This window comes from Geodermatophilus sp. DSM 45219 (assembly GCF_900104025.1).
In the GTDB taxonomy this organism is placed as follows: Bacteria; Actinomycetota; Actinomycetes; order Mycobacteriales; family Geodermatophilaceae; genus Geodermatophilus.
In genome coordinates, this window is the sequence record NZ_FNIQ01000009.1 from 113,571 (window position 1) to 156,633 (window position 43,063).

Below are 43,063 nucleotides of genomic sequence, written 5' to 3' on the forward strand. Positions count from 1 at the left end.
CGACCGGGCCCTCCCCGGCGGCGCGGGCCAGCAGCCCCAGGCCGGGGGCCAGCCCCGGCAGCCGGGACGGCGTCACCGTGGCCAGCCGGTCCAGCAGCTCCGCGGGCCCGAGCCCGGCGCGGTGCTCTATCCCGGTCAGCTCGCCGCTCTCGGTGACCACCCGCAGCGTGGCGCCCCGGGCGACCAGCTCGGTGCCGATGCTGGCCGCGGCCTCGACGAGCCACTCCAGGCTGTCCGGCGGCGGGGCGTCGGGGTCGGCGGGCACCCGTCGCTCGGCGGGGGAGGGCCGGGCGATGAGGTGGGCGCGGGCCCGGGTGTCCAGCAGCAGGGTGGCCTCCGCCCGCCACGGCCGTTCCTCCAGCCGCACCATCAGCTCACCGCTGCGCGCGGTCGCCCGCCAGTGCACCTTGCGCAGGTCGTCGCCCTGCCGGTACGGGCGGGTGCTGACGTCGTCCTCCCCGTGGACGGCGATCGACCGGTGCGCGCCCGACCCCCCGCCGCCGTGCCCGCCGCCCGGTCCGCCGGGCCCCAGCGGCACGACCCGGGGCACCACGACCAGCGCGGCGGTGTCCGCACCGGTGACGCTGCGCAGCACCAGCCCGAAGGGGTCCACCAGCCGCAGCCGCAGCGGGCCGAGCCGGTAGCGGCCGCGGCGCCCGCCGTGCACCCGGTAGTGCAGCATCGTGGACCGGCCGCCGGGCAGCCGGTCCACGACGAACTGCGGGGCCGGTCCCAGCTCGGGCGGGAGCGACTCGGACAGCAGCCACAGCCCGCCGGTGCCGTGCCCGGCGTTGCTCAGCTCCAGGCGCACCTCGGCGTCCCGCCCGCGCGGCACCCGGGCGGGGGTGACCGTGCGGCGGGAGGCGACGCGGAAGCGGTGCCGGGCCACGGCCAGCGCCGAGAGCAGCGGCAGCGCCAGCACGAACACCGCGACCTGCACCAGCGGCTGCTCGCCCAGCAGGACGCCGAGCAGCAGCAGGGTGAGCCCGGCGGCGACCAGGCAGCGGCCGCGCAACGTCAGGCTCGCCAGCGCGGTGGCGACCGGGCCGGCCACCTCAGCGTCCGCGCAGGACGGGGACTGTCCTCAGCAGGTCGACGACCACCTGCTCGGCGGTCCGGCGTGCGGCGGCAGCGTCCGGGGTGAGCAGCAGCCGGTGGGCGAGGACCGGCACCGCCATGGTCTGGACGTCGTCGGGCAGCACGTGGTCGCGGCCGGCCAGTGCCGCGGTGGCGCGGGCGGTGCGCAGCAGCTGCAGACCGGCCCGCGGCGAGGCGCCCAGCCGCAGGTCGGGGGAGCGGCGGGTGGCCTCCATCAGCGACACGACGTAGCGGCGGACCGGCTCGGACACGTGCAGCCGGCCGACGGCGTCGACCAGCGCGCGCACACCGGCCGCGTCGGTGGCCGGGGTCAGCGTGGTCAACGGGTCGGTGGTCACCAGGTCGTCGAGCAGGGCGAGCTCGGCCTCGCGGTCGGGGTAGCCCATGGAGACGCGGGCGGTGAACCGGTCGCGCTGCGCCTCGGGGAGGGGGTAGGTGCCCTCCATCTCGATCGGGTTCTGGGTGGCCATCACCAGGAACGGCCGGGCCAGCTCGTAGCTGACGCCGTCCACCGTGACCTGCCGCTCGGCCATGCACTCCAGCAGCGCCGACTGGGTCTTGGGCGAGGCCCGGTTGATCTCGTCGGCGACGACGATGTTGGCGAAGACCGCGCCCGGCTTGAACTCGAACTCGCGGGTCTCCTGGTCGTAGACCGACACCCCGGTCACGTCGCTGGGCAGCAGGTCGGGCGTGAACTGGATGCGCCGCACGCTCGCGTCCACCGACCCGGCCAGCGCCTTGGCCAGGGTGGTCTTGCCCACGCCGGGCACGTCCTCGACGAGCAGGTGGCCCTCGGCCAGCAGCACGACCAGGGCCAGGTGGACGACGTCGGGCTTGCCGTGCACGACGCGGGCCATGTTCGCCGCGATGCGGGCGCCCTCCGTCGCGACGTCGACCGGGGCCTCCCTGCCGTCGGCGGTGGTCCGGGTCACCTCGGTCACGCAGCCTCCTCGCTGGCGCTCGTCGGCCGCGTGCCCGACGGTGCTCTTCCCCTGTGCGACCTCGCGAGCTCGGTCACGAAGCCTCCCCGCTGGCGCTCGTCGGCCGCGGGCCCGACGGTGCTATTCCCCTGGGTGACCTCGCGAGCTCGGTCACGAAGCCTCCCCGCTGGCGCTCGTCGGCCGCGTGCCCGACGGTGCTCTTCCCCTGCGTGACCTGGTGCGCTCGGTCACGTCCTCAACCGTACGTGCCCGGGCGCCTCCCGGGCGTGTCGCCGCGGCCGGCGACGGCTGTCCGGCGCCCCGCCCGGGGTCCCCACCCGACCCCCACGGCTCCCGCCCGGGGTCGCCGTCCGCACCCCCGTGCCATGGGGCGCGGTGGGGCGGCTCCCCACCGCGCCCCACCCGTGCGGCGCCGCCCGCGGGCGGCGCGCTGACCTGCGGGAGCGGGGGTGGAGGAGCCCTGTCACGACATGGTGTCGAGTGGTCTCAGGTGGGGCGTGGTGGGTTAGTGTGTGGCCCAGTGGGGAGGCACGGCCCGTCCCGGGGGCGCCCCGGAGTGCGAGGAGGACCTGTGGGGGAGGTGATCCGGTGTTCGTCGGCAGCTACCCGTTGCGCCTCGACGAGAAGGGCCGGCTCGCACTCCCCGTCCGCTTCCGCGAGCAGGTGGCCGGCGGCATGGTGATCAAGAAGGGCCAGGAGCGCTGCGTGTACGGCCTCACCATGGCCCGGGTCGCCGAGCAGAGCGCCGCGGCCGCCGCGATGGCGCCCTCCGACACCGCTGCGGCGCGCATGCGCGCCCGCATGAGCTTCGGGTCGATGGTCGAGGTCGAGCCGGACAAGACCGGCCGCATCACCATCCCCGTCGCCCTCCGCGAGTACGCCGGCCTCGACCGCGACGTGGTCGTCGTCGGCGTCGACACCCGGTTCGAGATCTGGGACGCCGCCACCTGGGACGCCTACGTGGCGGAGCAGGAGGCCTCCTACGCGGACATGGAGAGCGAGGGGATGCCCACCCTCTCGTGACCCGACGTCCCGTCCCCCCGACCCTCCGGGCCCTCCTCCCCGACCGAGCCGACTTCCCCGCGGCTCGACCGGACCGGCCCGAGCCGTCTTCCCCGCGGCTCGGACCCCCAGTGGCTCCGGAGGAGACGCACCGCCCACCGGGCGCGCCGCCGGTCCCCACCGGCGCGCGCCTGCCCGTCCCCGCGGGGCTCCACCTGACGTACTTCCCCGGCGCCAGGCGGACCCCGCGGGGGGCGGGCCGGGCCGGTGCCGCGGGCGGGCGCCCCACCACGCCCCACGATCCCCACCGCGCCCCACCGTCCGTCGCGCGCCCCTCCCTCCCCAGCGCGCCCCGTCGGCCCGCGCGCCCCAGCGTCACCGCCGAAACGCCGCTCTCCTCCACCCGCCGACCGCAGCCGGGCCCCACCATGGACGGGCCCCGCACCCCCAGGGCGACCCGACCCGTTGAGGAGCAGCCGACGATGAGCAGCACGGAGCCCGCGCCGCGCGCGGTGCACGTGCCCGTGCTGCTCGACCGGGTCACCGAGCTGCTCGGGCCAGCCTGTGCCGCCGAGGGCGCCGTCCTCGTCGACGCCACGCTGGGCCTGGCCGGGCACTCCCTGGCGCTGCTGCGCGCCCACCCCGGGCTGCGGCTGGTCGGCCTGGACCGCGACCCGGACGCCCGGGCCGAGGCCACCCGCCGGATCGCCGACGCCGGGGTGGCCGACCGGGCCACCGTCGCCCCCGCGGTCTTCGACGAGCTGCCCGAGGTGCTCGACCGGCTCGGCCTGGCCGAGGTGCAGGCGGTGCTGTTCGACCTCGGCGTCTCCTCGCTGCAGCTGGACCGCCCCGACCGCGGCTTCAGCTACGCCGCGGACGCCCCGCTGGACATGCGCATGGACCCCTCGGGCCCGCGCACGGCCGCCGACGTCGTGAACACCTACCCGGTCGGCGAGCTGGCCCGCGTGCTGCGCGTCTACGGCGAGGAGCGGTTCGCCACCCGGATCGCCCAGGCCGTCGTCCGCGAGCGGGCGCGCGCGCCGTTCACCTCCACCGAGCGGCTGGCGCACCTGGTGCGCGACTCGATCCCCGCGGCCACCCGGCGCACCGGCGGGCACCCGGCCAAGCGCACGTTCCAGGCGCTGCGGATCGAGGTCAACGACGAGCTCGGGGTGCTGGAGCGGGCGCTGCCGGCCGCCCTGGACGCGCTGGCCGTCGGCGGGCGCCTGGCCGTCATCACCTTCCACTCCCTCGAGGACCGCATCGTCAAGCAGACCCTCGCGGCCGGCGCCGTCGACCGCACGCCGCCGGGGATGCCGGTGCCGCTGCCCGAGCTGAGCCCGACGCTGCGGCTGCTGACCCGCGGCGGCGAGGCGCCGTCGGAGGCGGAGGTCGCGGCCAACCCGCGGGCCGCGTCGGCCCGCGTGCGGGCCGCCGAGCGCATCCGGCGGGCCACGTGACCGGGCCGGCGCCGTCCCGTCGACGCGCGGGGGACACCACGGGGACGACGACGCGCGGGCCGCGCACACGGCCGGCGCGCGACGGTGAGGAGGAGGCCGCATGAGCGCCACCGCCCGTGCGGCGGGGAGCCCGTCCGGGGACCTCCCCGGCCGCCGCACCCCGCCGCCGCTGAGGAAGGACCCCGTCCCGCTCCCCCTCGCGGAGGCCCGCCGCGGTCCCGTCGCAGGTCCCACCCCGGGCTCCCGGAGGGTGGGGAGGACGGGGTCCCTCCAGGGGCTGCCGGCGACCGGTGAGCGGCCCGGGGCCGGTACCGAGGCACCGGCCCGCCCGGTCCGCGCGCACACCGCACCGGTCCGGGCCGGCACGCTGCGGGCCCGGACCGGCACCCGCCCCACCCCGGCCCCTGCGCCGGTGCCCCGGCCGGTCGCGGACGGCTCGCCCGCAGCCCGCGTCCGCAGCGCCGTCGGTGCCCCTCGCGCCCGGCTGGTGCTGCTCGTGGTGACCCTGCTCGTCGCCACCACCCTGGGGCTGCTGTTCCTCAACACCGCGATCGCGGTCAACTCGCTCAAGGCGACCCAGCTCGCGGCGGCCAACGAGGACCGCGCCCAGGAGGTCCAGCGGCTCGAGCGCCGGGTCATCGCCGGCGACACCCCCGTGGAGCTCGCCGAGGCGGCCCGGGCGGCCGGCATGGTCCCCGCCGGGCCGGCCGGGTACCTCGTCGTCGGCGAGGACGGCACGGTGACGCTGCGCGGCGAGCCCGTCCCGGCCGAGGCGCCGGAGCCCGAGGAGGAGCCGGAGCTCCCCGCGGAGCCGGTCACCGGCGGTGAGGACTGACCGTGCCCGCCGCACCCCGACCGCCCGCCCCCCGCCGGCGTCCGGCCGACCGCACCCCGCTGCACGAGGGCGGTACCGGCGCCTTCGCCTCCCGCCGTGCGCCGGGCAGCCGGCGCGCCCCCGCGGCGCTGCGGACCAGCCACCGCCGCTTCTCCATCGGCTTCGTGCTCGTCGTCGTCCCGCTGCTGGTGATCACCGGCAAGCTGTGGCTCCTGCAGGGCGTCGACAGCGGCGAGTACGCCCTCGCCGCCACCCAGGACCGCATCGACACCAACGTCATCGCGCCGCTGCGCGGCTCGGTGGTCGACCGCGACGGCAACCCGCTGGCCTACACGCTCGCGGCCTCCCGGATCACCGCCGACCCGACGCTGATCGCCGACCCGGCCCGCACCGCCCTGGCGCTGACCACGCTGCTCGACGTCCCGGCCAGCGAGCTCACCGAGCTGCTGTCCGAGGACGGCCGCTACGTCGTGCTGGCCTCGCAGGTCGAGCCGGAGGTCGTCGACGAGGTCGAGGAGCTGGGCCTGCCCGGCGTCTTCTCCGAGGACGACCCGGTGCGCGCCTACCCGGCCGGGTCGGTCGCCGGGCAGGTCGTCGGCTTCGTCGGCCGGGAGGGCTCCGGGCTCGCCGGCATCGAGCAGACCTTCGACGAGCAGCTCGCCGGGACGCCGGGGGAGCGGCGGGTCGAGGTGGGCAGCGGCGGGCACCCGATCCCCTCGGGCATCGACGAGTCCACCCCGGCCGTCGACGGCCGCGACGTGGAGCTGACCATCGACTCGGACCTGCAGTTCGTCACCGAGCAGCGGCTGCAGCAGGCCTGCCAGGACGGCTACACGACCCGGGCCTCGGCCGTCGTCCTGGACGTGCACACCGGGCAGGTCGCCGCGATGGGCTCCTGCCCGGGCTACGACCCCGGCAACTACTCGCAGACCGATCCGGACCTGCTGGGCAACCCGATCGTCTCCAGCGTCTTCGAGCCCGGCTCGGTGCTCAAGGCGGTCACCCTGGCCGCGGCGATCGAGGAGGGGGCGGCAACCCCCGTCACCGTGCTCAGCGTGGACGGCTCCATCGAGGCAGGGGACGTCGTGGTGCGCGACGCCCACCCGCACGAGCCGATCGACTGGACGGTCACCGGCATCCTCGCCAAGTCGAGCAACGTCGGCACGATCATGCTGGCCCGCGAGGTCGGGGACACCACGATGGAGGAGTACCTCCGGGCGTTCGGCCTGGGCCGCACCACCGGCATCGAGCTGCCCGGCGAGAGCGCCGGCATCCTCGAGGAGTCCGGCGAGTGGACCGCGAGCCGGGCGGCCAACGTGCCGATCGGCCAGGGCGTCTCGGTCACCACGCTGCAGATGGCGTCGGTGTACCAGGCGATCGCCAACGACGGCCTGCGCATCGAGCCGCGCATCGTCTCCTCGGTCGGCGGCGAGCCCACGCCGGCGCCGGACACCACCCAGGTGCTCAGCGAGTCCACCGCCGAGGACGTCGCGTACATGCTCGAGGCCGTCGTCGGCCCTGGGGGCACCGCACCGCTGGCGCAGGTCGACGGCTTCCGGGTGGCCGGCAAGACCGGCACCGCCCAGCGGGCCAACCCCGAGTGCAACTGCTACGCCGGCGGCGGCTACGTGACCACGTTCGTGGGCTTCGCCCCGGCCGACGACCCGCAGTACGTCGTGGCCGTCGACCTGGAGCGGCCGGGGAGCGACGCCGAGGGCGGCCAGGTGGCCGCACCGGTCTTCGCCGACATCCTGCGCCAGGCGCTGACCGCCGACGGCATCGTGCCGTCCGGGACGCCGCGACCGGACTTCGTGCTCACCGGGCCCGAGGAGTAAGGACCCCCTGCCCCCCGCCACTCGCAGGCCCGCGGCGGGACCCTGCAGGGGGCCGTTCCCGTACGTCACCGGGCCGGGGACGGGGCCGCCGTCGACGGGTGGCGCGCCCACCGTGTGTGGGCGGCGGCCCGGGACCGGGCCGCCGGTAGATTGGAGTCCCGTGAGCGAGAGCGGGAGGGGGACGGCGCCCCGAGGGACGGACACCGGCCCGCTGACCCTCGCCGACCTCGCCGACCTGCTCGGTCCGCCGGTCCAGGGGGACGCCGCCACCGCGGTCACCGGGGTGACGCTGGCGTCGTCCGAGGTGGGGCCCGGTGACCTCTACGCGGCCCTGCCCGGCGCGCGCACGCACGGCGCCCGGTACGCCGCCGACGCCGCCTCCCGTGGCGCGGTCGCCGTGCTCACCGACCCCACGGGCGCCGCCGAGTCCACCGCCACCGGCCTCCCGGTGTGCGTCGTGGACGACCCGCGCGGGCTGCTCGGCGCGGTCGCCGCCCGCGTCTACGGGGAGCCGGCCCGGCGGCTGCAGGTCATCGGGATCACCGGCACCAACGGCAAGACGACGACCAGCTACCTGGTCGAGGCGGGCCTGGCCGCCGCGGGCCGGGCCACCGGACTGGTCGGCACCGTGGAGACCCGCACCCGCGGCCGCGCCGCGGACGGCACGCCGACGGTCACCGCCCTGCCCAGCGTGCGGACGACCCCGGAGGCCCCGGCCCTGCACGCGCTGCTGGCCCGGATGGCCGACGCCGGCGTGCAGACGGTCGTCATGGAGGTCTCCAGCCACGCGCTGGTGCTCGGCCGGGTGGGCGGCATCCCGTTCGCCGCCGCCGGGTTCACCAACCTCGGCCGCGACCACCTGGACTTCCACACCGACCTCGAGGACTACTTCCGCGCCAAGGCCCGGCTCTTCGACGGGCGGGCCGCCGTCGAGGTGGTCGACGTCGACGACCCGTACGGGCGGCGGCTGGCCGGCATGCTCGGCGACCGCGCGGTCACCGTCTCGACCCGTGGTGCGCCGGCGGACTGGACGGCGACCGGCCTGACCCCCGCCCCCGGCGGCGGGACGGCGTTCACCCTCACCGGCCCCGGCGGGCGCCGCCGGCCCGGGCGGGTGCGGCTGCCCGGGGCGTTCAACGTCGCCAACGCCGTCCTCGCCGTGGCGCTGCTCGACGCGGTCGGCGTGCCCGTGGAGACGGCCCTGGCCGGGGTCGCCGAGACCGTGGTGCCCGGCCGGATGGAGCCGGTGGACGCCGGCCAGCCCTTCGTCGCCGTCGTGGACTACGCGCACACCCCCGACGCCGTCGCCACCGCGCTGGCCGCGCTGCGCGCCTCGACCCCGGGCAGGGTGATCACCGTGCTCGGCTGCGGCGGCGACCGCGACCCCGGCAAGCGGGCGGCGATGGGGGAGGCCGCGGCGCGGTGGAGCGACCTGCTCGTGGTCACCGACGACAACCCGCGCTCGGAGGACCCCGCCGCCATCCGCGCGGCGGTGCTGGCCGGCGTCCCTGCCGACGGACGGGGCCGCGTGGTCGAGATCGGCGACCGCCGCGCCGCGATCGCCGCCGCCGTCGCCCGCGCCGGGCCCGGGGACGCCGTCCTGGTGGCCGGCAAGGGCCACGAGACCGGCCAGGACGTGGCCGGCACCCTGCACCCGTTCGACGACCGCGCCGTGCTGCGCGAGGCCCTGGCGGAGTCCGCCCGGGCCGGAGTGGAGCCTCCCGCGTGATCCAGATGAGCCTGGCCGAGGTCGCCGAGGCGGTGGGTGGCGAGCTGACCGCAGGCGAGGGCAGCGTCACCGGGAAGGTCACCGTGGACTCCCGCGCCGTGGCCTCCGGGGACCTGTTCGTCGCCATCCCCGGGGAGCGGGTCGACGGGCACGACTACCTCGGCGCCGCCGCGGCCGCCGGCGCGGTCGCCGCGCTGACCACCCGCCCCGACGGCGCGCTGCCCTGCGTCGTCGTCGACGAGCCGGTCGCCGCGCTGGGCCGGCTGGCCGCGGCCGTGCACCGCCGGCTGTCCGCCGGCGACCTGACGACGGTGGGCATCACCGGCTCCTCGGGCAAGACCAGCACCAAGGACCTGCTGGGCCAGGTGCTGGCCACCGCCGGCGCCACGGTCAGCCCACCCGGCTCCTTCAACAACGACATCGGCCTGCCGCTCACCGTGCTCGACGCCGACGAGGACACCCGCTTCCTCGTGCTGGAGATGGGCTCCCGCGGTCCGGGGCACATCGCCCGGCTGTGCCGGGTGGCCCGCCCCGACGTCGGCGTCGTGCTCAACGTCGGCTCGGCCCACCTGGGCGAGTTCGGCTCGGCCGACGGGATCGCCGTCGCCAAGGGCGAGCTGGTGGAGGCGCTCCCGGCCGAGGGCACCGCCGTCCTCAACGCCGACGACCGTCGCGTGATCGGCATGGCGCCGCGCACCCGGGCCCGCGTGGTCACCACCGGCCGGGCCGGGGACGCCGACGTCCGCGCCGAGGACGTCGTCCTCGACGACTCCGGGCGGGCCGGCTTCGCCCTGCTCGCCGGCGGCGAGCGGGCCCCGGTGCGGCTGCAGGTGGTCGGCGAGCACCAGGTGGCCAACGCGCTGTCGGCCGCGGGCGCCGCCCTGGCCGCCGGGATGACGCCGGGAGCGGTCGCCGCCGCGCTGTCGGCGGCCGAGCCGCGCAGCCGCTGGCGGATGGAGGTCACCCGACGGGCCGACGGCGTCACCGTGGTCAACGACGCCTACAACGCCAATCCCGAGTCGATGCGCGCGGCGCTCGCGGCGCTGGCCGGGCTGCCCGCCCGCCGGCGGGTCGCCGTCCTCGGCGCGATGGCCGAGCTCGGCCCCGGAGCGGCGGACGAGCACGAACGGCTGGGCCGCGACGCGGTGGCCGCCGGGGTGGACCTGGTCGTGGCCGTCGGGCCCGATGCGGTAGGGATAGCCGACGGTGCGCTCGCCGCCGGGGTGGGTCGGGGCGAGGGCACGGACGAGGGCGCGGTGCGCGTGCCCGACCGGGCGGTCGCCCGGGAACTGCTGACGGAGGTGCTGGTGCCCGGAGACGTCGTGCTGGTGAAGGCCAGCCGGTCCTACGGGCTGGAGGTCCTCGCGGCCGAGCTGCTCGACGCCGGGGCAGGCGCGTGAGGTCGATCCTCGTCGCGGCCGCGTTCGGCCTGATCATCTCGATCCTGGCCACGCCGGTCGCCGTCCACCTGTTCCGCCGCAAGGGCTTCGGCCAGGAGATCCGGGACGACGGCCCGGAGAGCCACCTGTCGAAGAAGGGCACGCCCACCATGGGCGGCACCGTCATCGTCGGGGCCACGGTCGGCGGCTACTTCATCGCCCACCTGTTCCTGCTCGACCAGCCCGGTCGCGGGGTCACCGCCAGCGGCCTGATGGTGCTGTTCCTGATGGTGGGCCTGGGCACCGTCGGCTTCCTCGACGACTACCTGAAGATCCGTTTCCGGCGCAGCCTGGGGCTCAACAAGACCGCCAAGCTGGTCGGGCAGCTGGTGATCGGCGTGGCCTTCGCCGTGCTGGCGCTGAACTTCCCCGACGAGGCCGGCATCACCCCGGCCTCGCAGTTCGTCTCCTACGTCCGCGACATCGAGCCGCTCTACCTCGGCTCGATCGGCTTCGTGCTGCTGGCGTACCTGTTCATCGCCGGGTTCTCCAACGCGGTGAACCTGACCGACGGCCTGGACGGGCTGGCCGCCGGCTGCTCGGCGATGGTCTGTGGCGCCTACACGATCATCTCGTTCTGGCAGTTCACACACGACTGCACCGGCGAGGCGATCGCCGGGTGCTACACCGTCCGCGACCCCCTCGACATCACCCTGGTCGCCGCCGCCGGGCTCGGCGCCTGCCTCGGGTTCCTGTGGTGGAACACCAGCCCGGCGCGGATCTTCATGGGCGACACCGGATCGCTCGCCCTGGGCGGGCTGCTCGCAGGGCTGGCCGTCGTCACCCGCACCGAGCTGCTGCTCGTCGTCCTCGGCGGGCTCTTCGTCGCGGTCACCCTGTCGGTGGTCATCCAGGTGGCCTTCTTCCGGGCCACCCGCCGCCGGGTGTTCCGGATGGCCCCGCTGCACCACCACTTCGAGCTGGCCGGCTGGACCGAGAACACGGTCATCGTGCGCTTCTGGCTGGTGACCGGGATGTCGGTGGCGTTCGGGCTGGGCCTGTTCTACGCCGACTGGCTGGCGATCGCGGGCCTGTGAAGGAGGTAGAAGGACCCCGTCCCCCTCACCACCCGCACGCTCGTGGCGAGCCTCCGGACGGGGCCGTCCCCCACGCCTCGCACGCTCGGCGCGGGCCCCTGGAGCGTGGCCGCTCCAGCACCTCACCGCGACACGCCCGGACGGTCCACCGGGAGGGCCGTCCCACCGGTCACGATGGCCCGATGCAGTCTCCCGGCGTCCCGACCGCCCCCGGGCGGCGCCGGGGCGTGCCGACCGGCCGCCGGGCGCCGGTCCGCCGGTTCCCCGCCCCCGCCTGGCTCGACGGCCCGATGACCAGCTTCCAGCTGGTGGTCGGCGCGGCCGGCATGCTGCTGGCCATCGGCCTGGTCATGGTCTTCTCCGCCTCGGCCATCGAGGCCGCGCTCGACGACCAGCCGGCCTGGCGGCCCGGCATCGACCAGCTGGTCTTCGCCTGCATCGGGCTGGTCGCCCTGCTGGTCGCGGTGCGGCTGCCGGTCGCCTTCGTCCGCCGCTGGGCACCGGTCGGGCTGATCGTGTCCGCGGTGCTGCTGGTCGCGGTGCTGGTCCCGGGCATCGGCCTGGAGCTGAACGGCTCGCGGGCCTGGATCGACCTGGGGTTCACGCAGTTCCAGCCCTCGGAGCTGGCCAAGCTGGTCTTCGCGCTGTGGGGCGCGCACATCCTGGCGCTCCGCGACCGCTTCCAGACCCTGAAGACGCTCCTGGTGCCGCTGCTGCCCGTGTTCGGCGTCCTGTCGGTCCTGCTCCTCCAGGAGCCGGACTTCGGCGCGATCGTCAGCCTCGGCCTGGTGCTGGCCGGACTGCTGTGGGCCGGGGGGCTGCCGCTGCGGTACTGGGCCGGCTTCGCCGTCGTCGGCGCCGGTGCCCTGTTCCTCATGGCGTGGACCGCCCCGTACCGCTGGGAGCGGATCACCTCGTTCCTGGACCCCTTCGCCGACCCCTCCAACGCCGGCTTCCAGGCCATCCGCGGCTTCTACGCGCTGGCCACCGGCGGGCTGTGGGGCGTGGGCCTGGGCAACAGCGCGATGAAGTGGAACCTGCTGCCCGAGGCCGAGTCGGACTACATCTTCGCGATCATCGGCGAGGAGCTGGGCTTCCTCGGCTGCCTGGTCGTGGTCGCCCTCTACGGCGTGCTGGCCCACGCCGGCTTCCGGATCGCCCGCCGCTCGGCCGACCGCTTCGTGCAGCTGGCCTGCGTGGCGATCACCGTGTGGCTGGTCGGCCAGGCGGCGCTGAACATGGGCTACGTGGTGGGTCTGCTGCCGGTCACCGGTCTCACGCTGCCGCTGGTGTCCGCCGGTGGCACCTCGCTGGTGCTCACCCTGTTCATCGTCGGGCTGCTCATGCGCTTCGCCCGCTCCGAGCCCGAGGCCGTCGAGCACCTGCAGCGCACCGAGCGCGGCCGCCTGTCGCGCTGGCTGCTCCCGGTCCCCGGTCAGGCCGTCGAGCCGGTGCGCCCGCGCGGTGCCCGCCGGCCCGCGGAGCGCACCGCCGGGAGCACGGCCGAGCGCCCGAGCCGCCGGCCCAGCGGCAGCGGGGCACGCACCGTCGCCCGCGTCGTCCCGGTCCCGCCGGGGGAGCGGGGCGCGCACGAGCGGGCGCCGGTCCGCGAGCGGCGGACGGCCGAGCCCCGCGGCCGGGTGCCCGAGGCGCGCCGGCAGCCGCCGCCCCGCGCGCGGGCGAGCGCTCCCGAGCAGCCCCGGCGGCCCCGGTGAGCGGACGGGGGCGTGAGCAGCGCAGCGTGGTGCTGGCCGGCGGCGGCACCGGCGGGCACATCGAGCCGATGCTGGCGCTGGCCGACGCCCTGCAGCGCCGCGAGCCGGCCCTGCGGATCACCTGCCTGGGCACCGCCCGGGGCATGGAGACCCGGCTGGTCCCCGCCCGGGGCTACGACCTGCGGCTGATCCCGCCGGTCCCGCTGCCGCGCCGGCCCACGCCGGACCTGCTGCGGGTGCCCGGCCGGGTGGTCCGCTCGGTGGCCGAGACCCGCGCACTGCTGCGCGAGCTGGCCGCCGACGTCGTCGTCGGCTTCGGCGGCTACGTCGCGCTGCCGGCCTACCTGGCCGCCCGCCTCGAGCGGGTGCCGGTCGTGGTGCACGAGCAGAACGCGCTGCCGGGGCTGGCCAACCGGGTCGGCGCCCGCATCGCCGAGCGGGTCGCGGTCACCGTGCCGGGCACGCCCCTGCACGGCGGGGAGCACGTCGGCATGCCGCTGCGGACGGCGATCGGCGCGCTGGACCGCCCGGCCCGCCGCGCCGAGGCCCGGGCCGCCTTCGGCCTGGACGCCGACCGCCCCACGCTGCTCGTCGTCGGCGGCTCGCAGGGCGCGGCGTCGCTGAACCGGGCCGCCGTGGGCGCCGCCGACGCGCTCACCGCCGCCGGGGTGCAGGTGCTGCACGCCCGCGGCCCCAAGAACACCGACGTGACCGTGCCGCCGCGGACGCCGGGGCAGGCGCCCTACGTCGTCGTCGACTACCTCGAGCGGATGGACCTCGCCTACGCCGCCGCCGACCTGGCGCTGTGCCGGGCCGGCGCGGTCACCGTGGCCGAGCTGTCCGCGGTCGGGCTGCCGGCGGTGTTCGTGCCGCTGCCCATCGGCAACGGCGAGCAGCGGCGCAACGCCGTCCCGGTCGTGGAGGCCGGGGGCGGACTGCTGGTGGACGACGCGGACCTGTCGCCGTCCTGGATCGAGGAGCACGTCATCCCGATGGTGACCGACCCGGCCGCGCTGGCCCGGTACGCCGAGCACGCCGCGGCGGCGGGGGCGCGCGACGCCGACGACCGGCTGGCCGACATCGTGCTGGCGGTGGCAGGGAAGTGAGCGCCGCCGCGGTGGCCGCCTGGACCGACCCGGTGCCGAGCCTGGAGGAGCTGGGCGCGGTGCACTTCGTCGGCATCGGCGGAGCCGGGATGAGCGGGATCGCCCGCATCCTGCTGGCCCGCGCCGTCCGCGTGTCGGGCAGCGACCGCCGGGACACCCCGACGCTGCTGGCGCTGCGCGCGCTGGGCGCCCGGGTGGAGCTCGGCCACGACCCGGCCCACCTCGGGGACGCCGACACCGTCGTGGTGTCCACCGCCATCCGCGAGGACAACCCCGAGCTGGCCGCGGCCCGTGAGCGCGGCCTGCGCGTGCTGCCGCGGGCGGTGGCGCTGGCCGCGGTGATGGCCGGGCGGCGCAGCGTCGCGGTGGCCGGCACCCACGGGAAGACCTCGACCACCTCGATGCTCACCGTCGCCGTGCAGGCCTGCGGCGTCGACCCGTCGTTCGCGATCGGCGGCGACCTCAACGAGTCCGGCAGCAACGCGCACTCCGGCGAGGGCGACGTCTTCGTCGCCGAGGCCGACGAGAGCGACCGGTCGTTCCTGCTGCTCGCCCCGTACGGCGCGATCGTCACCAACGTCGAGGCCGACCACCTGGACAACTACGGCGACCTGGCCGCCGTCGAGGCCGCCTTCGACCGGTTCCTGCAGACGGTGCACCCCGACGGCTTCGTCGTCCTCTGCGCCGACGACCCCGGATCGGCGCGGCTGCGCGGCGTGCCCACCCCGGCCCGGGTGCGCACCTACGGCACCGCAGCCGACGCCGACCTGCGGCTGGTCGACGTCGAGGTCGGCCCGGAGACCACCGCCTGGACCGCCGTCCTCGACGGCGAGGTGCTCGGCCGGGTGCAGATCCGGGTGCCCGGCGAGCACATGGCCCGCAACAGCGCGGCCGCGCTGCTGGCCGGACTGGAGCTGGGCCTGCCCGCCGAGCAGCTGGTCACCGGCCTGGGCCGGTTCGGCGGGGTGCACCGCCGGTTCGAGCTCAAGGGCACCGTCGGCGGCGTGCGGGTCTACGACGACTACGCCCACCACCCCACCGAGGTCGAGGCGCAGCTGCGCGCCGCGCGGGCGGTCGCCGGCCCCGGCCGGGTGGTGGTGGCCTTCCAGCCGCACCTGTACAGCCGCACCCGGGAGTTCGCCGGCGCGTTCGGGACGGCGCTGGGCCTGGCCGACGAGGTCGTGGTGATGGACGTTTACGGCGCCCGCGAGGACCCGGTCCCCGGCGTCACCGGCGCGATGGTCGCCGACGCGGTGGCGCTGCCGGCCGAGCGGGTGCACTTCGAGCCCTCCTGGTCCGCCGCCGCCCCGGCGCTGGCCGACCGTGCCCGCCCCGGCGACCTGGTGATCACCATGGGCGCCGGCAACGTCTCGATGGTCGGCCCGGAGGTGCTCGAGGCGCTGCGCTCGCGCCCTGCCCACCCCCACGGCCCGGACCCGTCCGGGTCGCCGGACAGCGGCGCTGCGGAGGACGGGGCGCGGTGAGCCGATCGGGCCTCACCACCAGCGACCGCGCACGCGGCGGGGGGTCCTCGCGGGCCGGCGGCGAGCCGCGCCCGCGCCGTCGCCCGGCCGCGACGGCCCGGCGCAGCGGCCCGGCCGAGCGCCGCCGCCGGCTGCTGGTGCGCGGCGGGGGACTCGTCGCGGTCCTCGGCCTGCTGGCCTGGCTGCTGTGGGCCGGCCCGCTGTTCACCGTCGGCACCGTCCGGGTGGACGGCGCCGGCACGCTGACCTCCGCCGAGGTCGTCGACGTGGCCGGCATCGCGCAGGGGACGCCGCTGATGCGGGTCGACGTCGAGGCCGCGGAGGCCCGCGTCGCCCGGCTGCCCCAGGTGGCCGGCGTCGAGGTGACCCGCGGCTGGCCGCGCAGCGTCGTCGTCACCGTGGCCGAGCGGGTGCCGGTCGCGGTGGTCGAGCAGGACGGCCTGCGCTCGCTGGTGGACGCCGACGGCGTGCTCTTCGACACGGTGACCGGCTACCCGCCGGTCGGCGTGGTGCCGCTCGACGTCGCCGACCCCGGACCCGGGGACCGGGCCACCCGGGCCGCGCTCGCGGCGCTGGTCGCGCTGCCCGACGACGTCCGCGGCGCGGTGGCCGGCGCGCAGGCGACCACCGCCGAGGACGTCACGCTCACCCTGGAGGACGGCACCACCGTGCTGTGGGGCAGCGCCGAGGACGCCGGGACCAAGGCCGCCGCGCTGGGCGCGCTGCTCGATCAGCTGCGCACCGGGGCCCTCGACCCGGCCGACACCATCGACGTCAGCGCCCCCTCGGCCGTCGTCCTGCGCTGAGCCGGGGCTGGCCCCGCCCCGCCCCGGCGGGGGAGGGTGACCCGGTGAGCACCGGACCGGCCAGCCGCTTCCCCGTCGTCCCTCCCGAGCAGCTGCCGGAGGGGCTGCGCGAGCGCTACGCGGAGGTCCAGGAGCGCTCGGGCTTCCTGCCCAACGTCTTCGCCGCGCTGTCCTGGCGCCCGGCCGAGGCGGCGGCGTTCTTCGCGCTGCACGACGCGCTGATGGACAAGGACACCCCCGGGCTGTCGACCGCCGACCGCGAGCTGATCGTCGTTGCGACCAGCGCGGCCAACGACTGCCTGTACTGCGTGGTCGCCCACGGCGCGATCGCCCGGATCCGTGCCCGGGACCCCTACCTCGCCGACCAGGTCGCGGTCGACTGGCGCAAGGCCCCGGTCCCCGAGCGGCTGCACGCGGTGCTCGAGGTCGCCGTCCGGCTGGCGGTGGACCCGGCGGCGGTCACCGCCGCCGACCTGGAGCGGCTGCGCGGCCACGGCCTCACCGAGGACGACGTCTGGGACGTCGGCGGCATCGTGTCGCTGTTCGCGCTGTCCAACCGGCTGGCGCACTGGGCCGCGATCCCGCCCAACGAGGAGTTCTTCCTGATGGGCCGCCTCCCACGTCGGCCGCGGGACTCCGCTGGGTCGCCGCCCGACGCCTGACCGTGTGCGGCGCTTCCCGCTGCGACACGCGCGGGGCCACGACACGCCCGACACCGCAGATCACTTCGGCGAGTTCCCGTTGACGGCGATCCGCGGGCCCTCGACCTGCACCTGAGCCATCCGGCGCGCGGGTCGTCACCGACGGTGGTGCAGGTGTGACCACTGCGTCGCCCGGGTTCCGTGAGTTCGAGCCGGTGCGACACGCCGGGCCCAGGAGGGTGCTTGTAGCGCCCGTGAACGCCCACCTAACTTCGTGCGCGTCGACCCAGTTGACATAACTATAAGGCTTTACTTGAGGATGAGGGTCGAGGTCGGGAGCCCCACATGACACCTCCGCACAACTACCTCGCGGTCATCAAGGTCGTCGGCATCGGCGGCGGCGGTGTGAACGCGGTGAACCGGATGATCGAGGTCGGCCTCAAGGGGGTCGAGTTCATCGCCATCAACACCGACGCGCAGGCGCTGCTGATGAGCGACGCCGACGTCAAGCTCGACGTCGGACGTGAGCTGACCCGCGGGCTCGGCGCAGGCGCGCAGCCCGACGTCGGCCGGCAGGCCGCCGAGGACCACCGCGAGGAGATCGAGGAGGTGCTCAAGGGTGCCGACATGGTCTTCGTGACCGCCGGCGAGGGCGGTGGCACCGGCACCGGCGGCGCGCCGGTCGTCGCCTCGATCGCCCGCAAGCTCGGCGCGCTGACCATCGGTGTGGTCACCCGCCCGTTCTCCTTCGAGGGCAAGCGGCGGGCCGTGCAGGCCGAGTCGGGGATCGAGGAGCTGCGCAACGAGTGCGACACGCTCATCGTCATCCCCAACGACCGGCTGCTGCAGCTCGGTGACCGGAACGTCAGCGTCATGGACGCCTTCCGGACCGCCGACCAGGTGCTGCTCTCCGGTGTCCAGGGCATCACCGACCTGATCACCACGCCGGGCCTGATCAACCTGGACTTCGCCGACGTCAAGTCGGTCATGTCCGGCGCCGGGTCGGCTCTCATGGGCATCGGCAGCGCGCGCGGGGACAACCGGGCACTGCTGGCCGCCGAGCAGGCGATCGCCAGCCCGCTGCTGGAGGCCTCGATGGAGGGCGCCCACGGCGTGCTGCTGTCGATCTCCGGCGGCTCGGACCTGGGCCTGTTCGAGATCAACGAGGCCGCCTCGCTGGTCTCCGACGCCGCGCACGCCGACGCCAACATCATCTTCGGCGCGGTCATCGACGACGCCCTCGGCGACGAGGTCCGGGTCACCGTCATCGCCGCAGGCTTCGACGGCGGCAAGCCGCAGGACCGCAGGGACGCCGGGATGGCCTCGGTGCCCACCGCCGCACCCGTGGCCCCGCCGGCCGCCCCGCGGATGCCGCTGCGCCCGCAGCCGGTGGGCGGTGTGCCGACGGGGGAGCGGCTGGCCGCCCCGCAGCCACAGCAGGCGCAGCCGGCCGCGCCGTCGACGTCGCAGCTGCCGGGTCGCCCGGGCGCTGGAGGTGGCATCACCGTGCCGCCGCTGCCGCCGGTCCCGGGCTCGAACGGCGGTACCGCCGGTCGCCGGCCGCTGTCGAGCGAGGACTTCGAGGAGGAGCTCGACATCCCGGAGTTCCTCCGCCAGTGAAAGGACCCCCTCGCCCCCCACGCCTCGCTCCGCTCGGCGCGGGCCCCTGCGAGGGGGCCGTTCCAGCACGTCACCCGCTCGGCGCGGGCCCCTGCGAGGGGGCCGTTCCAGCACGTCACCCGCTCGGCGCGGGCCCCTGCGAGGGGGCCGCACCGTGAGCTCGGCTCCGGCCGCCCCGCAGGCCGTGCGACCCCGACGGGTCGTCACCGACCGGCGGGGCGGCCGCTCGCCGGCCCCCTACGACTCGTTCAACCTCGGCGGCCACGTCGGCGACGACCCCGCCGCCGTGGCCGCCAACCGCGACCGGTTGGCCCGCGAGCTCGCCGTCCCGGCCGACCGGCTGGTCTGGATGGACCAGGTGCACGGGACGCGCGTCGCCGTCGTCGACGGTCCGCCCGACGGTCCGCTGCCGGGCACCGACGCCGTGGTCACCCGCACGCGCGGCCTGGTGCTGTGCGTGCTGGTCGCCGACTGCGTGCCGGTGCTGCTCGCCGACCCCGCCGCCGGCGTCGTCGCCGCGGTGCACGCCGGGCGGGAGGGGGTCCGCGCCGGCGTCGTCCCCGCGACACTGGCCGCCATGGCCCGGCTGGGCAGCCGCCCCGCCGACGTCACCGCGTTGCTGGGCCCGGCCGTGTGCGGCGCCTGCTACGAGGTGCCGAGGGCGATGCAGGTGGAGGTGGCCCGCGTGGCGCCGGCCGCGGCGGTCCGCACCCGGAAGGGGACGCCGGGGCTCGACCTGCGGGCCGGGCTGGCCGAGGTGCTGGCGGGTGCCGGCGTCGGCCAGGTGGTCCACGACCCCCGCTGCACCGTCGAGGACCGCTTCCTCTTCTCCCACCGCCGGGACGGCGTGACCGGCCGCCAGGCCGGCGTCGTCTGGATCGCGTGAGCGGGCACTGACGCCCGCGCCCCCGGTGCGGGGCAGGATCGGCCTGTGACCACCCCGGCCGACCGCCTGCAGGCCGTCCGCGACCGCATCGCCGCCGCGGCCCGCGCCGCCGGCCGCGACCCCGCCGAGGTGGGCCTCCTCGCGGTGAGCAAGACCTGGCCCGCGGCCGCCGTCCGGGAGCTCGCCGCGCTCGGTCAGGCCGACTTCGGCGAGAACCGCGCCCAGGAGCTGACCGGCAAGGCCGCCGAGCTCGCCGACCTGCCGCTGCGGTGGCACTTCGTCGGCCAGTTGCAGCGCAACAAGGCCGCCGCCGTGGCCCGTCTCGGTGCCGTCGTCCACTCGGTCGACCGGCTGTCACTGGCCCGCGCCCTGGGCCGGGTGGGCGTGGACACCGGCCGGCCGGTCGAGGTCTTCCTGCAGGTCGACCTCGGCGGTCCCGAGGGGGAGCTGGCCGCCCGCGGCGGCACCGACCCCGCGGAGGTGCCCGCGCTGGCCGACGCGGTCGCGGAGGAGGCGGGTGTCGTGCTGCGCGGCCTCATGGCGGTCGCCCCGCGGGATGTGGCCCCCGGGCCCGCCTTCGTCCGGCTCGCGGAGCTCGCCGCGCGGGTGCGCGCCGACCACCCGGAGGCGCGTGACCTGTCCGCGGGGATGAGCGCCGACCTCGAGGAGGCCGTCGCCGCGGGCAGCACGCTCCTGCGTGTCGGAACCGCGCTCTTCGGCACGCGACCCCTACCCTCCCCGCAGGACGAGTCACACCAGTCACACGGGTCCCAGCAGCCCGGGTGACCACGCGCGCGGACGAAGAGGGGCAGGTCGGATGGCCGGGACCATGCGCAAGATGGGCATCTACCTCGGGCTCGTGGAGGACGACGACACCCGGGCCTACGACCGGTACGACGCCCGCCAGGGGGACGGCGACCGCTACGACCGCCTCGAGGAGCGCCGGTACTCCCGGTACGCCGCCGAGGACGGCTACGACGACCGCTACGACGTCGAGGGCCGCTACGACTCCGACTACCGGGCCGACGGCTACCGCGACCCCGGTTACCGGGGCGAGAGCCGCTTCGCCGAGCTCGACGCCGACCTGGCCCCCGCGCCGGACCCCGAGCCGCTGGCGCTGCCCCGCCGGGCCGCGGCCAACCGCAACCTGGGTCTGGCGCCGTCCCCGGGCGGCTCCACCGCGGCGCGCATCGGCGGCACGGCCGGGGCCTCGTCGGTGCCCAGCCCCGCGAGCGCCGTGTCCGGGCCCCTGGGCGCCGCCGGCCTGGCCATGCGCGAGCCGGTAGCCGCCGTGCCCGAGCCCGCCCCCGTTCCCGCGCCCGCCCCGGCGCCGCGGCCCTACCGGATCACGACGCTGCACCCGCGCACCTACAACGAGGCCCGCCAGATCGGCGAGAGCTTCCGCGACGGCAAGCCGGTCATCATGAACCTCACCGAGATGGACGACGCCGACGCGAAGCGGCTCGTCGACTTCGCTGCGGGTCTGTCGTTCGGGCTGCGCGGTAGCATCGAGCGCGTCACCAACAAGGTGTTCCTGCTCAGCCCGCAGGACGTCGACGTGACGGCCGAGGACAAGGCGAAGATCCGCGAGGGCGGGTTCTCGGCCGGCTCGGAGGCCTGACAGGACCGGACCGGCGCCCTTCGAGGGGTGCCCTTGGACGAGCGAGGACCGTGGCTCTCTTCTGGAACATCCTCTCGTCGGTCCTGCTCGTGTTCCTCGTGTTGCTCTTCGCGCGGTTCGTCGTCGACTGGGTGATGGTGCTCGCGCGCAGCTGGCGGCCGTCCGGGCTGGTGGCAGCGGGCCTGGAGGTCGTCTACGCCACGACCGACCCGCCCCTCAAGGCCATCCGGAAGGTCATCCCGCCCCTGAACCTGGGGTCGATCCGGCTGGACCTCGCGTTTATGGTGCTCCTGATCGCCGTGTACATCCTGCGTGGCATCGTGGACAGCCTCGCGCTGGCCGCCGCCTGACCGCTGCCCCGCCCGGGGCTGGGGACACCGGCAGCCGGCCGGAGCCGTCAGCCGCTCGTCCGACGTCCCTGTACCCGTTGCCCGACCCGAGGTGAAGTCGATGCCACTCACGCCTGCCGACGTGCACAACGTCGTCTTCAAGAAGCCCCCCATCGGCAAGCGCGGCTACGACGAGGACGAGGTGGACGCGTTCCTCGACGTGGTGGAGGCCGAGCTGGCCCGGCTGATCGAGGAGAACAACGAGCTGCGCTCCGGTTCCGCGACCGGCCGCACGCCGCGCGCCGTCGAGGCCCCCGAGCCGCCGGCCCCGGCGCCCGCCGCCGCGCCGCCGCCCCCGCCGGCCCCCGTGCGCGAGGACGACAGCGCCCGCGCGTCGCGGATGCTGGCCCTGGCCACCGAGACGGCCGACAAGTACGTGAACGAGGCCAAGGCCCAGGCCGACCAGATGGTCGCCTCGGCGAAGACCAACAGCGACCGCATGGTCAGCGAGGCGCGGGCCAAGAGCGAGCAGATGGTCAGCGAGGCCAAGATGCGCGCCGACTCGATGGTCGGCGACGCGCGCACCCGCGCCGACACGATGGAGCGCGAGGCCCGCTCCAAGGCCGCCGCCCTCGACCAGGACGCCGAGCGCCGGCACGCCGAGGTGATGGGCTCGCTGGAGGAGAAGCGCAGCACCCTGGAGCGCAAGATCGAGGAGCTGCGCACCTTCGAGCGCGAGTACCGCACGCGGCTGCGGTCCTACCTCGAGTCGCACCTGCGCGACCTCGACAGCCGCGGCTCGGCCGAGCCGGCCAGCAACAGCCGGCAGAACCAGCACGCCAGCGCCTGAAAGAGGACCACCCTTCCCCCCACGCCTCGCAGGCTCGGCGCGGGCCCCTGAAGGGTGGCCGCCTCCTGCACGCTGCTCTCGTTGCCGCTCGGGCCGGGCCCCTGCAGGAGGGCCGTTCCAGCACGTCACCAGGGCCCCCGGACGACGTCCGGGGGCCCTGTCGCGTTCCTGGCGGGAGAGCGGCTGTGGCGCCGGATACAGTCGGCGGGTGATCTTGGCTGCGGGGCTGCTGCTCCTGGTCGGCCTCGGGCTCTTCGTGGGTGGCGTCGTGACCGGCCGAGAGGCGCTCTACTGGGCGTGCGTCGCGGCGTGCGGAATCGCCGCGGTCCTGCTCCTGGCGAACTGGCTGCGGATGGCCCGGGAGGCCCGCGACTTCGCCCGCCGGACGCCGGACACGCCATCGCGCCCGGCGACGTCGGCGTCCGCCGGCACCGCCCCGCAGCGCGCCGTCGACCCCGGGTGGGACGACGACCAGCCCGATCCGGAGCCGCTGCCGCCCCCCGAGCCGCTCGTGGTGCCGCCGTCTGCCGGGGCCACGGCGGTCTCCGCGTCGGCGTTCGACGACCGACCCGAGGAGCCCGCGACCGGAGCGCACGCCGCACCGGCGGGCGACGGACACCTCGAGGAGCCCCCGCCGCGTCGCGGGGCGCACGAGCCGCGCGAGGCGCCGGCGGACGCGGCCGGGGAACCCGGCGAGGAGGACGTCGAGGTGACCGACCTGCTGCTCGTCGTCGACCTGGCCGACGAGGTCCTCGTCGTCGACGAGGAGCCGCGCTACCACCTGGCCGGCTGCCGCTTCCTCGCCGGCCGGTGGGCGATCCCGCTGCCCATGGTCGAGGCGCGCACCGACGGCTTCACGCCGTGCGCCACCTGCCGCCCGGTGCGCCACCTCGCCGAGACCGAGCGGTCCCGACGCCAGGCCGCGCGCGGCAACTGAAGGAGGACCACCCTTCCCCCCACGCCTCGGAGAAGGACCCCGTCCTCCTCCCCGCTCGCAGGCTCGCGGCGCGCCTCTGGACGGGGCCGTTCCCGTGCGTCACCCGGCTCGGGTGAGCCAGAAGCGCGAGCCGGCGGGGCCCTCGACCCCCTCGCCGTCCCCGGGCTGCTGCGCGTGCACCCGGACGGCGAGCACCTCGTCGGCCACCTGCGCACCGTGCTCGGTGAGCGCCCGCGCCATCGCGTCGTCCGCGGTCCACCACAGCTCGATGCGGTCGCTGACGGCCAGCCCGCTGTTCTTCCGGGCCTCCTGCACCAGCCGCACCGCCTCGCGGACCAACCCGGCCCGCTCGAGCTCCGGGGTCAGCTGCAGGTCCAGCGCGACGGTGAGCCCGCCGCCGCTGGCCACGGTCCAGCCCTCCCGCGGGGTCTCGGTGACCACCAGGTCGCCGTCCGCCAGCGGGACGGGAGCACCGTCCACCTCGACCGACGCCGTCCCGGCGCGGTAGGCGGCCACCAGGGCGGGCGCGTCCGCGGCGGCGACGGCCGTGGCGACGGCCTGCACCTGCTTGCCCAGCCGGCGGCCCACCGCGCGGAAGTCGACCTTGACGCTGACGTCGACCAGGTCGCCGCCGACCGTGGACAGGTCGGCGAGCTCGGCCACGTTGAGCTCGTCGGCCACCTCCGCGACCAGGTCGCGCGGCAGGTCCGCCCAGCCGGGCGCGGCGACGACGGCGCGGGCCAGCGGCTGGCGGGTGCGCACCTTGGCCGACGTCCGGGCCGAGCGGCCCAGCTCGACCAGCCGGCGCACCAGCGCCACCTGCTCGACCAGCCGGGGGTCCCGGGCGGCGTCGTCGACGGCCGGCCAGGAGGCCAGGTGCACGCTGTCGACCGCGTCCGCCAGACCCGGCGTGACCGCGCGCGCCCACACCTCCTCGGTGACGAACGGCGTGAACGGCGCCATCAGCCGGGTCAGCACGTCGAGGACCTCGTGCAGCGTGGCCAGCGCGGACGGGTCGCCGTCCCAGAACCGCCGCCGCGAGCGGCGCACGTACCAGTTGGACAGGTCGTCCACGAACTGCGCGAGCAGCCGGCCGGCGCCCTGGGTGTCGAAGTCCTCCATCGCCGCGGTGACGCCCTCGGTGACCTCGGCGAGGGTGGCCAGCGCCCAGCGGTCCAGCAGCGGCCGCTCTGCCGGCACCGGGGCGGGGCCCGAGGCCGGGTCCCAGCCGTTGGTCTCCGCGTACAGGGTGAAGAAGCTGGCGGTGTTCCAGTAGGTGAGCAGCACCTTGCGGACCACCTCGGACAGCGTCTCGTGGCCGACCCGGCGGGCCGACCACGGCGAGCCGCCGGCCAGCATGAACCAGCGGACGGCGTCGGCGCCGTGCCGGTCCATCAGCGGGATGGGCTCGAGGATGTTGCCCAGGTGCTTGCTCATCTTCCGGCCGTCCTCGGCCAGGATGTGGCCCAGGCACAGCACGTTCTCGTAGGAGCTCTGCTCGAACACCAGCGTGCCGACGGCCATCAGCGAGTAGAACCAGCCGCGGGTCTGGTCGATCGCCTCGCAGATGAACTGCGCGGGGTAGGCCGCCTCGAACTCCGCCTGGTTGCGGTACGGGGCCCCCCACTGCGCGAAGGGCATCGAGCCGGAGTCGTACCAGGCGTCGATGACCTGCGGCACCCGCCGGTAGGTGCCCTCCTCGCCGGGAACGGTGAAGGTCACCTCGTCGATGAACGGCCGGTGCGGGTCGAGGTCGGACAGGTCCCGGCCGGTGAGCTCGGAGAGCTCGGCCAGCGAGCCGACCACGACCGTGCGGGACGGGTCGGCGTCGTTGCGCCAGACCGGCAGCGGGGTGCCCCAGTATCGGTCGCGGGACAGCGCCCAGTCGACGTTGTTGCGCAGCCAGTCGCCGTAGCGGCCCCACTGGATGTGCTCGGGGTACCAGGAGGTCTTCGCGTTCTCGGCGAGCAGCTGGTCCTTGACCGCCGACGTGCGGATGTACCAGGAGGGCTGTGCGTAGTACATGAGCGGCGTGTGGCAGCGCCAGCAGTGCGGGTAGCTGTGCTCGTAGCGCTGCTCGCGCCAGAGGACACCGCGCGACTGCAGGTCCTCGACCAGCGCCGCATCGGCGGCCTTGAAGAAGTGGCCGCCCACCAGCGGGATCTCGGCCAGGAAGTGCCCGGTCGCGTCGATCGGGTTCACCACCGGCAGGCCGTAGCCGCGGCAGACGGCGAGGTCGTCGGCGCCGAACGCGGGGGACTGGTGCACCAGCCCGGTGCCGTCGTCGGTGGTGACGTAGTCGGCGAGGACGACGAAGTGCGCGTCCTCGCCCTCCGGGAAGTCGACCAGCGGGAAGGGACGGCGGTAGTGCGTCCGCTCCCAGTCGCGGCCCGTGGTGCGGGCCAGCACCTCGACGTCGTCGGTCTCGCCGAAGACGGCGCCCAGCAGGGGCTCGGCGACCACGAGGGTGTCCCCGCCACGGCGGGCCACGAGGTAGGTGACGTCGGGGTTGACGGCGACCGCGGTGTTGCTGGGCAGGGTCCACGGCGTCGTCGTCCAGACGAGCAGGTCGGCCCGGCCGGCCCACTCGCCGTCGGTGACCGGCAGCCGGACGTACACCGACGGGTCGGTGATCGACTCGTAGCCCTGGGCCACCTCGTGGTCGGACAGGCCGGTGCCGCAGCGCGGGCAGTAGGGGGCGACGCGGTGGTCCTCCACCAGCAGCCCCTTGCCGTGGACCTGCTTGAGCGACCACCAGACGCTCTCGATGTAGGCCGGGTCCATCGTCCAGTAGGCGGTGGACATGTCGACCCAGTAGCCCATCCGCCGGGTGAGGTCGCTGAACGCGTCGACGTGCCGCATGACCGACTCGCGGCAGCGGGCGTTGAACTCCGCGATGCCGTAGCGCTCGATGTCGGGCTTGCCGGCGAAGCCGAGCTCCTGCTCGACGGCGATCTCCACCGGGAGGCCGTGGCAGTCCCAGCCGGCGCGGCGGGGCACGTGCCAGCCCTGCATGGTCTTGAAGCGGGGGAAGACGTCCTTGAACGCGCGCGCCTCGATGTGGTGGGTGCCCGGGCGGCCGTTCGCGGTCGGCGGGCCCTCGTAGAAGTTCCACTGCGGCCGGCCGGCGGAGGCCTCCAGCGTGCGGGCGAAGACCTTGTCGGCCTCCCAGCGGCCCAGGACGTCCTGCTCGAGGGCGGGCAGGTCGACCTGAGGAGGCAGCGCGCGGAAGGGGCCGGGTGAGCTCACGCCCTCCATCATCCCCGAGCCCGCCACCCGGTTCGGACGCCCGTCCCCGCAAGCCGGCGGCCGGGTCGCACGGCGGCTGTGGCCTCGGCGTACGGGAGACTGCGGAGGTGGGCAGGGGCGCGCGGTGAACACGACGGTCACCGCCGCGCTCGCCGCGGGCGCGATCGTCGTCCTCGTCGCGGCCGTGGCGCTCCGCCTGGCGGATCGGCTGGGACTGCCCAGCCTGCTGCTCTACCTCGCGCTGGGCGTGGCCATCGGGGAGAGCGGCCTCGGCGTCCAGTTCGAGGACTACCGCCTCACCCACACGCTGGCGTACGCCGCCCTCGTCGTCATCCTGGCCGAGGGCGGTCTCACCACCCGGTGGGCCGACGTCCGTCGGGCGATCGGCCCCGGGGTGGCGCTGTCCACCGTCGGCGTCGCGGTCAGCGTGGGGGTGACCGCGGCCGTCGGCGTCCTGGTCCTCGACTTCGACTGGGGGTTCGCCCTCCTGCTGGCCGCGGTCATCAGCTCGACCGACGCCGCCGCCGTCTTCGCGACCCTGCGGCGGCTGCCCCTCCCGCGCCGGCTCGCCGCCTCCCTGGAGGCCGAGAGCGGCCTCAACGACGCTCCGGTCATCCTGCTCGTGACCGTGCTGGCCGAGTCGCTGACAGGGGCGGTGACGCAGCCGTGGTGGCTGGTCGGCCTGGTGGTGGCCGCCGAGCTCGTCGGCGGCGCCGTCATCGGGGTCGGGATCGGCTTCGGGGGTGCCGCGCTCCTGCGCCGGGTGGCCCTGCCCGTGGCCGGCTTCTACCCGCTGGCGACACTGGCGCTCTGCGTGCTCGCGTACTCGTCGGCGTCGCTGGCGCACACGTCCGGCTTCGTCGCGGTCTACCTCTGCGGCCTGGTGCTGGGCAACGCCGCGCTGCCGCACCGGGCGGCCAGCATCGGGTTCGCCGAGGGCATGGCCTCGCTGGCGCAGATCGGCCTGTTCGTCCTGCTCGGTCTCCTCGTGTCCCCGGGCCGGCTGTCCGAGGTCGTGGGGCCGGCGCTCGTGGTGGGTGGCGCGCTGCTCCTGCTCGCCCGGCCTCTCTCCGTGGCGGCCAGCCTGGTCTGGTTCCGGTTCCCGTGGGCCCAGCAGGTGTTCATCTCCTGGGCGGGTCTGCGCGGGGCAGTGCCGATCGTCGCGGCGATCATCCCGCTGACCGCGCAGGTCCCCGGGGCGACGACCGTCTTCGACACGGTCTTCGTGCTGGTCGTCGTCTTCACGATCGTGCAGGGCTGGTCGCTGCCGTGGCTCGCGCGGCGGCTGCGGATCGCCACTCCGGTGACGCCCCGCGACGTGCAGGTCGAGGCTGCGCCGCTGGATGAACTCGACGCCGAGCTGATGCAGCTGACCGTGCCCGACGGGTCGCGGCTGCACGGGGTCTACCTGCCCGAGCTGCGGCTGCCCGAGGACGCCGCGGTGGTGCTCATCGTCCGCGACGGGAGGTCCTTCGTGCCCGGCCCCACGACCCGGCTCCGGCGCGGCGACCAGGCGCTGCTGGTCTCGGCGCGCGGATCGCGGGCCGAGGCCGAGCGGCGGCTGCGCGCGGTCAGCCGGGCCGGCCGGCTGGCCAGCTGGCGAGGCGAGACCGGCGCCGTCTCCGGAGCCGATTGATGAAGGACCCGCCTGCCGACACCGCGCCCAGGTGCCGTCCCCGGCCGCCGTGGAGCCGCTGCCGGTGTCCCGGTCGGGAGGCCCTCCGGGCCCCGCGACCGTGTGCCCCGACTTCCCCGCAGTCGGCCTTCCCGCGGGGGACTGCGGCCCTGGTTCTCCGCAGTCGGGCAGACCCACCACGCGCGATACTCCCCCTCACCCGGTGCTGAGGGGGTGTCGGACGCGGTGGGTCCGGGGACTCAGCCGTTGAGCTCGAGGGTCTGCATCGTCTGGGCGCGGACCTCGGCCAGCAGGACCGGGTCGTCGTTGAGCCGGCGGCCGTAGGAGGGGATCGCCTCCTGCAGCAGCGGGCGCCAGGCGGCGACCCGGTCGGGGAAGCAGCGCTCCAGGACGGTGAGCATCGCCGAGACCGCCGTCGAGGCACCCGGGGAGGCGCCCAGCAGGCCGGCGATCGTGCCGTCGCCGCCGACCACCAGCTCGGTGCCGAACTGCAGCACGCCGCGGCCGGTCGCCGGGTCGCGCTTGATCACCTGGACCCGCTGGCCGGCGGTGACCATGTCCCAGTCGGCCTGCTCGGCCCGCGGCACGAAGGCGGTCAGCGTCTCGTGCCGGGCCGTGCGGGACTGGAGCAGCTCGCCGACCAGGTAGCGGGTCAGCGCCAGCTCCGTGCGGGCGACGCCGAGCATCGAGCCGAGGTTGTTCGGCTTGACGCTCAGCGGCAGGTCGAACAAGGAACCGGCCTTGAGGAACCTGGGCGAGAAGCCGGCGTAGGGGCCGAACAGCAGCGAGTGGTCGCCGTCGATGAGGCGCAGGTCCAGGTGCGGCACCGACATCGGCGGGGCGCCGACGGCGGCCTGCCCGTAGACCTTGGCCTGGTGCGCCGAGACCAGCTCGGGGGAGCGGGTGCGGAGGAACATGCCGCTCACCGGGAAGCCGCCGAAGCCGGCGATCTCGGGGATCCCGGACTTCTGCAGCAGCGGCAGCGCGCCGCCGCCGGCCCCGACGAACAGGAACCGGGTGCGGACGGTCCGCTCCTCGCCGCTGACGGTGTCGCGCACGGTGACCGACCAGCGGCCGTCGTCCCGGCGCTCGACGTCGGTGACCCGCTGGCCGACGTGCACGTGCACGCCGCGGTCCTCGGCGGCACCGAACAGCAGCCGGGTCAGCGACCCGAAGTCGACGTCGGTGCCCGCGGCCGACCGGGTCGCGGCGACCACCTGGCCGGGGTCGCGCCCGCCCATCACCAGCGGCACCCACCCGGCCAGGACGGCGGGGTCGTCGGTGTACTCCAGCCCCTGGAAGACCGGCTGGGCCGACATCGCGGCGTGCCGGGTGCGCATGTAGTCGCGGCCGGCCTCGCCGGTGACGAAGCTGACGTGCGGGACCGGGGTGATGAAGTCCTTGGGCGAGCCGGTCAGCCCCTCCCGGATCAGGTGCGACCAGAACTGCCGCGACACCGCGAACTGCTCGTTGATCGTCACGGCCTTGCTGACGTCGACCGTGCCGCCGGGGCCGGCGGGGGTGTAGTTCAGCTCGCAGAGGGCCGCGTGACCGGTCCCGGCGTTGTTCCAGGCCCCCGAGCTCTCCCCGGCCACCGCGGGCCCGGACTCGAAGACGGTGACGCTCCAGTCGGGAGCGACGACACCGAGCAGCGACGCCAGCGTGGCGCTCATGACGCCGCCACCCACGAGGACTACGTCGGGGTCGGTGGCTGGTGCGAGGTCGGTGGACACGACGGCCTTCCGTACGCGGGGTGCTGTTGCCTAACCAACATCGGCCAGACTCACCGCGAACACGTCACCACGCGTGGTGAGATGCGTCGCACAGGGTCATGAGATGGATCACACGGTCGCCGAGTTGCGCGCCCGGGCGGACGGCGGCAGGGGCGACCAGCGGCCGCAGCTATCGTCGGTCGGACCGCCGTCGACGGCTGCCCACCGACTGAGGAGCACCCCTGTCCGAACCGAGCGACCCCCGAGACGGCGCCGTCTCGGCCTCCGGTGGGCCCGCGGGACGCCGTCCCCGCACCCGGCTGCTGTTCCTGCTGGGCCTGGCCGTGCTGACCCTGGACCTCGCCACCAAGCTGGCCGTCGTCGCGACCGTCGAGCGGGGGGAGGACATCCGGCTGCTCGGCGGGCTGGTCTACCTGACCCACACCCGCAACACCGGCGCGGCGTTCTCCTTCGCCGAGGGCTTCACCGTCGTGTTCACCCTCATCGCCGTCGTGGTCGCCGTCGTCATCGTGCGCACCGCGCGCCGGCTGTTCTCCACCGGCTGGGCCGTCGCGCTGGGGCTGGTGCTCGGCGGCGCGCTCGGCAACCTGGTCGACCGCGTCTTCCGCGAGCCGGGTTTCCTGCGCGGCGGCGTGGTCGACTTCGTCTCCGTCCTGGCGCCCGACGGCGAGGTCTACCCGGTCTTCAACGTCGCCGACTCCGCGATCGTGTGCGGCGGCGTCCTGGGGGCCTTCCTCGCGCTGCGCGGCGTCGAGTTCGACGGCACCCGGGGCACCGGCACGGACGCCGGCGACGCCCCGGCGCGCGACTGACCAGCGCGATCGTCGGCCCGTGAGCCGTCCGGTCACAATGGTGCCGTGATCGACTCCGCGGGCCAGCACCGAGCGCTCCCGGTGCCCGACGGGCTCGAGGGCCAGCGCGTCGACCAGGCGCTGTCCCGGTTGTTCGGGCTCTCCCGCGTCGCGGCCGCCGACCTCGCCGACGAGGGCCGGGTGGTGCTCGACGGGCGGGTCCGCGGCAAGGGCGACCGGGTCTCCGGCGGCAGCTGGCTGGAGGTCGAGCTGCCTCCTCCGCCCGGGGAGCCGGCCGCGCCGGAGCCGGTCGCCGGGCTGACCGTCGTCCACGACGACGAGGACGTCGTGGTGGTCGACAAGCCCGTCGGCGTGGCCGCGCACCCGAGCCCCGGCTGGGAGGGGCCCACCGTCGTCGGCGGGCTGGCCGCGGCCGGCTACCGCATCGCCACCTCGGGCGCCGCCGAGCGGCAGGGCGTCGTCCACCGGCTCGACGCCGGGACGACGGGGCTGATGGTGGTGGCCAAGAGCGAGCGTGCCTACACCCTGCTCAAGGCGGCGTTCAAGCAGCGCACCGTCGAGAAGGGCTACGCGGCGCTGGTCCAGGGCCACCCCGACCCCTCGCGCGGCACCATCGACGCGCCGATCGACCGGCACCCGAAGCACGACTGGAGGTTCGCCGTCGTCCAGGGCGGTCGTCCGTCGGTCACGCACTACGAGGTCGTCGAGGCGTTCCCGGCCGCCAGCCTGGTCGACATCCGGCTGGAGACCGGGCGCACCCACCAGATCCGGGTGCACTTCTCCGCCCTGCGCCACCCGTGCGTCGGTGACACCACCTACGGGGCCGATCCGACCCTGGCCGCCCGGCTGGGCGTCTCGCGGCAGTGGCTGCACGCCGCGCGGCTGGGCATCCCGCACCCGGCCGACGGGCGCTGGGTGGAGTTCACCAGCCCCTTCCCGCCCGACCTGGCCGGCGCGCTCGACATCCTGCGCGCCGAGAGCTGACGAGGTGACCGGGCTGCCCGGCTCGCTCGCCGACCTCGGCCCGGCCGCGCTGTCCGCCGTGGTCGTGGCCGCGTACCTGGTGGTCGGCGAGCCGGTGGTGGGGCACGTGCTGCACCGCCGCTTCGAGGGCCGGCTGCGCACCGACCCGGGCGCCCGGCGCTCGTTCTACGCCCGGCTGCTGGTGCTGGAGTGGGGCCTGGCCGTGCTCGCCCTGGTCGTCTGGCTGGCCGCGCCCGGTGTGGACGCCGGGGCCGTGGGGCTGCGCTGGCCGCAGTCCTGGCCCGGCCCGCTGACGGCGGCGGCGACGGTCCTCGTGCTCGGCTTCGTGGTCCTCTCCACCCGGGCGCTGCGCTCGGGCGCGCTGGCCCGCGCGACGGCGGAGCAGGTCCGCCGCCCGCGCGAGGGGCGCCACTCGGAGCCGGCGGTGCACGCCACCCTGGCGCTGCTGCCGCGCACGACCGCCGAGCGACGGCTGTTCACCGTCGTCGGGGTGACCGCCGGCGTCTGCGAGGAGTGGCTGTACCGCGGCTTCCTGCTCGCCGTCGTCGCCGCGGTGGGCGGCGGGCTGCCCACCCCGGTGCTGGTCGTCCTCGGCGCGGTGGCGTTCGGGCTGGCGCACGCCTACCAGGGGGTGGCCGGCATCGTGACCACCGGCGTCCTGGGCGGTGTGATGGCCGCGCTCTACCTGGGCACCGGGTCGCTGCTGCTGCCCGTCGTGCTGCACGCCCTGGTCGACCTGCGCTTCCTGCTCGTGCCCGCCTCCGCCCTGCCCGACGTGGCGCGGGGGACGGCGTGACGGCGCGGCTGGCCGGCGCGGCCGACCGGCCGGAGATCGCCGCGCTGCGCACCCGCGTCTTCGTCGAGGAGCAGGGGGTGCCGGCCGAGATCGAGCAGGACGCGCACGACGCCGGCGCGGTGCACGTCCTGGACCGGGACGACGACGGGCGGCTGGTGGCCACCGGGCGGCTCCTGGTCCGCGACGGCCGCGGGGTGATCGGCCGGATGGCGGTCGACGCGTCGGCCCGCGGAGCCGGCCACGGCGCCGCCGTCCTCGCCGAGCTGCACCGGCAGGCGGTCCTGCTCGGGCTGACCGAGGTGGAGCTGCACGCCCAGCTCACCGCCCGCGGGTTCTACGAGCGGGCCGGCTACGCCGCGGTCGGGGACGTCTACCAGGAGGCCGGGATCGCGCACGTCACCATGCGCCGGGCGCTGCCGGGCGAGGTGTGACGGAGCCGTCCGCCGGTCGCGAGACACCTTCCTGTCGGTCCCCCGGAGTAGACCTCCGTGGTGCGAGGATCGGGGTCACCCCCCGGCCCGCACCCCGGACCACAGCACCGCCGGTCTTCCCCGCCGGTCGCCCGCCGGATACCCGACGGCCGGGCACGCACGACCCGTGAGGAGCACCAAGCCCCGTGAGCACCCCGTCGTCCGACTCGTTCGTGCACCTGCACGTACACACCGAGTACTCGATGCTCGACGGAGCGGCCAAGCTGCCGGAGGTCACCCGGGCCGCCGCCGAGCAGGGGATGCCCGCCCTGGCGATGACCGACCACGGCAACGTCTTCGGCGCCTACGACTTCTACAAGCAGGCCACGAGCGCCGGCGTGAAGCCGATCATCGGCATGGAGGGCTACTACACCCCCGGCTCGCGCTTCGACCGCGCGCCCTTCGACTTCGGCGACAAGCTGATCGACGAGGAGGGCGACGGCGGGTCGAACCGGGGCAAGGCCGCGTACACCCACATGACGCTGCTGGCCCGCACCACCGAGGGGATGCACAACCTCTTCCGCATCTCCTCGATGGCCAGCCTGGAGGGGCAGTACCGCAAGCCGCGGTTCGACCGCGACCTGCTGGAGCGCTACGGCACGGGCCTGATCGCCACCACCGGCTGCCCGTCGGGCGAGGTGAACATGTGGCTGCGCGCCGGCAAGGAGGACCGCGCCCGCCAGGCCGCCGCCGACTTCCAGGACATCTTCGGCAAGGAGAACTTCTACGCCGAGCTGATGGACCACGGGCTGTCCATCGAGAAGCAGACCCGCCCGGCGCTGCTGCGCATCGCCCAGGACCTCGGCATCCCGCTGCTGGCGACCAACGACCTGCACTACACGCACCAGGAGGACGCCGACGCCCACGACGCCCTGCTGTGCATCCAGACCGGGTCGCGCCTCAACGAGCCCAACCGCTTCAAGTTCAACGGGAACGGCTACTACCTGAAGAGCGCCGCGGAGATGCGCGCGCTGTTCACCGGGGACCTCGCCGCGGCCTGTGACAACACCCTGCTGGTCGCCGAGCAGTGCGAGATCAGCTTCACCGAGGGCGCGGACCTGATGCCCCGGTTCCCGCTGCCGCCGGGGGAGGACGAGACCTCCTGGTTCGTCAAGGAGGTCGAGCGCGGTCTGCACAAGCGCTGGCCGAACGGCATCCCCGACCACGTGCGCAAGCAGGCCGACTACGAGGTCGGGATCATCACCCAGATGGGCTTCCCGGGGTACTTCCTCGTGGTCGCCGACTTCATCAACTGGGCCAAGGACAACGGCATCCGGGTCGGCCCCGGGCGTGGCTCGGCCGCGGGCTCGCTGGCCGCCTACGCCATGGGCATCACCGACCTCGACCCGCTGGCGCACGGGCTGATCTTCGAGCGGTTCCTCAACCCCGAGCGCGTCTCCATGCCCGACGTCGACATCGACTTCGACGACCGCCGCCGCGGCGAGGTCATCCAGTACGTCTCGCAGAAGTACGGCGAGGAACGGGTCAGCCAGATCGTCACCTACGGCACCATCAAGGCCAAGGCCGCGATCAAGGACGCCGCCCGCGTGCTCGACCGGCCCTACTCGGTCGGCGACGAGCTGACCAAGCTCATGCCCCCGGACGTGATGGGCAAGGGCATCCCGCTGGCGGGGGTCTTCGACCCCAAGCACGACCGCTACAAGGAGGCCGCGGAGTTCCGGGCGCGCTACGAGTCCGACCCGGGTGCGGCCGAGGTCGTCGACCAGGCGCGCAAGCTCGAGGGGCTGAAGCGCCAGTGGGGCGTGCACGCCGCCGGCGTCATCATCGGCCGCTACCCGCTGATCGACTCGATCCCGATCATGCGGCGCGAGGCCGACGGCGCCATCATCACGCAGTTCGACTACCCGACCTGCGAGACGCTCGGCCTGCTGAAGATGGACTTCCTGGGCCTGCGCAACCTCACGGTGATCGACGACGCGCTGCGCAACATCGTGGCGAACGGCAAGGAGCCGATCGACCTCGACGAGATCAGCAAGGACCTCACCGACCCGGCCACCTACGCGCTGCTGTCCCGCGGTGACACCCTCGGGGTCTTCCAGTTCGACGGCGGCCCCATGCGCTCGCTGCTGCGGCTGATGCGGCCGGACAACTTCGAGGACATCTCCGCGGTCGGCGCGCTGTACCGGCCCGGCCCGATGGGTGCCAACTCGCACACCAACTACGCGCTGCGCAAGAACGGCCAGCAGGAGATCACGCCGATCCACCCGGAACTGGCCGAGCCGCTGGAGGACATCCTCGGCACGACCTACGGCCTGATCGTCTACCAGGAGCAGGTCATGGCGATCGCGCAGAAGGTCGCCGGGTACTCCCTCGGCAAGGCCGACCTGCTGCGCCGGGCGATGGGCAAGAAGAAGAAGTCGGTCCTCGACGCGGAGTTCGTCGGCTTCGAGGCCGGCATGAAGGAGCGCGGCTACTCCGCCGCGGCGGTCAAGACGCTGTGGGACATCCTCGTCCCGTTCGCCGACTACGCCTTCAACAAGGCCCACTCGGCCGCCTACGGCCTGGTGTCCTACTGGACCGCCTACCTCAAGGCGAACTACCCGGCCGAGTACATGGCCGGGCTGCTGACCAGCGTCGGCGACGACAAGGACCGCCGGCCGATCTACCTGGCCGAGTGCCGGCGGATGGGCATCAAGGTGCTCCCCCCCGACGTCAACGAGTCGTCCTGGGACTTCACCGCCGTCGGTACCGACATCCGCTTCGGTCTCGCGTCGGTGCGCAACGTCGGGCACAACGTCGTCGACTCGATCCGCCGGGCCCGCGAGGAGAAGGGCGCCTTCAAGGACTTCGCGGACTTCATGCGCAAGATCGACACGGTCGCCTGCAACAAGAAGGTCATCGAGTCCCTGGCCAAGGCCGGCGCCTTCGACTCCCTCGGCCACTCCCGCCAGGGCATCGTCGCCGTGCACGCCCAGGCCGTCGACTCGGCGATGGCGCTCAAGCGCAAGGAGGCCGAGGGTCAGTTCGACCTGTTCGGCAGCTTCGGCGGGGACGCCGGGGAGGACGACCCGTTCAGCGGCGCGCTGGACATCGCGATCCCCACGGCGGACTGGTCGAAGTCCGAGCGGCTGGTGTTCGAGCGCGACATGCTCGGCCTCTACGTCTCCGACCACCCGCTGCACGGCGTGGAGCACGTGCTCGCGTCCAACGCGGACACGCCGATCGCCGAGATCAACGCGGGCGGCGTCGAGGACGGCGCGAACGTCACGATCGCCGGCATCCTCACCTCGGTCGCCCCCCGCACCAACAAGCAGGGCGCCCCCTGGGCGATCGCCACCCTCGAGGACCTCGAGTCCGGCATCGAGGTGCTCTTCTTCCCGAAGACGTGGGCGGAGGTCTCGGAGAAGGTCGTCCGCGACCAGATCGTCGTGGTCAAGGGCCGGATCAGCCGGCGCGACGACCAGCCCTCGCTGTTCGGCTCCGAGGTCACCATCCCCGAGCTGACCGAGGGGGCGCGCGGCCCGGTCCTGGTGTCGATGGCGGCGGCCCGCTGCACCCCGCCGGTCGTCGAGCGGCTCCGCGAGGTGCTGGGCAGCCACCCGGGCACCACCGAGGTGCAGTTGAAGCTGGTCAACGGCAGCCGGGAGACCGTGCTGCGGCTGGACCAGGGACTGCGGGTGCGCCCCAGCACCGCCCTGATGGGTGACATCAAGGCGCTGCTGGGCCCGACCAGCGTCGCCCTGCTCTGAGGGAGGGCCCTGCTGCAGGTCCCCTGCACCACGTCGCCGGCTCGGGGGCGGGACCCCGGACGGCGCGGCCCCTGCAGCAGGGTCGCGGGATGAGGCACCCGGCCCGGCGAGGTTGACTGGTGCCGTGGACAGCATCCCCGCACCCGCTCCCGCCGGGCCGCCGCCCGTCCGCCCGGCCCGGTGGGGCGCCGGTGCCCGCTGGTCCGGCGGCGCCGAGCTGCGCGCGGACCTGCGCAGTTCGCTGGCGCTGACCGCGGGGCTGCTGCTGGCCGGTCTGCCGACCGGGCTGCTGTGGTGGGCGCTGGCCCCGCGGGCGACCTTCGAGGTCACCGACGAGGGCCCGGTCCCGGTCGGCCGCCCGTCGGCCGAGCTGCTCGTCGCCGACGACGCCGTCTACACCCTGGTGCTGGCCGGCCTCGGGCTGGTCGCCGGACTCGCCGCCTGGCGGCTGCGCCGCCGCCGCGGAGTGGCCACCGTGCTCGCCCTCGCCGTCGGGACGCTGCTGGCCGCGCTGGTCGCCTGGCAGCTCGGCGAGCTGCTGGGTGCCGGGCCCACCCCCGCCCAGCTGACCGACGTCGGCACCGAGGTGGTCACGCCGCTGCGGCTGAGCTCGATGGCCGCACTTGCGGCCGCCCCGTTCCTCGCCGTGCTCGGCTACGTGGTGTCCACGCTGCTCACCCCCGCCGAGGACCTCGAGCGGCCCGGTCCAGCACCGGCCGCCGGCAGCCCCGGACCGACCGGTGCGGCCGCCCCTGCGAGCGGCCCCGTCCAGGACCCCGCTGGCCCCCTGCAGGGTCCCGCCGCGAGCTCGCGAGTGGCGGGCGGGAGGGGGTCCTCCTACTAGTTCATGCTCCGCGGGCCGGTGAAGCCCTGCAGCGGGGCGGGCACCGCGCCCACGGTCTCCAGCAGCGTCAGCTCCCGGCGCAGCAGCCGCGACTCGGCCTGCAGCCGGCGACGGGTGGCGGACTCGGCCAGCAGCTCCTGCCGGTCCTCGCTGGTCAGCAGCGCCGCCGAGGCCACCAGGTAGGACAGCGCGCGGGGGTTCCCCGCGACGGCCTCGATCAGGTCGGCGGCATCGGGGTCCTCGCCGTCGACGTCCCCGGTCAGCGCGGCCACCGCGGTCACGTAGCGGGCGAACAGGTCGCCCACCCCGCGCACCAGCACGTCCATCGAGCCGCGCGCCACCTCCGACACCAGGTCGTCGTGCGCGGCGTCGGCCGGCCAGCCACCCGGCGGGGTCAGCCCGTCGTGGTCGCCCGCGGCCTCCTCGGCGGCCTCCTCCTCGGCCAGCCACTCGACCTGGGCCTGCAGGTAGGGCGGGTCGTCGCCGACGACGACGTCGAGCAGCCGGAACCGGTCACCGCCGACGCAGACGACGTGGAAGGTCCCGTCGGGCTGGGGGCGCACGGTCTGCACCCGCGCGGTGCAGCCGACGTCGTAGAGCGCCTCGGCAGGGGCGACGTGCTCGACCTCCCAGCCCTGCCGGATGGCCACCACGCCGAAGCAGCGACCGGCGCCCTCCGGCCGATCGAGCAGGTCGCGCACCAGCCGCCGGTACCGCGGCTCGAAGACGTGCAGCGGCAGGACCACCCCGGGGAACAGCGGCGTCCCCAGCGGGAAGAGCGGGATGAGGTCCACGGTCGGCGAGCCTACGGGTGGGGGCGGCTCCCGGACCGGGCAGCACGGCGGACGGCGGGAGGCCGGCGGCTACCCTGGGGTGTTCCGTTCCCGCCCCGGAGGTCCGCCCGTGCTCACCCGCATCGACCTGCGTGGATCCGCGCTACCGGGGGTGCGCGAGCTCGCCGGCCTGCTGCCCCGCGCCGCCACCGACATCGACTCGGTGCTCGCCACGGTGCGGCCGCTGTGCGAGGACGTGCGGCTGCGCGGCGCCCAGGCCGTCCGCGAGATCACCGCCCGCCTCGACGGCGTCGACCTCGAGGACTTCGCCGTCCCGCAGCAGGCCGTCGACGACGCCCTCGCCGGCATCGACCCCGCCGTCCGCGCCGCGCTCGAGGAGGCCATCGCCCGCGTCCGGCGGGTGCACGCCGACCAGCGCCGCACCGACGTCACCACCGAGGTCGTCACCGGCGGCACGGTCACCGAGCGCTGGCTGCCGGTGCGCCGCGTCGGGCTCTACGTGCCCGGCGGGCTGGCGCCGCTGCTGTCCAGCGTCGTGATGAACGTCGTCCCCGCGCAGATCGCCGGCGTGGAGTCGATCGCGGTGGCCTCGCCGCCGCAGCGCGACCACGGCGGGCTGCCCGACCCCGGCGTGCTGGCGGCGTGCGCGCTGCTCGGGGTCACCGAGGTCTACGCCGTCGGCGGGGCACAGGCCATCGCCGTCTTCGGCTACGGCGCCGGCTCCTGCGAGCCGGTCGACATGGTCACCGGCCCGGGCAACGTCTACGTGACGGCGGCCAAGCGGCTGCTGCGCGGGCTCATCGGGATCGACTCCGAGGCCGGCCCCACCGAGGTCGCGATCCTCGCCGACGACACCGCCGACCCGGTGCACGTCGCCGCCGACCTGGTCAGCCAGGCCGAGCACGACCCGCTGGCCGGCGCGGTGCTGGTCACCGACAGCGAGGCCCTGGCCGACGCCGTCCTGGACCTGGTGCCCGGGCAGGTCGCCGCCACCAAGCACTCCGACCGGATCACCACCGCGCTGGACGGCAGCCAGTCGGGCGTCGTCCTGGTGGACGACGTCGACGCCGGCCTGCGGGTGGTCGACGCCTACGCCGCCGAGCACCTGGAGATCCAGACCCGGGACGCCCGCGAGGTGGCGATGCGGGTGCGCAACGCCGGAGCGGTCTTCGTCGGCGCGTGGTCGCCGGTCTCGCTGGGCGACTACATCGCCGGGTCCAACCACGTGCTCCCCACCGGTGGCTGTGCGCGGCACTCCAGCGGGCTGTCGGTGCAGTCGTTCCTGCGCGGCATCCACCTCGTGGAGTACGACGAGCAGGCCCTGGCCGACGTCGCCGGGCACATCGACGCCCTCGCCGGCGCGGAGGACCTGCCCGCGCACGCGGCCGCCGTCCGGGCCCGGCAGCGCTCGTGACGAGCTCCGTCGTCAACAGCATGGACGGGCTCCCGCTGCGGCCGGAGCTGCGCGGGCGCACGCCCTACGGCGCTCCGCAGCTGCAGGTCAGGTACCGGCTCAACACCAACGAGAACCCGCACCCGCTGCCGCCGGAGCTGCTCGCCGACCTCGGCACCGCGCTCGGCCACGCGGCGCTGGAGCTCAACCGCTACCCCGACCGGGACGCCGTCGAGCTGCGCCGCGACCTGGCCGCCTACCTGACCCGCGCCGGCGGGGCCGCGATCGAGCCGGCGCAGGTCTGGGCGGCCAACGGCTCCAACGAGGTGCTGCAGCAGGTGCTGCAGGCCTTCGGCGGGGCGGGACGGACGGCGCTGGGCTTCACGCCGTCCTACTCGATGCACCCGATCATCTCCGCGGGGACCGGGACGGCCTGGGTCGACGGGCACCGCCGCGAGGACTTCACGATCGACGCCGAGCAGGCCGCCGCCCAGGTGCGTGAGGTGCGCCCCGACGTCGTCTTCGTCACCAGCCCGAACAACCCGACCGGCACCGCGGTCGCGTTGGACACCATCGCGACGGTCTACGACGCCACCGACGGGGTCGTCGTCGTCGACGAGGCGTACACGGAGTTCGCCCGCACGGGCACCCGGTCGGCGCTCACCCTGCTCCCCGGCCGGCCGCGGCTGCTGGTGAGCCGGACCATGAGCAAGGCCTTCGGGATGGCGGGCCTCCGGCTGGGCTACCTGGCCGCCGACCCCGCGGTGGTCGACGCCCTGCAGCTGGTGCGGCTGCCCTACCACCTCTCCTCGCTGACGCAGGCGGCCGCGCGGGCGGCGCTGGCGCACACCGACGCGCTGTTGGCGACCGTCGACGCGGTCAAGGCCGAGCGGGACCGGATCGTGGCCGCGCTGCCGGGCCTCGGGCTGACCAGCGTGCCCAGCGACGCGAACTTCGTCCTCTTCGGGCACTTTGCCGACGCCCCCGCGGTCTGGAAGGCGCTGCTCGCCCATGACGTCCTCGTGCGCGACGTCGGCCTGCCCGGCTGGCTGCGCGTGACCGCCGGGACCACGGAGGAGACCGATGCCTTCCTCACCGCGCTGGGTGAGGTCGTGCGTGAGCAGCACCTGGGAGGATCGGGGTCATGACCCGCACCGCACGCGTCGAGCGCGAGACCAACGAGACCAAGCTCGTCGTCGAGCTCGACCTCGACGGCACCGGCACCAGCTCGATCAGCACCGGGGTCGGGTTCTACGACCACATGCTCACCGCGCTGTCCAAGCACAGCGGCATCGACCTCACCGTCCAGGCCGACGGTGACCTGCACATCGACGCCCACCACACGGTGGAGGATGTCGCCATCGCCCTGGGCCAGGCGTTCGCGCAGGCGCTCGGGGACAAGCGGGGCATCACCCGCTACGGCGACGCGACGATCCCGATGGACGAGGTGCTCGCGCAGGCCGCCGTCGACCTCTCCGGCCGGCCGTACTTCGTGCACTCCGAGCCCGAGGACATGACGCCGATGATCGGGCCGGACTACCCGACCAGCCTGACCAAGCACGTGCTGGAGTCCTTCGCGTTCAACGCGCGGATCAGCCTGCACGTGCGGGTGCTCTACGCCGGCCGCGATGCCCACCACATCGTCGAGGGCCAGTTCAAGGCCCTGGCCCGGGCGCTGCGGGCGGCGGTCGCGATCGACCCGCGGGTGACCGACGTCCCCTCCACCAAGGGCGCGCTGTGATCCCGTGACCTTCGCCGTCATGCTCCTGCTCGTCGGCGGTTTCCTGCTCGGCGGGGCGTACAGCATCTGGCGGGCCGACTCCGACACCAAGGGCCGTACCGGACCGCAGATCGGCTTCGCCGTCGTCCTGCTGGTCGGGGCGGTGCTGGCGACCGCGTCGGGCATCCTCCGCCTGGTGTGAGCGGCGAGGCGCGCTTCCTGGACGTCGTCCTCGCCGACCCGACGGTGGCGGCGGTGCTGGAGCGCGCTCCGGCGCTCGGCGTGCGGGATTGGTGGATCACCGCCGGGGTGCTCTTCCAGGCGGTGTGGAACGAGGCGACCGGTCGGCCGGTCGGCACCGGGGTGCGCGACGCGGACCTCTTCTACTTCGACCCCGACACCTCCTGGGACGCCGAGGACGCCGTCATCCGCCGCGGCGCGGAGCTGTTCGGTGACCTGCCGGTGCCGGTGGAGATCCGCAACGAGGCCCGGGTGCACCTCTGGTACGCCGACCGCTTCGGCGCCCCCACCCGGCCGCTGCGCGACTGCACCGACGCCATCGAGGGTTTCGCGGCGGTCTGCTGCTGCTACGGCGTGACCGTCGACCGGGACGGCCGGCTGCGCGTGCACGCGCCCTACGGCTACGACGACCTCTTCGATCTGGTCGTCCGGCCCAATCGGCACAGCCCGGCGCCGCGGCACGTCTACGAGGCCAAGGCCGAGCGATGGGCCGCCGTCTGGCCGGAGCTCACCGTGCTGCCCTGGGACGACGCCGCCCGGGAGCGGTGAACGGCCGGAGGTCCAGCGCGGGCCGGGCAGAGCGCCGGTGTCCGAGCACGCCGAGCTGCACGACCTCGGGGGTCGTGCGGCTCGGTGTCGGGTGTTCGGGAGCGCGGTCAGGCTGCCGCGTCGAGTCGGGGTCCGGTGCGGATCTCGGTGCCGTCGGGGCGCCAGGTGTGCCATCGGCCGTCGGGTTGCCGCTCGACGCGGAAGCCGTGGTGGACCTTGGTGTGGTGCCGTTCGCACAGCAGCGCGGAGTTCTCCAGGCTGGTCTGGCCGCCGTCGATCCAGGCGAGCAGGTGGTGCACGTCGCACCAGGAGGTCGGCGCCCCGCAGCCGGTGAACACGCAGCCGCCGTCGCGGACCTCCGCGGCCCGGCGCAGGTGGGGTGGCACCAGGCGCAGGGTGCGGCCGTGGTCCAGCGGCATCCCGTCGGGGCCCATCACGATCCGGGTGACCTGGCTGTCGCAGGCCAGCCAGCGGGCCCGGGCGGCGGAGATGGCCGCGCCGCAGCCCAGCTCGCCGGCGCCGGGGTGGGTGCCGGGCCCGAACAGGTCCTCGGCGTCGATCTTCACGATGACCTGCGGTTTGTGCCCGCGCAGCACCGGCAGGGAGCCGGCGGCCAGGGCGGTGTCGCACAGCTGCACCAGCGCGTCGGCGAGCTGCTGGGACCGGGTGCGCTCGTCCCCGGCGGCCCGGCCGGCCTGCACCACCGCCTCCAGCGCGGTCTGCAGCCGCTCCCCGCCCACCGCGTCCAGGTCGAACCGGCCG

37 protein-coding genes (1 of these 37 running past the window's edge) are annotated in these 43,063 nt (G+C 75.3%); 31 read left to right on the forward strand and 6 right to left on the reverse strand.

All coding sequences use genetic code 11. The annotated features are described in order from the left end of the window. Together BLR12_RS23060 and BLR12_RS23065 are read right to left on the reverse strand one after the other, a co-directional pair. A protein-coding gene (locus BLR12_RS23060; protein ID WP_091382878.1) for a DUF58 domain-containing protein crosses the window boundary here: on the reverse strand, positions 1–1,054 show its 5' portion. 302 nt of this gene lie to the left of the window's left edge; 1,054 of the gene's 1,356 nt are visible here — the first part of the coding sequence; the start codon lies at positions 1,052–1,054; its stop codon lies beyond the left edge, outside the window. Between the two features lies 1 nt (position 1,055). Continuing rightward, positions 1,056–2,039, reverse strand: a complete 984-nt coding sequence (locus BLR12_RS23065) for an AAA family ATPase (RefSeq protein ID WP_091382879.1) — start codon at positions 2,037–2,039, stop codon at positions 1,056–1,058. A gap of 588 nt (positions 2,040–2,627) precedes the next feature. On the opposite strand from BLR12_RS23065, the gene mraZ reads away from it, so the two are divergent. From mraZ to BLR12_RS24760, 19 genes are all read left to right on the forward strand, one after another. Continuing rightward, the gene (gene mraZ, locus BLR12_RS23070) at positions 2,628–3,062 is read left to right on the forward strand and encodes a division/cell wall cluster transcriptional repressor MraZ (protein WP_091382881.1); all 435 of its coding nucleotides are present in this window, start codon (positions 2,628–2,630) and stop codon (positions 3,060–3,062) included. 461 nt (positions 3,063–3,523) lie between these two features. After that, positions 3,524–4,501, forward strand: coding sequence for a 16S rRNA (cytosine(1402)-N(4))-methyltransferase RsmH (gene rsmH / locus BLR12_RS23075; RefSeq protein WP_091382882.1), 978 nt, complete (start codon positions 3,524–3,526; stop codon positions 4,499–4,501). Positions 4,502–4,751: 250 nt separating this feature from the next. Continuing rightward, the gene (locus tag BLR12_RS24175; protein ID WP_176832653.1) at positions 4,752–5,336 is read left to right on the forward strand and encodes a cell division protein FtsL; all 585 of its coding nucleotides are present in this window, start codon (positions 4,752–4,754) and stop codon (positions 5,334–5,336) included. 2 nt (positions 5,337–5,338) lie between these two features. Further along, positions 5,339–7,171 carry a peptidoglycan D,D-transpeptidase FtsI family protein gene (locus BLR12_RS23085; protein ID WP_091382886.1) on the forward strand — a complete coding sequence of 611 codons (1,833 nt, stop codon included), beginning with the start codon at positions 5,339–5,341 and terminating at the stop codon, positions 7,169–7,171. Between the two features lie 160 nt (positions 7,172–7,331). Continuing rightward, on the forward strand, positions 7,332–8,900 hold the full coding sequence (locus tag BLR12_RS23090; protein ID WP_091382888.1) for a UDP-N-acetylmuramoyl-L-alanyl-D-glutamate--2,6-diaminopimelate ligase: 1,569 nt from the start codon (positions 7,332–7,334) through the stop codon (positions 8,898–8,900). A 5-nt stretch (positions 8,901–8,905) separates the two neighbouring features. Further along, on the forward strand, positions 8,906–10,300 hold the full coding sequence (gene murF, locus BLR12_RS23095) for a UDP-N-acetylmuramoyl-tripeptide--D-alanyl-D-alanine ligase (RefSeq protein ID WP_255363729.1): 1,395 nt from the start codon (positions 8,906–8,908) through the stop codon (positions 10,298–10,300). Then, positions 10,297–11,376, forward strand: coding sequence for a phospho-N-acetylmuramoyl-pentapeptide-transferase (gene mraY / locus BLR12_RS23100; protein WP_091382892.1), 1,080 nt, complete (start codon positions 10,297–10,299; stop codon positions 11,374–11,376). Before murF ends, mraY begins: the two co-directional genes overlap by 4 nt. 182 nt (positions 11,377–11,558) lie before the next feature. Further along, entirely contained in the window at positions 11,559–13,091 is a 1,533-nt protein-coding gene (ftsW, locus tag BLR12_RS23105) for a putative lipid II flippase FtsW (protein WP_091382893.1), read from the forward strand. Then, complete coding sequence (gene murG / locus BLR12_RS23110; RefSeq protein WP_091382895.1) at positions 13,088–14,197, forward strand: undecaprenyldiphospho-muramoylpentapeptide beta-N-acetylglucosaminyltransferase; 1,110 nt, start codon at positions 13,088–13,090, stop codon at positions 14,195–14,197. Before ftsW ends, murG begins: the two co-directional genes overlap by 4 nt. After that, a complete protein-coding gene (murC, locus tag BLR12_RS23115) occupies positions 14,194–15,681 on the forward strand; it encodes a UDP-N-acetylmuramate--L-alanine ligase (protein ID WP_255363724.1) in 1,488 nt (495 codons plus the stop codon). The genes murG and murC overlap by 4 nt, the downstream gene beginning before the upstream one ends. Beyond that, on the forward strand, positions 15,678–16,487 hold the full coding sequence (locus BLR12_RS23120; protein ID WP_091382897.1) for a cell division protein FtsQ/DivIB: 810 nt from the start codon (positions 15,678–15,680) through the stop codon (positions 16,485–16,487). Before murC ends, BLR12_RS23120 begins: the two co-directional genes overlap by 4 nt. A 44-nt stretch (positions 16,488–16,531) precedes the next feature. Next, positions 16,532–17,149, forward strand: coding sequence for a peroxidase-related enzyme (locus tag BLR12_RS23125; protein ID WP_091382899.1), 618 nt, complete (start codon positions 16,532–16,534; stop codon positions 17,147–17,149). A gap of 324 nt (positions 17,150–17,473) precedes the next feature. Further along, the gene (ftsZ, locus tag BLR12_RS23130) at positions 17,474–18,748 is read left to right on the forward strand and encodes a cell division protein FtsZ (RefSeq protein ID WP_091382901.1); all 1,275 of its coding nucleotides are present in this window, start codon (positions 17,474–17,476) and stop codon (positions 18,746–18,748) included. 154 nt (positions 18,749–18,902) lie between these two features. Continuing rightward, the gene (pgeF, locus tag BLR12_RS23135; protein ID WP_218120795.1) at positions 18,903–19,634 is read left to right on the forward strand and encodes a peptidoglycan editing factor PgeF; all 732 of its coding nucleotides are present in this window, start codon (positions 18,903–18,905) and stop codon (positions 19,632–19,634) included. 45 nt (positions 19,635–19,679) lie between these two features. Further along, entirely contained in the window at positions 19,680–20,420 is a 741-nt protein-coding gene (locus BLR12_RS23140; protein WP_091382905.1) for a YggS family pyridoxal phosphate-dependent enzyme, read from the forward strand. A gap of 31 nt (positions 20,421–20,451) precedes the next feature. Further along, positions 20,452–21,255: a cell division protein SepF gene (locus BLR12_RS25730; RefSeq protein WP_091382907.1), complete on the forward strand. Its 804-nt coding sequence runs from the start codon at positions 20,452–20,454 to the stop codon at positions 21,253–21,255. Positions 21,256–21,305: 50 nt separating this feature from the next. Continuing rightward, positions 21,306–21,605, forward strand: a complete 300-nt coding sequence (locus tag BLR12_RS23150; protein ID WP_091382909.1) for a YggT family protein — start codon at positions 21,306–21,308, stop codon at positions 21,603–21,605. Positions 21,606–21,705: 100 nt separating this feature from the next. Then, the gene (locus BLR12_RS23155) at positions 21,706–22,434 is read left to right on the forward strand and encodes a DivIVA-like cell division protein Wag31 (RefSeq protein WP_091382911.1); all 729 of its coding nucleotides are present in this window, start codon (positions 21,706–21,708) and stop codon (positions 22,432–22,434) included. Between the two features lie 208 nt (positions 22,435–22,642). Continuing rightward, positions 22,643–23,371 (forward strand): hypothetical protein, encoded by a 729-nt coding sequence (locus tag BLR12_RS24760; RefSeq protein ID WP_091382913.1) that lies wholly within the window; start codon positions 22,643–22,645, stop codon positions 23,369–23,371. A 99-nt stretch (positions 23,372–23,470) separates the two neighbouring features. Here the strand turns inward: BLR12_RS24760 and ileS are convergent, their stop codons facing one another. Then, entirely contained in the window at positions 23,471–26,629 is a 3,159-nt protein-coding gene (gene ileS, locus BLR12_RS23165) for an isoleucine--tRNA ligase (protein WP_255363730.1), read from the reverse strand. A gap of 115 nt (positions 26,630–26,744) precedes the next feature. Between ileS and BLR12_RS23170 the strand changes: the two genes are divergently transcribed. Then, positions 26,745–28,256 (forward strand): potassium/proton antiporter, encoded by a 1,512-nt coding sequence (locus tag BLR12_RS23170; protein WP_091382915.1) that lies wholly within the window; start codon positions 26,745–26,747, stop codon positions 28,254–28,256. 239 nt (positions 28,257–28,495) lie between these two features. On the opposite strand, the gene mqo is transcribed toward BLR12_RS23170, so the two are convergent. Further along, complete coding sequence (gene mqo, locus BLR12_RS23175; RefSeq protein ID WP_091382917.1) at positions 28,496–29,989, reverse strand: malate dehydrogenase (quinone); 1,494 nt, start codon at positions 29,987–29,989, stop codon at positions 28,496–28,498. 323 nt (positions 29,990–30,312) lie between these two features. On the opposite strand from mqo, the gene lspA reads away from it, so the two are divergent. From lspA to BLR12_RS23205, 6 genes are all read left to right on the forward strand, one after another. After that, positions 30,313–30,801 carry a signal peptidase II gene (gene lspA / locus BLR12_RS23180; RefSeq protein WP_255363725.1) on the forward strand — a complete coding sequence of 163 codons (489 nt, stop codon included), beginning with the start codon at positions 30,313–30,315 and terminating at the stop codon, positions 30,799–30,801. A gap of 45 nt (positions 30,802–30,846) precedes the next feature. Continuing rightward, a complete protein-coding gene (locus BLR12_RS23185) occupies positions 30,847–31,785 on the forward strand; it encodes an RluA family pseudouridine synthase (protein WP_218120796.1) in 939 nt (312 codons plus the stop codon). Positions 31,786–31,789: 4 nt separating this feature from the next. Continuing rightward, positions 31,790–32,581 (forward strand): CPBP family intramembrane glutamic endopeptidase, encoded by a 792-nt coding sequence (locus tag BLR12_RS23190; RefSeq protein ID WP_091382922.1) that lies wholly within the window; start codon positions 31,790–31,792, stop codon positions 32,579–32,581. Beyond that, positions 32,578–33,012, forward strand: coding sequence for a GNAT family N-acetyltransferase (locus BLR12_RS23195; protein ID WP_091382924.1), 435 nt, complete (start codon positions 32,578–32,580; stop codon positions 33,010–33,012). Before BLR12_RS23190 ends, BLR12_RS23195 begins: the two co-directional genes overlap by 4 nt. Before the next feature lie 185 nt (positions 33,013–33,197). Continuing rightward, a complete protein-coding gene (gene dnaE, locus BLR12_RS23200; RefSeq protein ID WP_218120797.1) occupies positions 33,198–36,761 on the forward strand; it encodes a DNA polymerase III subunit alpha in 3,564 nt (1,187 codons plus the stop codon). Positions 36,762–36,885: 124 nt separating this feature from the next. Further along, entirely contained in the window at positions 36,886–37,605 is a 720-nt protein-coding gene (locus tag BLR12_RS23205; RefSeq protein ID WP_143018840.1) for a DUF2567 domain-containing protein, read from the forward strand. On the opposite strand, the gene BLR12_RS23210 is transcribed toward BLR12_RS23205, so the two are convergent. After that, entirely contained in the window at positions 37,602–38,399 is a 798-nt protein-coding gene (locus BLR12_RS23210; RefSeq protein ID WP_091382928.1) for an LON peptidase substrate-binding domain-containing protein, read from the reverse strand. The genes BLR12_RS23205 and BLR12_RS23210 overlap by 4 nt on opposite strands. Positions 38,400–38,508: 109 nt before the next feature. Between BLR12_RS23210 and hisD the strand changes: the two genes are divergently transcribed. The 5 genes from hisD to BLR12_RS23230 are packed head-to-tail and all read left to right on the forward strand — an operon-like array spanning position 38,509 to position 42,301. Next, a complete protein-coding gene (gene hisD / locus BLR12_RS23215; RefSeq protein ID WP_091382930.1) occupies positions 38,509–39,813 on the forward strand; it encodes a histidinol dehydrogenase in 1,305 nt (434 codons plus the stop codon). After that, complete coding sequence (locus BLR12_RS23220; protein WP_255363726.1) at positions 39,810–40,940, forward strand: histidinol-phosphate transaminase; 1,131 nt, start codon at positions 39,810–39,812, stop codon at positions 40,938–40,940. The genes hisD and BLR12_RS23220 overlap by 4 nt, the downstream gene beginning before the upstream one ends. Continuing rightward, a complete protein-coding gene (gene hisB / locus BLR12_RS23225) occupies positions 40,937–41,533 on the forward strand; it encodes an imidazoleglycerol-phosphate dehydratase HisB (protein WP_091382933.1) in 597 nt (198 codons plus the stop codon). The genes BLR12_RS23220 and hisB overlap by 4 nt, the downstream gene beginning before the upstream one ends. 4 nt (positions 41,534–41,537) lie before the next feature. Beyond that, on the forward strand, positions 41,538–41,714 hold the full coding sequence (locus BLR12_RS24765; protein ID WP_176832654.1) for a hypothetical protein: 177 nt from the start codon (positions 41,538–41,540) through the stop codon (positions 41,712–41,714). Continuing rightward, positions 41,711–42,301 (forward strand): nucleotidyltransferase family protein, encoded by a 591-nt coding sequence (locus tag BLR12_RS23230; protein ID WP_091382935.1) that lies wholly within the window; start codon positions 41,711–41,713, stop codon positions 42,299–42,301. Before BLR12_RS24765 ends, BLR12_RS23230 begins: the two co-directional genes overlap by 4 nt. 107 nt (positions 42,302–42,408) lie before the next feature. Here the strand turns inward: BLR12_RS23230 and BLR12_RS23235 are convergent. Continuing rightward, positions 42,409–43,063 (reverse strand): HNH endonuclease signature motif containing protein (locus BLR12_RS23235; RefSeq protein WP_143018841.1); only part of this gene is annotated, 655 nt, incomplete at its 5' end.

What these genes read in the sequence shown, in the direction of transcription:
- rsmH (WP_091382882.1), top strand. Translation starts at nt 3,524, where the DNA reads ATGAGCAGCACGGAGCCCGCGCCGCGCGCGGTGCACGTGCCCGTGCTG.
- murF (WP_255363729.1), top strand. Translation starts at nt 8,906, where the DNA reads ATGAGCCTGGCCGAGGTCGCCGAGGCGGTGGGTGGCGAGCTGACCGCA.
- ftsW (WP_091382893.1), top strand. Translation starts at nt 11,559, where the DNA reads ATGCAGTCTCCCGGCGTCCCGACCGCCCCCGGGCGGCGCCGGGGCGTG.
- ftsZ (WP_091382901.1), top strand. Translation starts at nt 17,474, where the DNA reads ATGACACCTCCGCACAACTACCTCGCGGTCATCAAGGTCGTCGGCATC.
- BLR12_RS25730 (WP_091382907.1), top strand. Translation starts at nt 20,452, where the DNA reads ATGGCCGGGACCATGCGCAAGATGGGCATCTACCTCGGGCTCGTGGAG.
- BLR12_RS23155 (WP_091382911.1), top strand. Translation starts at nt 21,706, where the DNA reads ATGCCACTCACGCCTGCCGACGTGCACAACGTCGTCTTCAAGAAGCCC.
- ileS (WP_255363730.1), bottom strand. Translation starts at nt 26,629, where the DNA reads ATGGAGGGCGTGAGCTCACCCGGCCCCTTCCGCGCGCTGCCTCCTCAG.
- hisB (WP_091382933.1), top strand. Translation starts at nt 40,937, where the DNA reads ATGACCCGCACCGCACGCGTCGAGCGCGAGACCAACGAGACCAAGCTC.